Source organism: Streptococcus sp. HMSC10E12, from assembly GCF_001807855.1.
Lineage (GTDB): Bacteria > Bacillota > Bacilli > Lactobacillales > Streptococcaceae > Streptococcus > Streptococcus salivarius.
In genome coordinates this window covers 1-41,122 of sequence record NZ_KV791114.1, presented here as the reverse complement: position 1 = coordinate 41,122, position 41,122 = coordinate 1, and the positions used below count along the sequence as shown (strand labels likewise).

The window sequence follows — 41,122 nt, the reverse complement described above, 5'->3', positions numbered from 1 at the left end:
CTCCCGAAACAGCTTATTTATAATATCATCTCTAGCTTGTCTTGTCAATAACTTTTTTTAAGTTTTTTCAAACTTTTTGTTACTGGACAATTTCCTTAAGACTTTATTAGTCTATCAAGTTTGTGAACTAATGTCAATACTTATTTTCTATGCCAGAGTAAACGTAAAAAGAAGATCGCAAGTATCTCCTTTTTTACTTTTTTATAGAGCTGCGCGCATGCGTGCTTGTGAATTTTCGACATTTCGTATTGAACGTGGTAAGAAAGCACGGATATCATCTTCCTTATAGCCCACTTGCAATCTCTTATCATCAATTAAGATTGGACTCTTCAAGATTCTTGGGTTTTCTTGAATCAAATCAATCACCTCACTGACACTGAGCTCGTCGATATCACAATTTAGAGCTTTAGCATAGCGATTTTTTGATGAAACAATACTCTCAACACCATTCTCTGTTTTTGATAGGATGTTTAAGATTTCTTCTTTTGTAAGTGGTTCTTTACCAAGGTTTTGTTCTTTATAAGGAAGTTGATGGTTGTTCAACCATGTCTTTGCTTTTTTACAACTTGTACAACTTGAGATTGTATAAATCTTAATCATGTTAATTCTCTCTTTCTGTCACATGATACTATTATCTTATCACTGTCCTTGATTTTAGAAATCGGTCTAGCGACCTATTTTGAATCTTGGGGAACTTTTTCAATTATTACAGACCCTTTTTATTTAGATAAAAACAAAGAAAAAAAGAGCTCTTCAGCTCTGTTACACTTATTCTTCAATTTCAATGGTTGAATCTAGGTCTAAAACAAGTTCATCAGATGTTTCTTCAACTTGTGCTTCTTCAACAATATCCTCTTCATCTGGTTCAATCAAACCATAGTGTACACGTACTTTATGATCAATTTCTTCAAAAATATCTGGATGATCTGCCAAATATTTTTTAGCATTTTCAGACCCTTGACCAATCTTCTCTCCATTATATGAGAACCATGCTCCAGCTTTTTGAATAATGCCTAAGTCACTAGCGATTTTTACAAGCTCACCTGTTTGTGAAATCCCTTCACCATACATAATTTCAACAAAGGCTTCTTTAAATGGTGGAGCAACCTTGTTTTTGACTACCTTAATTTTAGTTTCCTTACCAACATTTTGGTCTTTTTTATCACCAGTCCCTTTGATTTGCGTATTTCCACGTACATCAAGACGTACTGATGCATAGAATTTTAGAGCACGTCCACCAGGAGTTGTTTCTGGATTACCAAACATAATACCAACTTTTTCACGCAATTGGTTAATGAAGATAGCAATTGTTTTTGTTTTATTGATAGAAGCAGAAAGTTTTCGCATGGCTTGACTCATCATACGCGCTTGAAGTCCGACATGGCTATCACCAATATCTCCATCAATTTCTGCACGAGGTACCAAGGCTGCAACTGAGTCAACAACAACCAAATCAACTGCACCAGAGTCAATCAGCTTACCAGCAATTTCAAGACCTTGTTCACCTGAATCAGGTTGTGACAAAAGAAGTTCATCGATATTAACACCTAGGGCTGCCGCATAAGCAGGGTCAAGGGCATGCTCTGCATCGATAAAGGCAGCAATTCCGCCTTCTTTTTGTGTCTGAGCAACAGCATGGAGGGCTACAGTTGTTTTACCTGATGATTCTGGTCCGTAAATTTCGATAATACGACCTTTAGGATAACCACCTGCACCAAGAGCAATATCCAAAGCCAGCGAGCCTGAACTCATAACTTGAACTTTCTGTTCTGCACGCTCACCAAGACGCATCACTGCACCTTTACCAAAATCTTTTTCAATATTCTTCAAAGCATCGTCAAGTGCTTTACGACGCTCATCTCCAAATTTCTTTGTAATTTCTTCTGTTTTCTTTGTTTTCTTAGCCACTTATTTTCCTCTTCTTTCTATAGTTAAAGACAAACTTAAATCAAGTTGTCTCTTGTAATAAAGCTTGGCGAACTAGGTTAAAGGCATAGAGGGTACTAATATATCTAATATCAGAACGACTTCTTCCACCTATAACAACCTTGATTGACCTTACTTGATTCCTATCAGCAATACCAATAAATACCGTACCTGCTAGGTGTCCTTCTAATGAATCTGGTCCAGCTACACCGGTAAGTGCAATTCCATAATCGCTATCTGTTTTAGCTCGAGCACCTTCAGCCATTTTTTCTGCAGTAAAATGACTGACAACACCATGTTCTTCTAGTTGCGACAAGGGAATATCCAACATTTTAGCTTTTTCTTCAATGCTATAAGTAACAAAGCCACCTTTAAATACTTGTGAGGCTCCTGAAAAATCAGCAATAGTAGCCTGAAATAAACCTGCTGTTAGGCTTTCGGCTGCAGTGATGGTCTTGCCATGGTGCTTAAGCAAACGAAAAGCTTCAAAGGCTAAACTATTAGACTCTCCATATCCATAAATGAAATCAGATAAGGATTTGCCATCTAGAGTTTTAGTCGAACGAATTTGTTTCTCTAAAACATCTAGTTTTTGATCTGCTTCTTCTTGCGAAGAAGCCTTTGTTGACAAGCGAAGTGTTACTTCCCCCACTTTAGCATATGGAGCTATGGTTGGATCTGTTTGGTTAACAATAAAATCCTTCAGAACAGTCACTAATTGACTTTCTCCAACGCCGAAGAATCTTAGGACTCTCGAATAAAGACTTGAGTGATTCTCAGTAAGAGCTGGAATAAGTTCTTGATTCACCATAGGTTTGAGTTCACTTGGTGGACCAGGTAAGACTACATAGGTCACCCCTTGAGCAGTAATAATCCCTCCAACTGCAAGACCTGTCGGGTTTTGCAAGGGAATAGCTCCCTCAACAATTTGTGCTTGACGTTCATTATTAGGCGTTCGTGTGTGTTTAGGACGAGTAGCAAAGAAACTATCCAGTTTTTTACTAGCCTCCTCATCAAAAACGAGTTCTTTTCCTAAAAATTTAGCCAGTGTTTGCTTGGTTAGGTCGTCCTCAGTAGGGCCAAGTCCACCACAAAGTATGACTAAATCACTACGCTGACTGGCTTGATCAAGAACTGAAAGTAGGCGGCTTTCATTGTCTCCTACTGCTGTGTGAAAATACACGTCAATTCCTAGTTCAGCTAGTTTCTCAGATAAAAATTGGGCATTGGTATTGGTGATTTGCCCGGTTAGGATTTCAGTTCCTACTGCAATCAATTCAGCTTTCATTGGTTCACCTATATTACTATTCGTAAAATAATCTCAAAAACATGTTCGTTTATAAACTAACATGTTTTTCTCGTCTTGTCAATCAAATCTACTCATTTATTTGAAGTCACAGTTGTTTTCATGATCATTCACAAATCCTGCGGCTTGTAAAAATGAATATATAGTAGTCGGTCCTAAAAATTTGAACCCTCTCTTTTTTAGGTTTTTGGCAATCTGTTGGGATAAGTCAGTTGATGATGGGACATCCTTATATGTGGGTACATTATTTATCAAGGGCTTTCCGTCAAAGAAATGCCAAAAATAATGGGACAGTGAGCCAAATTCATCTTGGATTTTTAGTACTTGTTTGGCATTATTTACGGTTGCTTCTAGCTTAAGTTTGTGCCTAATGATGTCTGGATTTTGAAGCGCATCTTCAAGTTCACTTAGGCTAAACTGGGCAACACGCTCAATATCATAGTCATGAAAAACACGATTAAAGGCCTGTCTTTTATTTAAAACGGTTAACCAAGAAAGCCCTGACTGATAACTTTCTAAGCATAGAAGCTCAAAAAGTTTTTGGTCATCACCAATAGGTTTTCCCCACTCCTTGTCATGATAATCACAATATAATTTATTGTTTGTTGGAACCCAACGACAACGATTGACCATTGCTTACCTCATTTCATCAACATCTTAAGAGCCGATTTAATGTATTGCTCTGCCGTTTCATTAGTTCCTTCGAAGAAGGCCTTGATTTTCTTAAGTTCTGCAGCTTTATAACCAAGAGCAAGCAAAGCTTCCATAGCCTCATCCAACTGATGATTTCCTTCAGGTTGACTTGGTGTCGTCTTGGTCGTTTCTGTTGGTAACTCTGCAAATTTCCCTGCTAAGTCCAGAACCATTTGTTGAGCTGTCTTTTTACCAATCTTTGGAAACTTCATCAAGTACTTGATGTCACTATTATCAACAGCAGCAACCAAGCCTTGATTATCATCTACAGCAACAATGGCTAGGGCAGTCGTCGGACCTATTCCAGAAACTGAAATAAGCTTAAGGAAGACCTCTTTTTCATCTTCAGTATGGAAACCAAAAAGAAGGTGGGCATCGTCTCTAATAACCTGATGAAGATAGACTTGGATAGTCTGATTCATTTGGTCAGAAAAACTATATGGATTCGCTACAGTGACAATATAACCTAAGCCGTTTGCTTCTATAACAATATACTTGGCGGTAATTTTCACTAGAGTTCCCTTGATGTAATCATACATGGCGTGTGATTTCCTTTCTCGTTCGTTTCTTCAATGGTTTGCTTTATCATTTTATACTTGTAAGATAATTGTCTTGAGTGTTTATTTTGTCATCTCAAGCACTGCTGTACTATTGTAACAAAAAATCCACTCGAAAGTGGATTCTGTTTGCTCTATTTTAAGGATGACTACTCGTCTTTAAAGTATCTGTAATCATCTTCAGGCCTAATAGAATATATGTTACAACGCCTAAAGTAAAGGCAATGCTAGAAACATTTACGAGAGTATTCTCCAAACTTGGTTGACCTAACCAGGCCAAAATATAGAAAATCAAGCTAGTCGCTAAAAATGTTAAGCCAACAAGTAAAAAGTGTTTGTTAGTTTTTGTTAGGTGTCTCATCACTATACCTCCTAACTTAAAAATCAGGCAATCATCCTACAATGATCCGCTAAAACATTAGAAGATTCCTCATCTTCACCACTATTATAAATCTAACATTCCTATTCGTAAAGCAAGACCGAAAAAAGTTTTAATACTTCCCTAGGTCACGTAGACTTGTATGATTTTCTTGGATACGACGGAACATTTTTTCCATATCAGACTTGGTAAAGTTGACAAGTACTGGACGTCCGTGAGGGCAATTGTAGGGATTTTTACACTGTGCAAGCTGTACTAGGAGGTCACGCGCAGAGTAATCATCAAGAGCATGATTGGCCTTGATTGAACGTTTACAACTCATCATGATGGCCAACTCAGCACGGTAGGTCTTAACAGACACTTCATTCGTCAAAAGAAGCATGTCACACATTTCATAGACCGCTGATTCAATCTCTTCTTCCTTCATCCAGATAGGATGTTCACGAAGAATGAAAGTGTTGTTCCCATAAGGCTCTAAATAGATACCAACCTGGTTAAGAAGGGACATTTTTTCTTGTAAACTAATGTAGTCTGAACCTGAAAATTCAAAGAGATAGGGAACCAAAAGCTGCTGTAAACTGCTGTCAACCTCACCAATCTTTTCGCGATAGTACTCATACTTGACACGTTCTTGGGCAGCATGCTGGTCAATGATGTAAAGTCCGCCTTGTCCTTGCGCAAAGAGATAGGTTCCATGCATTTGACCAAAAAACTCTAATTCAGGGAAGGTTGATGTTTCCTCATTGTCCAGAGTTTCAAGCATGCGCTTCATTTTCGACTTGTTTTTATAATCAAGTTTTTCGTGTTCGCTATCACCTTCATCTACTGAACGTTGTGCCTGTTTAACAGAAGGTTGCGGTTTATTTTCTACCGATGAAACTGGAGACTCTGACTCTAATACAAGAGGTTTGATATCTTCTTGGACTGTCTCTGGTTTGACAAAGAAATCATTACGACTGCTATCATAGTAAAGATTGGTTTGTTTGAGTGGAAGACTGGTTTGAACTGGCTTAGCTGCACCTCTGGTACTAGACTTGGCTAGATTTTCAAGGGCATCAGGAATCAAATCCTGCTCTCTAAGGCTTTGAGCAATGGCTGAGCTGATAAGGGCCATGAGCTCTTTTTCTTTAGAGATACGTACTTCCTGCTTTGTTGGGTGAACATTGACATCGGCCAAGTAAGGATCAATCTGAATATCAATAACTGCAATAGGGAAGCGTCCTACCATGAGTTTAGAACCATAACCATCAAAAATAGCACGGTTAAGCAGGAAGTTTTTAATATAACGTCCGTTAATGAGAATCGTGATGTAGTTACGATTCGCACGGGTCAACTCAGGGAGACTAACATATCCAGAAACTTCAAAATCAAGGTCAGAATTTGAAATCTCCACCATTTTTTTAGCCGTTGTCAAACCATAAATACCAGCAATAGCTTGACGGAGGTCTCCAGTACCTGATGTCTGTGTCAACTGACGACCATCATTAAGCAAGGTAAAGGCAACCTCGGGATGAGCTAGACTCAGACGATTGACAACATCGACAATATGAGCCAACTCAGCCTGTAAACTCTTCATATACTTGAGACGAGCTGGGGTATTATAAAATAGGTTTTCAACGGTAATCTTTGTTCCAACTGGTGTTGAAATAGGGTCCTGACTCTCAATTTCTCCACCTTTAGCAACCAGTTTAGTCCCGTAGGCTTCCCCATCCGCTGCTGTCACAATAGTTAGGTGACTGATAGAAGCTATAGAGGGAAGGGCCTCACCTCGAAAACCAAGGGTTCGAATACGAAAGAGATCTCCTTGATTTTTGATTTTACTTGTTGCATGACGGCGCAAACTCATGGCCACATCAGCTTGAGCCATTCCTTCACCATTGTCTGTTATTTGAATTTTTGAGAGGCCTGATTCTTCAACTTCAATGGTAATCTGGGTGCTACCTGCATCAATAGCATTTTCCACCAACTCTTTGACAACACTGGCTGGGCGCTCTACGACCTCACCAGCAGCAATCTGGTTGGCTAACACCTCAGGTAATTCGATGATTTTTGGCATAATTATTATTTTCCCTTCTAAAAGGTTGAGAGATCATTGTTTCTAACTGTTACTAATGCTTCCTATAAAGCCATAACTCACACACAACTGTTAGCCAAGATAAGGCTGTGGCTATAACAATCATATCCCCATGACGAAGGTTGAACCAAATGAGCACAGAAAAAATCAAGAGGTAGATGACTTGGAAAATCCATTGGTAGGTTTTGGGTGAACTTGTCGAATCCATAAACTGCTTAACAAAGAAATAAAGCAAAAGCAAGTTCAGTGTTAGTGCCTTTTCAAAAGGTGTAAAAAAGCTCAAAATCAGACTGCAGGCAAGAAAAATTCCTGCTAGCCATTTCATTATAGATTTCATGTGATTACCTCGTCAGTACGTTTTCATTAAGTATAGGGGTTTTCGAAAATATTTTCAACCACTTAGACACCATATAGAACCACATAGACAAACGCTATTGCTGTGGACTAGTAAATAGTGTTTAATAAAGGTGTGAAAGGGAGGAGGCCTCCTCAATTACCAATAAGAAAGGATAGTTATGAAAATAAAAGTTCAGATTGACTCGGTATTCCAAGAAGAAATGTTGCAGATTCAAGCACCTAGTCGAACGCCCAAGATTCAGCAAGTTGTCGAGTTTGTCGAATCTTTGGATGATAACCAACGACTCAAAGGAAAAAAGGATGGCGAAACCTATCTCATCGAGTCTAATGCTATTTCCAGAATTTACATCGAAAATCGTCAAGTTCTAGCTGAAACTATTCAAGGAGAGTACCACTTAGGCTTACGTCTCTATCAAGTTTTAGAAAAACTGCCATCTTACTTTATCAAAATCTCACAATCAGAGATTGTCAACCTCAAAGAAATTGAACGCTTCAACATTACCCCTAACGGCCTCGTTGAAATTCACCTTAAAAACAAGGAAATCACCTACTCATCACGCCGTTACCTCAAAGCAATAAAGGAGAAATTACAATGAAAAAGCAACTTTTTAAATCAGGCACAAAGGGCATCCTTATCGGACTTGCCGTATCCATGATTATGTCTCTTATCTGGGCACCAAGCTACATGCCTCTAAATCCTCACTCAGCCATTGGACAATGGATGACGTCACATCAGGTTCACGGATCTATGGTATTGGCCTACTGCCTCATCACTTGGTTTGCTATCGGTATCCTCTTTGAAGTCGCTAGTTATATTTTCCGTAAGGCTGAGTGGAGTTTACTTCGTGCAACCCTCACTCACTACGCCTTGACCTGTCTAGGTTTCATTCCACTAGCTACCCTCAGCGGATGGTTCCCTCTACGTTTAACTTTCTACTTGGAGCTAGTCATTGAATTCAGCCTTATCTATCTCCTCGTTTGGGTCTTCTCTTATTGGAAAATGAAAAAGGATATTGAACAACTCAACCAAGAATTGAAACACCTATAAAAGACAAGAAGCCTGTCAATTGACAAGCTTCTTTTATAGTTTCTGTTTTAAATCTGCTACAGCCATCATGACCTGCATCGGTGTCATATTGTAAATGTCCAAATCACGTAACTCTTGAAGAACTGGATTTTCAGTAAAATCATCAAAGAGAGAGATTTGCTCGTTGACATGCGTTTCAGTGGCAGGCTTCTCTTGAGGCGATACCTTTTCCTGAGGTTGGATGGTAACTGTCTCGCCCTCCAATTGTGTCAAGATGGTGTCAGCACGTTCCAGTAAATCTGCTGGTAAACCTGCAATCTTAGCTACATGAATACCATAAGATTTATCGGCTGGGCCATCGACAATCTTGTGAAGGAAAGTCACCTCTCCGTCCTTTTCAAGTGTCGCCACATGAACGTTGACAAGGTGTGTCAAAGTATTTGACAGGGCTGTCAACTCATGATAATGGGTAGCAAACATGGTTTTAGCCCCAACCTTGTCATGAATAAACTCAATGATAGACTGGGCCAGAGCCATACCGTCATAGGTGGCTGTCCCACGTCCTAACTCATCAAAAATAATCAAGGAATTAGGTGTCGCCCGCTTAATGGCCTGATTAGCCTCCATCATCTCAACCATGAAGGTCGACTGACCTGAAATCAGATCATCTGCAGCACCAATACGTGTATAGATAGCGTCAAAAACTGGCAAATCAATACTATCTGCTGGCACGTAAGCCCCCATCTGAGCCATAACGACTGACAAAGCCAACTGACGCATATAGGTAGATTTACCACTCATATTTGGCCCTGTGATGAGCTGAACATTGGTATGACTGTCAAAGGTAATCGTGTTTGGAATGTATTCCTGAACGCCCATAACCTTCTCAACCACCGCATGACGACCTTGATCAATAACAATACGATGCTCATCATTGAACACAGGACGAACATAATGATTAGTCTCTGCTGTAACTGCCAAGCTCTGAAGAACATCGACTGTCGCAATGGCCTTAGCCAAAGATTGCAAACGGTCAATATAGCGTTCAACCTGCTCACGGACACGCATGAAAATATCATATTCGAGCGTTGATGACTTTTCACGTGCCTCAAGCATTTCACCTTCAATCTTAGCCAACTCAGCGGTTCCATAGCGCTCTGAATTTTTCAGGGTTGCCTTGCGGAAGAAATGGTCAGGAACCAAGCTAAGATTAGAGTTGGTCACATGGAAGTAATAACCATCTTTACGGTTATAATCAATTTTTAGTGTTGTAATACCAGACGCTTCACGTTCCTTGGCTTCGATATCCGCAATCCATGACGTCCCCTCGCTCATCACCTTGCGATACTTGTCCAAGGTCTCATCAAAACCAGCACGGATAATGCCACCTTCTGTAATGGTTGCAGGAGCATCGGGATCAATAGCTGACCGAATCAGACTTTCTAATTCTGGCAGAGCATCCAATTCTTGTAAAAGACGTGACAAGGCCTCGTCATCAAAAGACTCCAAAATCGCCTTAATAACTGGAACCTGAGCTAGGGTATGACCTAGCTGAATCAAATCTTTAGGATTAGCCTTTCCAAAGGAAACACGGCTGGCCAGGCGCTCAATATCGTAAACCCCTTTAAGACTCTCAGTCAGATCACTACGCTCGAAGAAATTGTCCAAGAAAACTTGGATAATATTCTGACGCTCCACGATTGCAGCCTGATTCACTAAAGGTCTATCAATCCAAGTACGTAAGAGACGCATTCCCATAGCTGTCTTGGTTTCATCCAAGAGCCAGAAAAGAGAACCATGTTTCTTACCTGTTCTAGCATTTTCCAGTAAATCCAAACTCGACTTGGTCGCATAGGACATCTGCAAGTAATCCTTAATCTCATAGTGCTGAGCTTTTTGTAAATGGCTGAGCTCACGCATCTGAGTACGGTGCACATACTGGAGAAGTTTACCCGCTACACTGCTTTCCAAATCTGTCAAGCTAGTGTCAATCAAGTGGACATCATCGTAAACCTCTGTTTCCTTGGAAAGTAGAAGGTTGAGTTGCTTCACCAAAATTTGTTCATCAGCTTCGGGTAAATCATAACCAACCACTACTTCACGTGCCTTAAGGTTCTGAATTTCACTACAAACTGAACTGAAATCGTCCAACTCTGTCGCAAAAAATTCACCCGTTGACACATCCATATAGGCCAGACCGAATCGACTTCCAGCCTTGTCAATAGCTACCAAGAAATTGTTGGCATTATCAGGTTTAGAACTGTCAACCACTGTCCCTGGCGTGATAACCTGAACCACCTCACGCTTAACCACACCAACAGCCTGTTTAGGATCCTCCATCTGCTCAGCAATGGCTACCTTGTAGCCCATCTCAACCAAGACATCAATATAGGCTTGAGCTGAGTGATAAGGTACACCCGCCATAGGAATGGGATTATCGGCGTTTTTATTACGACTGGTTAGGCTAATTTCCAAAATCTGGGCAGCCTTAACGGCATCCTCGTAAAAAAGTTCATAAAAATCCCCCATACGGAAGAGCAAAAAAGCATCTGGATAATTTTCCTTGATATCCAAATACTGCTGCATTCCTGGAGATATTTTTTCCTTAGCCATGTCTTAACTCCTCGTTAATCCTTTCTTCGATAGACTTGGTCACATATTGGATCAAGTCACTGGCATCTTGCATTTTTTGACGGTAGTCCTGAACAATAGGCAAATTTTCCAACTCATGCTGAATCAAATCTGCTTGTTCACCTGCCTCCTCATAGGCACGTTGTTTCTCAATTTTTTGAAAAAGCACTGCTTCTTGTTGATAAGCCTTCATATGTCCAGCTAGATGACTGATTTGAGGGACCTGTCCAATAGCTTTCTCAGCCTCTTGAAAAGCAAGAACCGCCTCATGGTGTTTGAGGAGGTCAATTAACTCTTCTTTGGCTTTTTGGAGATCCTGATGAGGAGTATTCATCAGTGAAACTCGCTTTCCAGTTTTTCAGCAACCACAGCATCCTTACAGATTACCAAGAGGGTATCTGCGCCAGCAACGGTTCCTAAAATTTCAGGGTTGCCATCACTGTCAATTAGATTGGCCAAAACATCAGCTTCACCCAACTCCGTGTGAAGGACCAGCATAAACTGGGCACGGGAAACTGATTTGACATAGTCCTTAACCGTAGGATCCAAACTTGGAAGCACATGTTCAGACAAACTGTAGTAAAGTCTGCCTTCTTCATCACGAAGCTTCAAAAGTCCAATCTCACGCAAATCACGTGACAAGGTCGCTTGTGTAACTGTGATACCTTCCGCCTCTAGGCGTTGCTTAATTTCCTCTTGTGTCCCAATCTTATCTCTTGAAATCATCTGTTTAATAACAGCTTGACGATCTCTCTTCATTATCTTTCCTCTTTTTATGTATATTCCTTGCATATTATAACAGAATTTTTGTATTTTTTCATGAAATACTTCCTAATAGATGCTTTCTTGTCCCTACCCTATTAACTAAAATAATGGTAAAATAGGTATGAATGACAAGATTTGAAATGGAGTACCTATGAATACTAAAGAACTCATTGCAGCAGAAATTGCCAAAGTTGTTCCCGAATTGGAACAAGAAAACATTCAAAATCTGCTTGAAACCCCTAAAAATGCTGACATGGGGGACCTCGCCTTTCCTGCCTTCTCATTGGCTAAAGTCTTGCGCAAGGCTCCTCAGATGATTGCAGCAGACATCGCTGAAAAAATCGATGCCTCAAACTTTGAAAAAGTTGAAGCTGTTGGTCCTTATATCAACTTCTTCCTTGATAAATCAAAAATCTCAGCGGACGTTCTTGGACAAGTTATCGCTCAAGGCAGCCACTACGCTGACCAAAACATCGGTCACGGACGTAACATCGCCTTTGATATGTCTAGTCCTAACATCGCTAAACCTTTCTCTATCGGTCACTTGCGTTCAACAGTTATCGCTGATGCTCTTGCCAACATCGTAGCTAAACAAGGCTACAAACCAGTCCGCATCAACCACTTGGGTGACTGGGGTAAACAGTTTGGTATGCTGATTGTTGCCTATAAGAAATGGGGTAGCGAGGAAGCTGTCAAAGCTAACCCTATCAACGAACTCCTTCAACTTTATGTGCGTATCAATGCCGAAGCTGAAGAAGACCCATCTGTAGACAAAGAAGCTCGTGAATGGTTCCGCAAATTGGAAGCTGGTGACGAGGAAGCAACTGCCCTTTGGCAATGGTTCCGTGACGAAAGCTTGGTGGAATTCAACCGTCTTTACGATGAACTCGGTGTTTCTTTTGATAGCTACAACGGTGAAGCCTTCTACAATGATAAGATGGATGAAGTCGTTGACATCTTGACAGAAAAAGGACTTCTCCAAGAATCTCAAGGTGCCCAAGTGGTTAACCTTGAAAAATACGGTATCGAACACCCAGCCCTCATCAAAAAATCAGATGGTGCGACACTTTACATCACACGTGACTTGGCTGCTGCCCTCTACCGTAAACGTACTTACGACTTTGCCAAAGCCATCTATGTGGTTGGTAATGAACAATCTGCTCACTTCAAACAGTTGAAAGCTGTTCTTAAAGAAATGGGCTACGACTGGTCTGACGACATGACTCACGTTGCCTTTGGTCTTGTAACTAAGAACGGTAAGAAATTGTCAACTCGTAAGGGGAACGTTATCTTGCTTGAGCCAACTATTGCCGAAGCTGTTAACCGTGCCCAGGCTCAAATCGAAGCTAAGAATCCAAACTTGCCTAACAAGGAAGCTGTTGCTCATGCTGTAGGTGTCGGAGCTATCAAATTCTACGATCTTAAAACAGACCGTATGAATGGTTACGACTTCGACCTTGATGCCATGGTATCCTTCGAGGGAGAAACTGGACCTTACGTTCAATATGCACACGCTCGTATCCAATCTATCTTGCGCAAGGCTAACTTCACGCCATCTGCAGATGCTACATACAGCCTAAACGACGTTGAAAGCTGGGAAATCATCAAACTCATCCAAGACTTCCCACGTATCATCAACCGTGCATCAGACAACTTTGAGCCATCTATCGTTGCTAAATTTGCTATCAGCTTAGCTCAAGCCTTTAACAAATACTATGCACACACACGTATCTTGGACGAAAGCCCAGAACGTGACAGCCGTTTGGCTCTTTGCTACGCAACAGCAACAGTCCTCAAAGAAGCTCTTCGCCTTCTCGGTGTTGAAGCTCCAGACGAGATGTAATCTATACTTAAAACGCCTAAGGGCGTTTTTTTAATTGCCAAAAAAAGAACCCAACACATGGTGTTGAGCTCTTTTGGAGATTATGAAAAAGAAAAGTTCGTTGTTCTACAAAAAGTGTAAGCCAACGAGATTCACTGAACTACGTTCAGTAAAAGTTATTTAGGAGACTTAGAGTATAACTTGCCTTCCTTAAAGAAACCTTAAATCGCAGAAAAAAATCCCCTAAGGGATTTTCACAGCAGTTCAAAGACCACTGAAAAGATACGATTGTACAGGCTTCCCAACCTCTTCTTCCTAATCCTCCAAGGTGACCGCTTGTCCAATAGAATCTTTATATAACTATATTACCTTGTTTTGGAAGGGTTTTCAAGTATTTTCTTAAAATTCCCTAATAAAAGCTCAAAAAACAAGAAAAAAGCCTAGATTTCTAGACTTTCTTCGGGGAGATTAGTTATGAAAAAGTTTTTTTTACTACTAGCTCACCAAAGCTAGTTGTTTTATTAGGATGGTTATAATATAAACTAATAAACTTAAAACTTGCTTAAAGTTTTATTCTCTTGCTTCACTTTTTAAAATAATAAGCAAAATAAGTAATAGTAAGGACCCACTAGGGATATCCATATCTAAAAACCAAGAGGGGGCTTTGATACTTCCAAGATCATTCATGATGCGGATGATATTATAGGCAATGCTTACTATTAAGAGGCTAAGTTCCGGTAAATAGTTAAGTCGTCCTTTTAAGATTGCTAACTTCTCCTTTCTGATAGTTTTCTTACGATGACCCTATTATAAGGCTGAAAAAGAAACAAAACTAGTGACATAAATGTCACCATCAAAAAAAGCAGGGCAAACCTGCTTTCTGTTATTTTGTTTAGATTAGTCACCCAAACCAATGCGTTCGAAGATTTCATCAACACGTTTAGTGTAGTAAACTGGGTTGAAGATTTCGTCGATCTCTTCTTGAGTGAGACGAGATGTTACCTCTGGATCTGATTCAAGAAGTGGTTTAAAGTCTACTTGGTTATCCCATGATTGGGCAGTCTTAGGTTGAACAAGGTCGTAAGCTTGCTCACGTGTCATACCTTTTTCAATCAAAGTAAGCATGGCACGTTGGCTGAAGATAAGACCAAATGTAGAGTTCATGTTGCGGATCATGTTTTCTGGGAAGACTGTCAAATTCTTAACGATGTTTCCGAAACGGTTGAGCATGTAGTCAATCAAGATAGTTGTATCTGGTGCGATGATACGCTCAGCTGATGAGTGAGAGATATCACGTTCGTGCCAAAGGGCTACGTTTTCATAAGCTGTTACCATGTGACCACGGATAACACGCGCAAGACCTGTCATATTTTCAGAACCGATTGGGTTACGTTTGTGAGGCATTGCTGAAGATCCTTTTTGACCTTTGGCAAAGAACTCTTCCACTTCACGTTGTTCAGATTTTTGAAGACCACGGATTTCAGTTGCCATACGCTCGATAGAAGTTGCGATGCTAGCAAGAACTGCAAAGTACTCAGCGTGAAGGTCACGAGGAAGGACCTGTGTAGAGATTTCTTGAGCACGGATACCAAGTTTGTCGCAGACGTATTTTTCAACGAATGGTGGGATGTTGGCAAAGTTACCAACCGCACCAGAAATCTTACCAGCCTCCACACCAGCAGCCGCATGCTCGAAACGCTCAATGTTACGTTTCATTTCGCTGTACCAAGTTGCCAATTTAAGACCAAAAGTTGTAGGCTCAGCGTGCACACCGTGCGTACGACCCATCATGATAGTGAACTTGTGTTCTTTCGCTTTGTCAGCGATGATGTTGAGGAAGTTTTCAAGGTCTTTGCGGATGATGTCGTTAGCTTGTTTGTAGAGGTAACCATAGGCAGTATCTACCACGTCAGTAGAAGTCAAACCATAGTGAACCCACTTACGCTCTTCACCAAGCGTTTCAGAAACCGCACGTGTGAAGGCAACGACATCGTGACGTGTTTGCTGCTCAATTTCCAAAATACGGTCGATGTCAAAGTCCGCTTTTTCACGAATCAAAGCCACATCTTCCTTAGGAATTTCTCCCAATTCAGCCCATGCTTCATCGGCCAAGATTTCCACCTCAAGCCAAGCACGGTATTTATTTTCTTCAGTCCAAATGTTCGCCATTTCTGGGCGAGAGTAACGTTCGATCATGTTGTTGTTTCTCCTTTAAATTATCTAAAAAATGCAAATATCAAAAATAAAACTAGAAATACTGCCGTAGCAACTGCCCACTTTAGCCTTTCTTCCTTAGAGGTCTGAGGTTTTTCTGCAGAAGTTACATTTGAATAAAATGTTTCGTTTTCATCTAATTCATCTTCATTATCATCAGAAGATAAACCTAATGCATTTACCCCACACCCAATAAATAATACTAAAAATAACCACTTCATCTATAGCTACCCCTTCAGTAGAGTCTGTCTATATTCGAATGCTTCCGCGTTCTCATTTAATTCTATAGTTAACTCTTCGTGTTTATCCAAAAGTGCCTTAATTTTTTCAAATGGAACCTTGAAGTATTCTTTACGGTTATTTACTTTATTAACCTTATACTCACTTAGTTGATTATGTAATTCAGTCTCTAATGCAAAGGCTTCCTCACTAAAAATCAAAGCATGAACATCAAATTGAAAAGGTACAGACGCACTACTTAATTCCCTGATGCGTTCGAGAGGTTCTAAACGACGAGTAACTCCAATTTTATAAACATCTTCACCAAAAGAACCAATGTTAGAGATTACATATACGTAGCCGGCAGTTGCATGACCTTCACGATAATCAATATCTTCTTCGATTTCATCTAATTCAGATAATTTATCTTGGTACTCAGATAACTGTCTCTGAAGTTCTTCAAACTCTTCACCAGTAGCATTTTTCAAAAGTTCCTCAACCTTAGAAACCATATTTTTAAAGTGAGTTCTATCTTTTTCCAATTGCTTTCGGCGTGCTTTAATTTCAGCCTGAAGTTTTTTGTCCTCACGCTCTTTTGCTCTTTGCTCTCGAAGTAATTCTTTTTCTTCTTGCTTCTGTAGCTCAAACTCAGCAGCTAGACGTAATTCTTCAATTTTCAAATTTAGATAGGGTATCGTAATTTCAATTTGATTACGTGAATACATTCTATTCAGTTGTTGGAATGCTTTCTTCAATGCCTGAATTTTCTTTTCAACATTCGAAACAGAAACTTTTACTAACAAGGCATCCGCTTCACCATTAAAGCCACGAATAGCTGCTTTAATAAGCTGATTCTGCATTGCCCTTCCCTTGCTTTGATTATTATCTAAAAGCATAGGTACTATAATTCTACCAGCCTGACCAGATTTAACTAAGTCTTTCTGCTGTTTTCTCAAATTATCTAAAGCTTCCTTATATTTTGTGCTATCAGAAAACTTATACTGTCTTTCAAAAAATCCAAACTCTTGTAATCCAAGTGTGTCATTAGCTAAGGAAATCTCGTTCTGAATAGCAAATAATTCTGACCGTTTCTGAGATAACTCAGTATTTAACGAGACTATATCGTCTGCTATCTTTATTTGAGCTTTTAAATCTGTCAATTTTGCTTTTTGAATTGCAATCTCTTGATTTAATCTCTGAATTTTATTTTCTAAAGCTTCATCTTTGGGTTTTCCAAAATTAAATATCGCCATTAAGGTCTCCTATTCAAACTCCTCTTTCCCAATCCACACTGATGGATAGTGATCGAGTGTATTCAAATCAGTATCCATCGGCAAATCATAGATAGCTAAATAGTTTTCAGGATATTGAGCAACCAACTCTTCATACTTAGCTCTCACTTTTTCGTGATTGCTACTAGCATACAAGACTTCGACGACTGCTCCAGTCTTATCTTTTTCAACAAATGCGTTGACGATGAGTTGAATCATAAAACCTCCTAAATCGAAATTCCCTTCATATTTGCTTCAAGAATGGGCATTTCAACACCTAATTCCTGACCGGTCTGATAGACACTTTGACAACAATAGAAGATGTCCTGTTTATCATTGTGTAAGGTCATGATTTTTCGTGTCAGCTCATTTTTCGCAAACATGATTTTCATGGCTTTTCCTGCAATCCAAGCGGGAATTTTGTAGGGCAAGAGTTCGGCTTTGTAAAGTTTCAAATTCACACCACGCGCTTCTACAACTTTCAAAGCCTCTCGAATGGCCTTGATAGCCAATGACAATTCCGAAGAACTATTCATCAAGTTCAGAGCCAATTCTTCTGGATTTTCCAGATTTCCTGAACGAGCAGCTGTCGAAGTAACACCCGCATTAATCGCCATGTGAATCCAAATCCACTCGACCATATCATGAGGAACTTCCCACTTCAAATCTGCAGAACTCAGCAAAGTCGTCAAATCAGAATAGTTAGAAATGTGTGCTTTTTGCTCACTTTCGAGCATTAAATGGTCAAACAAGACACCATCCAAATGGTCCTCTTGCATGTGACCTCCAGCTGTTGGAAAGGCCAGAATATAGTCATAATCTCCTGCCCACTCTTGGACATCTTTTCGTGTATTCCAGAAATTGCAGAAGAAAACGAGGGTGCCTTTGATATTATTTTTTCGCAAGGTTTCCACGGCTTCTTTGACAAAACCATGACGAACACTGAGAAAAATAAAATCATATTCCGAATCAGCTTTCGCCACATGAACCTCATAGGTATCATGCTTGTTCTCACCTTTGGAATGATAGCGACCATCTAGCAAATCAACCGAGAGGGATTTGGGAGCATTGTTCCACTTACTGTCTCTAAGGACATGTTCTACTTGATGACCTGCTTTTTGAAAAGCATAGGCATAAGTCGTTCCAATGACTCCGAGTCCTAGGATTGCTATTTTCACCTAAAAATCAATTCCTTTCCCGAACTCAACCACATTGTCTGGATCATTACTAAACAAAGTCACATGACCCATTTTGCGATTGTGCTTCGCTTCTAGTTTACCATACATGTGGAGGTGGGCGCTTGGATTTTCTGTGACATAACGCTCAGCTGCTTCGACGTGTTGGCCGAGGACATTGAGCATGACAGCAGGTGCATGGAGGTGGATTGCTGGTAATGGTGCTCCGAGAACACCTAGAATATGGGTATCAAACTGGGAGAAGTCGCAGGCCTCGATTGAGTAGTGCCCTGAATTGTGTGGGCGTGGGGCGATTTCGTTGACAATGATGTCATCAGATGTCGCAAACATTTCTACACAGAGAGTACCAGAGAGGTTAAGTTGCTCAGCAATCTTCACGGCCATAGCTTTAGCTTTCTCCGCTAGACTATCAGAAATGCGGGCAGGCACGATAGTTTTAGAGAGGATGTTGTTGCGGTGGATATTTTCCTGAACTGGGAAAACCGTCACTTCCTTGCCGTTACCAGACACGATAACCGAAATTTCAAGGTCGAAGTTAACGAACTCTTCCAAGACACACTCAGCTGAGTTAGCAAGGGCATTTGCCTCTTCCAAATCGTCGGCTGATGTGATGACTTTTTGACCATGTCCATCGTAACCGCCTGTCGCAGTCTTGAGAACATATTTTTTAGAAAGGTCAATATCTTCCAAATCAAGGCTAGATGTCACAACCTTGTAAGGAGCAACTGTTACTTTAGCCTTGTTTGAGAGGAAGTCCTTCTCAAAAATACGGTTTTGTGAAATACGAAGCAGGTCTGTCCCTTGCGGGAGCTGACCATCTTTGATAACAGCGTCAAGGCCGTCAGCGTCAACATTTTCAAACTCATAAGTGAGAACATCACAGCGGTCTGCCAACTGACGAAGGGCATCTACATCATCATAGGGTGCCACGATAACCTCAGACACACGAGAAGATGGACAATCTGCTGCTGGATCAAGGGTGATAACCTTGTGGCCCATGTAGATAGCTGAGATAGCCATCATCTGACCGAGCTGGCCACCACCGATGATACCAATGGTTTTAGTTGAGCTCATTTGTAGACTCCTCTGCGATTTTTCCTTGTTCTTCAGCAAAGTTAGCAAGTGCGTCCGCAATGGCCTTGTCTTCTACTGAGAGGAGACGGAGGGCAAAGAGGGCAGCGTTAGTCGCACCAGCTTCACCGATAGCCATAGTTGCAACAGGTACACCACCTGGCATCTGAACGATAGAATAGAGTGAATCCACACCGCTAAGGGCACGCGATTTGACTGGTACACCGATGACTGGAAGGGTTGTTTTGGCAGCAACCATCCCTGGCAAGTGAGCTGCGCCACCCGCACCAGCGATGATGACCTTAATGCCACGGCTACGTGCTTCTTCGGCATGTTTGAACATGAGGTCCGGTGTACGGTGTGCGGAAACAACTTTCTTTTCGTAAGCGACACCGAAGTTGTCGAGGACTTCAGCGGCTTTTTGCATGGTTGCCCAGTCGGATTTTGAGCCCATGATAATGGAAATTACTGGTTTAGTCATAATTTTTCCTTTTTCTTCTTTTGATAATGGTCTTAGGTGGTGGGGACGGAAGCAAACCTTCGGTTTCATTTCTAAACTTTGAGCCTAAGGTCTCAAAGTTTCCCCCGACCAGAACAGTAACTGTTCTGGTCTTTTCACCACGGCGACCATTATCGGATTGGCGACTTCGTCGCCTAAAATAGCATTGATATTCGAAAACTCAAAGAAAATCATAGAGTGACAAGGCAAAGCGACGAAGATAGAACTAAAGTTCATCAAGGAGCTTTAACACAGTCAATCGAAGGTTTTCGAAGAGTTTTATTTATTAGCCTTACTACCGATATCATTTCGATAGAAGAGGCCTTCTGTGTTTTGTTTGTTGAGTTCGTTGTAGATGATGTTTTGGCCGTCTTTGACGGTGTCTGCTGTTGTGACAAGCATGTAGACACGTCCTCCATTTGAGAGGAGGTCTTGGCCATTTTCAGCGAATTTAGCACCGGCATAGTAAGTGATGATGTCGCCCACTGTCTTGGCTGGAAGTTTGACACCCTTCTCATAAGCGAGTGGGTACCCATTTGAGGCTACAACCACGCCTAGTGTCACCCCCTTGTCCGTCCAAGTGATAGCTGGTTCTTTACTATCCAAAATGTCCGTGATATTTTGCGCAAAGTCAGATGTCAAACGAGGCAAGATGATTTGCGTTTCAGGATCACCGAAACGTGAATTGAACTCGATGACTTTAGGTCCGTCAGCTGTCAAGATAAGTCCCGCGTAAAGGACACCAGTGTAAGGACGACCTTCTTTGATCATGCCTTCAAGAACTGGCTTGACAATAGTGTCAACTGCTGTGTCAACCACGCTCTGTGGCAAGTGAGGAACTGGCGCATAGGCACCCATCCCACCAGTGTTAGGACCCTTGTCGCCATCATATGCGCGTTTGTGGTCCTGAGCCGTTGGCATGATGTAGAACTTGTCCCCATTGACAAAGGCAAAGAGAGAGAACTCTTCCCCGTCAAGGAATTCCTCGATGACCACACGCGCACCTGAATCACCGAATTTATTGTCTAAAAGCATCTCGTGAGCAGCTTCGACGGCTTGCTCAACCGTTTCAGCAACGACGACACCTTTACCTAGGGCTAAGCCGTCTGCTTTGACGACGATTGGAGCGCCTTTTTCCTCGATGTAGGCCTTGGCTTTCTCGAAATCTGAAAATGTGCCATAGGCTGCTGTCGGAACGTCGTACTTGACCATGATTTCCTTAGCAAAATCCTTAGACCACTCAAGCTCAGCCGCAGCCTTGGTAGGACCAAATGCCTTCAGACCGGCTGCATTGAAATCATCCACGATACCAGCTGCAAGGGCATCATCTGGACCGATAAAGGTCCAAGCAATATCGTTCGCTTTTGCGAAGTCAATCAGCTTAGAATGTTCGGAAATTCCGATATTGATCAAATCAAGACCGTCCAGTGTCATCCCGTCATTACCAGGAGCCACGAAAACTTGCTCAACGTCCTTAGACTCCAATAATTTCTTGGCAATCGCATGTTCACGACCACCAGAACCAACAACCAAAAGTTTCATTTGAAAGATACCTCAATATCAAATAAGACTAGGGGCAAATGCCCGTTAACGACAATCATTCGGAAAAATTAGCAATTTTCACGAATTATACATAACCATTATAACATATTTGTTCGGAGATATGGGTGTGTATCCAAATTTGGACATAAAAAAGGCGGCCACTTGGACCGCCTCTTGGGAGATTATGAAAATGAAAAAAGTTATTTAGGATTGATGATAGTATATCCTGAGCAGCTTAAGGGAGGCTTAAACTCACTATTTTATAATAACTTGATATACCTTCTTTAGAACTAAAACCTTATTACCTCCAAAAATTCCATTGCTAGTCAATGATTTGAAACCATCCTCTTTGCGACAATTACGTTAGATAGTGTGCCTTTATAACTTGTAAGTCATATTCATCCTTAACCTCCTCAAGGAATATCATATTATCAGTCTGGTACTATGCTACACCCTCTAACACCTAAATCTACTTAATAGGATTTATTTGAATATCTCGTCTTCGTCATCACCAGTATTTACCCAGTTGAAACAATCAGAGCCCAAAAATAAACTAAACAATTTACTCTTATCTCGATGATTTGCCTTCTCCAACAAGTCAGAATTTTAATGTATATATTTTTTGAAAAAAAGATAAATTTTTCTATTTTCTCAAAAAAACTGCGAATAGGTAGGTGGAGGTTAAAATGAAGAAAAAATTACTTAATTGTCTTTTACCGCTAGCTTGTCTAGCGACTGTATCGGTTTCGTGTGGTTCCTCTGCACAGGCGGCTGTTCTCGGAGATGACTATCCTTCCTCTTGGAAATATGGTGGCTTCGGCGTAGATCCTTGGACCATGTACTGGCGTCAGTGTACATCCTTTGCAGCCTATCGACTCAGTAATACCAATGGTTTCAACCTACCTGCAGGCTATGGAAACGCTATCACTTGGGGCAGCATCGCACGTTCCAATGGTTACCGTGTTGACATGAATCCTGCCGTCGGTAGCATTGCCTGGTTCTCAGCTGGTGTCAATGGGGCCGGTCACATGGGACATGTGGCTTGGGTTGCTGATGTTCAAGGCGATCAGGTCACTATTGAGGAGTACAACTACGATGTGGGACAAGGACCTGAGAAATACCACAAACGTACCTTCCATAAGAGTCAAGTATCTGGCTATATCCATTTTAAAGACCTCGAACCAGGAGCTCAAAATGGAAATTCTACTAACTCTTCTATCAAAGTTGGTGATACAGTGCGCTTCACAGGAACATTCCGTGTCACGTCTGTGTCAGGAAATACCATCACCAGCCAAGATTTAGCTGGAGGTACACCAACCAAACACAATGTCGTTGATCCTGGACCCGTTCTTGAAGTTGATGGTCAAGGCAATCCAACTTCAGACCAGTACCTCAATCCTGGTGAGACCTTTACTATTCCAGGTAACTTCAAGGTGCTAGCGATTGACCCACCTAGCGATGGCGTCCTCGTCCAAATCGGAAATCGCAAGACTTGGGTAACCCAGTCTGTCCTTGAAAAGGTTTAAATCTATTGAACAATCGTGAGAACGGTTGTTTTTTTGATACTCTGAAATAAAAAAGCCCAGCGGGTGCTGAGCTCTTAGGAGATTTATGAAAAAGAAAAGTTTTTTAGGATGGTATTAGTATAACTTGGGTAGCTTAAAGGAAACTTAAGGGATTTACAAAACATCCAATTTCTTGGATGCTTTGTAAATTCTTAATGACGGAAATGACGAACTTCTGTAAAGATCATTGTCAAACCATGTTTATCAGCCGCCTCGATTGACTCTTGGTCACGTACTGATCCACCCGGTTGGATGATTGCTTTAATACCTGCTTTAGCGATTTCTTCCACGTTATCTGCAAATGGGAAGAAGGCATCTGAAGCAAGAACAGCACCATCAAGACGGTCTTTAGCTTGGTCAATGGCGATACGAACTGAAGCCACACGGTTGGTTTGACCTGGGCCAACACCAAGTGTCATGTGGTCGTTAGTCACAATGATACCGTTTGATTTGACGTACTTGATAGCTTTCCAAGCAAACTCAAGAGCTGTCGTTTCTGTCTCAGTTGGTTGGCGTTTAGTAACCACTTGCCAGTCAGCTGGACTTTCTTTAACAACGTCTTGGTTTTGAACGAGGAGACCACCAACAACACCAGTGTATTCTGCTTCCACTTCGCTAGCATCTTGAGCGTCAAATGGCAACTCAAGGATACGCAAGTTTTTCTTCTTAGTTGTCAAGATTTCAAGCGCTTCGTCTGTGTAGCTTGGTGCAATGATGATTTCAAGGAAGACACCATGCATTTTCTTAGCTGTCGCAGCGTCAACTTCACGGTTGAGGACTACGATTCCACCAAAGATTGATACTGGGTCAGCTTCATAAGCATAGTCCCAAGCTGTTTCGATGTCGTCAGCTTGACCGATACCACATGGGTTCATGTGTTTGAGAGCCACAACTGTTGGACGGTCTTTGAAATCACGGATGATACGGATAGCGGCATCAGCATCACGGATATTGTTGAATGACAATTCTTTACCGTTAAGTTGTTTAGCTGAAGCAATTGAGTAAGCTGTTGGCAAACCTTTTTGGTAGAAGTCTGCGTCTTGTTGAGGGTTTTCACCGTAACGCATTGGTTGCTTAAGGTCATAAGTCAAAGTGAGTTTTTCAGGTTTTGTTTCACCCACTTGAGCTGTGAAGTATTCTGCAATCAAAGCGTCGTATGAAGCTGTATGACGGTATACTTTTGCTGCCAAACGTTGGCGAGTTTCGTAGCTTGTTTCGCCGTTCGCTGACAATTCGTCAAGAACAACAGCATAGTCAGCAGGGTCTACCACAACTGTTACGCTAGAGTGGTTTTTAGCTGCTGAACGAAGCATAGACGGACCACCAATATCGATATTTTCAACCGCATCAGCGTAAGTCACGTCTGGTTTAAGAATCGTTTCCTTGAATGGGTAAAGGTTTACCACAACAAGGTCGATAAGTTCGATATTATTGTCCTTGGCCGCTTGAAGGTGGCTATCGAGGTCACGACGAGCGAGGAGACCACCGTGGATATTTGGGTGGAGAGTCTTCACACGACCGTCCATCATTTCTGGGAAACCAGTCACATCGTCGATGGCGATAGTGTCTACCCCAGCATTGTCAAGGGCGACTTTAGTACCACCTGTTGAGATGATGTCCCAACCTAGTTTTTTGAGTTCTTGGGCAAATTCAACAATGCCCGCTTTGTCTGAGACTGAAATAAGTGCTTGTTTAGTCATTTTCTTTCTTTTCCTTTTTTTAAAAAAGTTCTTTATCTGCTACAGTCGAAAATTATCTTTCAGCTCTAGGGCTTTCTTATTTTCGTGCAACTCCCAAACTATCCAACACTTCTGGATAGAGCTTGTACTCTGTTTCGTGGATGCGAGTTTCGAAAGTATCAAGGGTATCACCTTCAAGGCGTGGCACACGGACTTGTTTGATGACCTTACCGGTATCAACGCCAGAATCCACCCAATGAATGGTCACACCAGACCGGTCAACACCTGCATTCCAAGCATCCTCAATACCATGAGCACCTGGAAATTCAGGGAGATATGCCGGGTGAATATTGATGATACGGCCCTCATAAGCTGCCAGCAAGGTTGGACCGACGATTTTCATATAACCGGCCAAGCAAACCAAATCTATCTGGTGTTCATCCAAGAGTTTGACGATAGCTTCTTCATAATCCACTTTATTGTCAAATTCCTTGAGTTCAAAGGCATGGCTCACCACGCCAAGGTTTTTGGCCCGTTCTAAGACATAGGCATCACGGTGATCGGAAAAAACAAATTCTACCGGAAATTGTTCAGCAATCACCTGAAAGTTTGAGCCATTGCCAGAGGCAAAAACAGCAATTTTCATATTCGATATAAAGGGACGTTTCGGCTAGCCGAACAGTTTCGTAGAAAAATAGGAAATCATTTTGTGTGCAAGCACCCAGCAATGATTTCTCTTTTTTCCTAGAAAATGAGTCCCGTGTTCAGTTAGGCTTGCTAACTAAACACTCCTTTCTACAATTTCTCCGTATAAAATGGTGATTTCACCATTATTTTATCACCACACTTGCGCCATCTTTCTTCACAATACGACCAATTTCATAAACAGGTTCGTCAAGAAGTTCTTTGACACGTTCAACATTTTCTGGTTTAACCGCAAGCATGAGACCAATACCCATGTTGAAGATTTCAAACATTTCTTCATGTTTGATTTCACCATATTTTTCAAGGGCTTTGAAAATTGGAAGAACTGGCACTTTGCTTTCATCAATTTCAGCAGCCAAGTCATCTGAGAACATACGTGGTACATTTTCGATGAAACCACCACCTGTGATGTGAGCAATACCGTTAACCAATTCTTCTTTGATGAGTGGCAAAGCTGCTTTGACGTAGATACGAGTTGGTTCAAGAAGAACGTCTTTAAGTTTTTTGCCTTCAAGTTCTGGAAGAACTTCTTCACCTGTGTAATCAGCAAAGACACGACGCACGAGTGAGTAACCATTTGAATGGATACCACTTGAAGCAAGTCCAAGAAGCACGTCACCTTCAGCTACTTTTGAGCCGTCGATGATTTGAGATTTTTCTGCGATACCTACCGCGAAACCTGCCAAATCATAGTCGTCTTCACCATACATACCAGGCATTTCAGCAGTTTCACCACCAATAAGGGCTGCACCAGCTTGCACACAACCTTCAGCAACACCAGCAACGACCTGCTCCAATTTAGCTGGTTCATTTTTACCAGTTGCTACGTAGTCAAGGAAGTAAAGGGGCTCAGCACCTGCGGCGATGATATCGTTAACACACATAGCAACACAGTCTTGACCGATAGTATCGTGTTTGTCGTACTTAATAGCAAGCATGAGTTTAGTACCGACACCATCTGTACCTGAGATCAAAACAGGCTCTTTGACACCTGTTTTTGAAAGGTCGAACATACCACCGAAGCCACCGAGAGCTCCCATGACACCTGCACGCTCTGTACGAGCAACGTGTTTTTTGATACGTTCAACAACTTCATAACCTGCTTCAACATCCACACCCGATTGAGCGTAAGCATTTTTATTTGTCATTTTATTTATTCCTTTTCTTTTTTCGAGAAAGAGTGCGACGTATTTTTAGATGAACCATCTTTTTATCTAAAAATACTAGTCAGGTCTCTAGCTTTGACCCCATAGGGCAAAGTGTCTACTGACAAATGCTTTAGCTTTTAGTCAGTAGTGAGACGTGGAGCGTAAGCATTTTTAGACATAATTTTTTCCTCTTTTTTCTTCTGCACTGCTCTTAATAGAAAGAAGTGTGTTCTTTCAAACTTTCCAAATAGCGTTCTTCGTAGTCATACAATGGTGTTGGATATTTACCATCAAAGTAAGCCACACAAAGGCCACCGTTTGGTGCATCTGTGTCAATTCCAATAGAATCAATCAATCCATCAATAGACAAGTAAGTCAAGCTATCCGCTCCAATGATTTCGCGTGTTTCCTCAACTGTATGATTGGCCGCAATCAATTCCTTACGTGTTTGAATATCGATACCGTAGAAACATGGGTAGGCAAGGGCTGGGCTACCGATTGCTACGTGGACCTCTGTTGCTCCTGCTTCTTTTAGCAAATTAACGATACGACGTGATGTTGTCCCACGTACAATAGAGTCGTCAATCATAACCACACGTTTTCCTTTAACAACACCTGATACGGCAGAGAGCTTCATACGAACCCCTTGCTCACGCAATTCTTGTGTTGGTTGGATAAAGGTACGTTGGGTGTATTGGTTTTTAATCAAGCCCATTTCATTTGGCAAGCCTGATTCTTCCGCAAATCCCATGGCTGCGCTAAGTGATGAATTAGGCACACCAACGACAATATCTGCTTCATGTTTGAACTCACGTGCCAATTGAGCACCCATACGTTTACGAGCTGTATGGACATTGACCCCTTGGATATTTGAATCAGGACGGGCAAAGTAGATATACTCCATCGAACAAACAGCCAATTGCGTATCCGTTGTATAGGTATCGTAAGTGATGCCATTATCATCGATGATAACAACCTCACCTGGATTTACATCCCGAATCCATTCTGCACCAACACCCTCAAAGGCACATGTTTCAGATGAAACCACGATAGCACCATTGCTCATCTTACCAAGAGAAAGGGGACGGAAGCCATTTGGATCCAAAGCTGCAATAAGCTTGTCCTCAATCATAAGAAGATAAGCAAATCCACCTTTAACAGTGCTCAGAGCTTCTTTTACTTTACCCATGAATGATGGGTTGTGGCTACGGCGAATCAAGTGAGCTAAGATTTCTGAGTCAGAAGTTGAGTTTAAGATAGCTCCATTTTTCTCCAACTCATGTCTTAGTGACTCTGCATTAGTCAAATTCCCATTATGAGCAAGACCAAGCTGTCCATCGTGAAACTTAAACATGAATGGTTGAATATTGTCTACAGAAGCTTCACCAGCAGTCGCATAACGAACATGACCGATAGCAGCCGTTCCAGTTAGCTTATCCAAGTTGGCTGGATCACGGAAAACTTCTGAGAGAAGCCCCATATCACGATGACGCTTCAATTGACCCGCATCATTTGAGAGAATTCCTGCTCCCTCTTGACCACGGTGTTGGAGACTGTGAAGTCCGAAATAAGTTAATTTGGCAGCATCCGGGTGACCCCAGATACCAAAAACACCACATTCTTCATTAAGAGATTTAACTTCGTATGTCATTTTTTATACCTTTTATTTTTGATATTTTCCTAATGTTATGCAAACGAAAAACTGTTCCTAGCCGCTCATTTCACTAATGTGAACTCAAGTTTTCAAGCTCTTTAAAACTACTGCTACATTGAAAAATATCATTACTGAGTGCACTTGGCACTCTATTATTTTCCAGTAAAGTATTTAACCGCTGACGCAAAGAGGTGTTGGTCTTTATTTCCTGGAATATTTTGGAAGAGACCGTCTTCGAAACGTTCTGAGTGACCCATCTTACCAATAATTTGACCGTTCTTACTTGTGATACCTTCGATAGCATTCACAGATCCGTTAGGATTGTATTTAGAATCCATGCTTGGTTTACCTTCGAAGTCAACATATTGGGTAAAGATTTGACCATTGTCACGAAGCTCTGCAAAGTCCTCATCTGTCACGACAAATTTACCTTCACCGTGTGATACTGGGATGGCATGGATGTCACCAACTTCTACTCCGGCAAGCCATGGTGAGTTAGTGTTGGCAATACGTGTTTCAACCATCTTAGCCACGTGTTGGTTGGCATCATTGTAGAAGAGGGTTGGACTCGTGCTGCTTGCATCTTCAAAGTTACCGTATGGAAGAAGACCTGATTTAACAAGGGCTTGGAATCCGTTACAGATGCCAATAATCAAACCACCACGTTCGATGAAGCTATCAATGGCTGCACGTACTTTTTCATTGAGCAAGATGTTAACGATAAATTTAGCTGATCCATCTGGTTCATCCGCTGCTGAGAAGCCACCTGCAAAGAAGATAATGTTAGCTTTTTCGATATTGTCAACCATAGTGTCAACAGACTTGACAATAGCTTCTTCATTAAGTGTTACAAATGGTACCAAGTTAACTTTTGCACCTTCTTTTTCAAAGGCCTTAGCTGAATCGTACTCAGAGTTAGTACCTGGGAATACTGGAATGTAAACTACTGGTGTCTCAACTGTTTCTTTAGCTTTGATCACAGCATCTGATGCCACAGCTGGCACTTCTTCCAACTCAGTTGCTTGTGCAAATTCCGTTGGGTAAACTTCTTCCAATTTACCTTGGAAGGCACTGTCAAGTTTGTGTCCATCAAGCGTTACATCATTGACAGTTAGTGTAAAGTCAGCTACTGTTTGTCCAATCTTGGCAACACCTGAAATCTCTTCCGGAGATGTGAAGACGAATCCACCCAATTGAGCTGTCAAGGCAGTCTCAAGATTTTCAAGGGTTACAGTGGCACCAATATGGTTACCAAATGTTGCAAGGGCAAGAGCTTCAACGACACCACCATATTTGACAGCTGATGCAGATGTGACTTTATGGTCACCTTGGATGGCTTCAAATTGAGCAAAGTTAGACTTGATAAGATTGAAGTCAATTTCTTGTGCCAAAGCTTGACCAGGAATGTAGTAAATATTTTCACCAGCAGCTTTGAATTCTGGAGAAAGAACCTTACGGCTATCTGCAGTTGTTACCCCAAAAGCAACCAAGGTTGGTGGTACTGTCAATTCTTCAAAGGTACCAGACATAGAGTCTTTACCACCGATAGATGGCAAACCAAGTTGAATCTGAGCTTCGATTGATCCAAGGAGAGCTGATACTGGTTGACCAAAGCGCTCCGCTTGTTTATCCATACGCTCGAAGTATTCCTGATAAGAGAAGCGAGCCTTAGACCAGTTTGCACCAGCAGCAACCAAACGAGCTGTTGCTTCGATTACTGCATAGGCAGCGCCATGATATGGAGACCATTCTGCTACATAAGGGTTGAATCCTTGCGCCATAACAGAAGCAGTTGTTGTCACGCCATGTTGGACTGGCAATTTCTGTACAGAAGCTTCCGTTGGTGTGATTTGGTAGCGACCACCGAGTGGATGATTGACTGTTGAACGACCAACTGAACTATCAAAGATGGTTTGTAAACCTTTTTGACTGGCATGGTTAAGGTCAGCCAAGACTTCAAGAGTATCAGCTTCAAGGGTTTCAGCAGATGTTTGACGTTCTTCTGGAAGCTTGACATCCTTGTCAACCACCTTAGCATCTACAACCACACGTACACCGTTTGTATCAAGGAAACGACGTTCCAAATCAACGATGGTTTCACCATTCCAGTGCATGACAAGATTTGGTTTTTCAGTCACTGTCGCAACAACAACAGCATCAATATTTTCTTTGTTACATTCAGCAACGAAGGCATCTACATCTTCTGGACGAACCACTACGGCCATACGTTCTTGAGATTCAGAGATGGCAATTTCTGTACCGTTCAAACCTTGGTATTTCAATGGCACTTTGTCTAGATCAATTTCAAGACCATCTGCCAATTCACCAATAGCCACACAGACACCACCAGCACCAAAGTCATTTGATTTCTTGATAAGACGTGTCACATCCCCATTACGGAAAAGACGTTGAATCTTACGTTCTTCGATGGCATTCCCTTTTTGAACTTCAGCACCAGCTGTTTCAACAGATTCAACCGTTTGAACTTTAGAAGAACCTGTCGCACCACCGACACCGTCACGTCCAGTCTTACCACCAAGCAAGATAATCACATCACCTGCTTCAGGTTTTTCACGGACAACATTTTCTTTAGGAGCCGCACCGACAACTGCACCTAGCTCCATACGCTTAGCAACGAAACCTGGGTGGAAGTATTCACGAACATAAGTTGTTGCCAAACCAATTTGGTTACCGTATGAAGAATAACCGTGTGCCGCTGTTTTAGAAATCACTTGTTGTGGCAATTTACCAGCGCGAGTTTCGGCAATTGGTGTTGTAATATCACCAGCACCTGAGATACGCATAGCTTGGTATACGTATGAACGCCCTGACAATGGATCACGAATGGCACCACCGATACAAGTAGCCGCTCCACCAAATGGTTCGATTTCAGTTGGGTGGTTGTGGGTTTCATTCTTGAACATGAGAAGCCATGGTTCTTTCACACCATTGACATCCACTTCAATTTCAACTGAGCAGGCATTAATTTCATCAGACACTTCCATGTCATCCAAACGACCATTAGCACGCTCATAACGGCCAAAAATAGTCGCCATATCCATCAAGGTTTGAGGCTTTTCTGTACGTCCCAACTCATCACGCATGGCAATATACTTGTCATAAGTCGCTTGCAATTGTTTTTCAAATTTAGAAGCTGAGAAGTCAATGTTTTTCAACTCAGTCTCGAAAGTTGTATGACGGCAGTGGTCAGACCAGTAAGTATCCAAAACCTTCAACTCAGTCTCAGTTGGTACACGTCCAATGGATTTGAAGTAATCTTGAATGAAGAGAAGGTCATCCACTTCCATTGCCAATCCTTGCTCAGCCTTATACTTAGCAAAATCTTCTGCCGTATAAGTTTCAAAGAAATCCAAGCTTGGAATGGTCTTGTCAGACTCAGAGAAATCCTGTTTAGCAATACCAACAGTGATATCTTTGAAACGAGAATCCACTGGGTTCAAAAGGTAGTTTTTGACAGCCTCCAACTCATTCGCATCAATATCCTTGTTAACCAAGTACAATTGTGCTGTGTTCACTGTTACATCATTTGAACTACCAAGCAAAAGCAAAGCTTCTTGTGAAGATGCCGCACGTTGGTCAAATTGACCAGGCAAACTTTCGATAGCAAAGAAAGCATACTTCTCAAGATCAGCCTTAACCGCAGCCTCGTCCAAAACAGTATCAGTCACTTGCTCAGAGAAGATGTGTTTTTCCGCACGCGCAAACAAGTCCTCTGCCAAATTAAAGACATCGTAAACCTGAACAATACGAAGATCATTCAAAGTTTTCAACTGAAGATTATGCTTTAATTCTTTTACTAAAGACTGAGATTTTACACGAAAATCAGCTTTTTTCTCAACGAAAATACGTTTATCCATTTTATTTCCTTTATCTATTTCTACTTAAAGATTGTAGTGAAGACCAAGCATTCTATTTGTGAAAGGCTACTTCAATCCTTGCAATTTTTCCAATACAACTTCATAAACATCTGTCAAGCTACCAAGATCACGACGGAAGACATCCTTGTCCATATGGTGCCCTTCAGCATCCCAAAGGCGGCAGTTATCTGGTGAGAATTCATCTGCCAAGATAATCTTGCCATCCTTATCAAAACCAAATTCCAATTTGAAGTCAATCAAGCGAAGACCAATTTGTGCAAACCAATCTTTTAGTAATTCATTGATACGACGCGTTTCTTCCTTGATATAAGCAATTTGTTCATCATTGGCAATATCCAAGAACTTCACATGCTCATCATTGATGAATGGGTCATCCAAATCATCATTCTTGTAGTAAAATTCAACGATTGGAGTTTTCAAGTCCAAACCTTCTTCAACGCCAAAACGTTTAGAGAAAGAACCCGCAGTCACATTACGAAGAACAACCTCCAAAGGAATGATAGTAACTTTCTTGTTAAGTTGTTCGGTATCAGAAATACGTTCGATAAAGTGAGTAGCTACACCCGCAGCATTCAATTTTTCAAAAATAAGAGACGAAATCTGATTATTTAGCACACCTTTTCCCTTAATAGTCTCCTTACGAGCACCATTAAGCATGGTTGCCTGGTCCTTATAGACCGACTTAATCACATTTTCGTCTTCTGTACTATAAATATCTTTAGCTTTCCCAGTATAAATCAGTTGGTTTGACATGGAATTGTTCGCCTTTCAAGTTTATTCGTCTTAATTATACCACACCAGAATCCAAAAACCAACATATAGCAAACTTTATTACTTAGGTAAAAAAAAACGTTCGTGTTTTAGTTCTTTTTTAGAGTTTCTTAATAAATAATGTATAGAAAAAAGGAGTGTGACAGAACTAAATCCATATAACATTTAGTTTCTTGCCTCACTCCAACAAAAATAACAATCGTATAGTAAATAACTATTATATTATTACGTCTAGCTTTCTTATTCTTTATTCAATTCCTCAGACAAATAGTCCAACAAATCAGCTACCTTAACCATATGGTCAATAGTATCATCGGAAATCTCAAGGTCGAACTCATCCTCCAAATTAATAATGAATTCCATAAGCTCTATTGAATCCACACCCAAGTCATCTAATTTGGTAGCTTCGGTTAAAACAATGTCCTCTTTACCCATCTGCTCTTGAATTACGAGCTGCATTTTCTGAAGAATTTCTACTCTACTCATCAGTTAGCCTCCTCTTTCGGACTAAAGGCTTCAACTAGCTGCTCAACAACCTTAGTATCAAGCATCGTACGAACCTGCTTAATAGTGTAGTAAACCGCCTTAGCATCACTAGATCCATGACATTTTACTACGGGAGCTTTAAGACCAAAGAGAACCGCACCTCCAGCGCTAGAGTAATCCATAGTCTCTTTCATCCCTTTTAGGCTGTCTTTCAATAGGAAGGCACCTAACTTAGCTTTAAGACCACCATTCATGATAGCTGACTTAAGGGTCTTCATAGCACCAAGTCCCGTTCCTTCGATTGCCTTAAGAACTGCATTTCCGGTGAAACCATCAGCTACGACCACATCAGCAGCTCCAGACATAATTTCACGCGCCTCAACATTACCAACAAAGTTAATACTTGGCTCCTTAGATAAGAGCTCAAAAGCCTCCTTACGAAGACTATCCCCCTTTGTTTCCTCAGTCCCATTATTAAGGAGACCTACACGAGGGTTGGCAATTCCACGCACATTTTTAGCATAGAAAGATCCTAAAATAGCATATTGATGCAAATGACTAGCTGTATTTTCCGCATTAGCACCCAAATCAAGCATATCAAAGGGTTGACCAGTAAAACTTGGCATTGTTGACATAAGACCTGGACGCTCAACTCCCTTAATACGTCCGACCACAAAGAGACCTGCAGCCAGAAGGGCACCTGTATTTCCCGCAGAAATCACTGCACCTGCTTTTTTCTCCTTAACAGCCTGTGCACCTAAGACCATTGAAGCTTTTTTCTTCTTACGAATGGCTTTAGCTGGCTCATCATCCGAATTTATCTTTTCATCAGTATGCACAATGCTCACACGTTCATTCGCTGTCAAATAGGTCTTAATTTTAGCTTCATCACCATAAAGCTGGATTTCAATATCTTTGAAATCTGCTATAGCTTGGTTGACACCCTCTACAATTGCTTGTGGCGCATTATCGCCACCCATAGCATCTACTGCAATTACATGCATAGCATTCTCCCTCTTGTCCTCTGCCATAAAACATAAACTCAGATTTCTATCAATAAAATATTATGTAACTAAAATAGACTAGTTCACTGTTTCTAGCAGAGTCTTTCAGCTTATTATCTTCTTATTATAGCACGAACTGACTTGCATTTTAACCCCTGAGACTGAAAACCATTACTTTCCTGTTTCACGTGAAACAAAAAGAAGATAATGTCTAGTCAGCACTATCTTCTTTATTCATAATATGACCCCAAGAATTTAGATTATCAATAAACTTCTTACTTTTAAGATGTATTCCAACATAATTATCATAGAGGTCATCAATAAAATGTCGTAGCTTTCGTTTCATGTCATCCTTAACAGATATGCTTCTCAATTCCTCAAAAGAAAGCCCCTGAAAACGATCTAAAAGATAAGGTACATTAGGATCCAAGTGACTACGCCTTTCATCCTCTACATAGTGATTTGGACAAAGTAGCCCCGAGAACTTATACGAAAAATCAAAAGGAAGCCCCACACGATGGCAAAAGACACACTCGTGAAAATTCAATCGTACACCGAAACGGTCTAAAACCTGAATCTCAAAGATATTAGTCAAGATTTCATAATCCAAGCCTTCTTCCATTAATTCAAGCGTCTTCTCCAAGAATGCAAATAATTGCGCATCTGCCACACCGTCAGCAATAGCAGCATCCGTCAGAGCAGCTAAATAAGTCGCATAAGACAGCTTGAAAATATCGCTTGTAATTTCCTTAAAGGATTCTGCTTGGCTATAATCCTCTATGAAAGATAAGCCCTCATCATTTACAGTCATCATGAATTCAGCGATGGTTAAAGGTTGAATCACAGCACTTAATTTACCTGACCCACCACCTCTAACAAAAAACATCCGTTTCCCAGCTTGCTCGGTAAAAATCTTAACTAGCTTATCGTTCTCACGATAATTACGATTGAAGAGGACAAGTCCTCTACTCTCAAGCTTCTGCATGTTCTTCCATAAACTCTTTCAAACGAGTCATAGCTGTTTCAATAGTATCCATGCTAGCTGCATACGACAAACGAACATAGCCTTCGCCATACTTCCCAAAAGCAACCCCTGGGATAATCGCAATAGCTTTTTCACGAGCAAAGTCTTGACAGAACTTAAAGGAATCTTGAGTATAGCCTTCTGGAATCTTAGCAAAGATGTAGAAAGCACCATCAGGTTTAATAATTTTGAAACCAAGTTCAGTCATTTTTTCAAGAATATAATCACGACGCTTCAAATACTCAACTTTCATTGGTTGGGCATCATCTTTACCAGCAGATAAGGCTTCAATAGCTGCAAATTGTGCCATAGTAGCTGCAGCTGTTACCAAATACTGGTGACTCTTAATCAACTGAGCCGTCAAGACTGCAGGTGCAAAAATCAAACCAATACGCCAGCCCGTCATCGCATGAGATTTAGACAAACCATTAATCAAAATCGTTTGTTCTGGCAAATACTCAGCAATAGATACATGTTGGTCCACATAAGTTAGCTCAGAGTAAACTTCATCGCTAACAACAAAAATATCGTATTTTTTCAGAACTTCAGCCAAATCTTTAATCTGTTGACGTGAGTAAGTCACACCTGTTGGGTTAGTTGGGTAGTTAAGTAAAACAGCTTTAAGCTTATCCCCTTGCTCTAGAATCGCCTTTTCCAACATTTCTGGAGTCAAAACAAAATCATTAGCAGTTGTATCAATTTCAACAATTTCAGCACCAACTAGATTTGCAATCGGCTCATATCCAGGATAGGCTGGTGCAGGTAAAAGAATCGTATCTCCTGGCTCCAAAATAGCAGTCAAAGTTGCAGAAAGGGCTTCTGTAGCTCCAATAGTCACCAAGATTTCATTATCTGGGTCATAAGTAAGATTATATTTTTCCTTAACAAAATCTGCCGCAGCTTGACGCAAAGCAGGAAGTCCTGCCATACCTGTATAGTGAGACTGGTTAGCATCGATAGCAGCTTTAGCTGCTTCTTTCACATGATCTGGAGTCGTAAAATCAGGTTCACCAAGTGTCAACTTTTTGATACCTGGTACATCTGAAATTGATTGGTCAAACTGACGAATCATCGAAACTTCAATCTTATCTAAATTTTTATTAAAACGTTGTGTTAAATCCATCACTGTCACCTCTTTGCAATTATGCCTTACATTATATCAAAAACTCAAACGCATTTAAACACCAAAAAAAGCTAGCCTAGGCTAGCTTTAGTCTATTTATGGCCCATTTCAAACAAAGGTGACAATGGACGTTTTTCATGAATACGAATAATTGCCTCTGAAATCAAATCAGCAATTGAAATTTGTTCAATCTTATCAATCAAACGTTCTTCTGGAAGATAAATCGTGTCCAATACGACAAGCTTCTCAATAGCAGATTTTTGAATATTATCAAGTGCTGGACCTGACAATACAGGGTGAGTACATGAGGCATAGACATGAGTCGCACCAGCTTCAGCAAGCGCATCCGCCGCATGACAGATGGTACCCGCAGTATCAATCATATCATCAATCAAAATACATGTTTTACCTTCAACGTTACCAATGATATTCATAACCTCAGAAGTGTTCATTTTATCAACACTACGACGTTTATCAATGATTGCGATTGGTGTTTTCAAACATTGAGCAAGTTTTCGTGCACGAGTCACACCACCATGGTCTGGAGAAACAACAACAACATCATCTCCAGTAAGACCAGCACGATCAAAGTAATCTGCGATAAGTGGAGCACCCATCAAATGGTCTACAGGAATATCAAAGAATCCTTGAATTTGAGAAGCATGGAGGTCAACTGTCAAAAGTCGATCAACACCTGCAACCTCAAGCATATTAGCAACCAATTTAGATGTGATTGGCTCACGTGAACGTGCCTTACGGTCTTGACGTGCATAACCATAATAAGGCATAACAACACTGATTGTTTCTGCACTTGCACGTTTTAGCGCATCAACCATAATCAAAATTTCCATCAAGTTATCATTTACAGGAGAGCTTGTAGATTGAAGAATAAAAACGTGATGACCACGGATAGATTCTTCAATATTAACTTGAATCTCACCATCTGAAAATTCACGAACACTTGATTTTCCGAGTTCAATACCCATTTTATCAGCAACTTTTGCTGCTAATTCCTGGTTAGACGATAAAGCAAACAACTTCAAATTCGTATAAGACATGATTTCCTCCAAAATATCTACTAAACCATTCTACCTTTTTTTAGATTGATTTTCAATGCAAAATAAATGGTGTCACAGTAACTTAACAAGACTAAAAAGATTTAACCTTAACCTCGACATTTTCCCGTCTAAAAGTAATTCCAGAAAGTAAAGACATTTTGCTATAAAATAAAAACGATTCGAGAAAATTCGAATCGCCTTCTTGTAGTCATTATGGGTAAATATAGTATACAGAACCACCATGAGCTGAAGATGTTGGATCAAATGTACCACGGTAGTTACCGATTGACATGTTACCAGCATAGTTTGATTCCATAACTTGAATTGAATTTGCACCTGATGCTGATGTTACGTAAGCTACGTGACCATAACCACCACCATCATTTGGCCAAACCGCAATTGCTCCGGCTACAGGAGTTGTACCAACTGAGTGGCCAGCTGCTTGTGCGCTAGCAATCCAGTTTTTAGCATTACCCCAGTAATTACCAACCCATGAAGCTAATGATTTAGCACCCCAAGTACATTGACCAACAGGATATGTATTAGGAGTTGAGGCAGCTGATACTTTAGGTGTTTCAGCTGCTGGAGCTGGTGCTTCTGAAGCTGCAGGTGCTTGACTTGCTGGTGCTTCTGAAGTTGCTGCAGGTGCTTCGCTAGCAGGAGCTGGTGCTTCTGAAGCTGCTGGAGCAGCTGATTCTGGTTGTGCTTCAGACTCTTGTGTTGCTTCAGATGTTGCTGGAGCAGCAGGCTCTTGTTGTGCCTCTGAGGCAGCTGATTCTGGTTGTGCTTCAGGCTCTTGTGTTGCTTCTGAAGTTGCAACAGTTGGCTCTTGAGTAGTTTCTGAAGTTTCTGATGAAACAGGTTCTTGTACTGCTTCTGAGGCTGTTGCTGTTTCTGAAACAGTAGCTTCTGAAGGTTGAGCTACAGCTTCTGAAGTTGCTGCCGCCTCTGATTGAGCTACAAATGCTGCCGCTTCTGAAGATGCTACTGCTTGTGCTGCTGCCTCTGATTCTGCAATTGCTTGTGACTGAGCAACTGATGCTGCAGTTGAAGCTGCCACTGCTTCTGCAGTTGACTTAGCAGAAACAAGTGATGTTTTTTCATCTTGAGCTGTAGCCAATTCTGCAGCCAAAGCAACTTGTGCTGCTTCTAGTTCTGCTTGTTGAGTTGTCAAACCAGCTTCTGTTGTTTCAAGTTCTGCTTTATTAGTTGCAATCTCATTAATAGCAGCTTGGTTTTGTTCTTGTTTTGCAGCAAGCTCTTTTTGATCAGACTCTTGTTTTGTCAACATGTCATTATTAGCTGTAACAACTTTTGAAATAGCTGTGATACGAGTAATAGCTTCAGAGATTGACTTAGAGTTCAAGATAGAGTTGATGTAGCTAGTCGCAGTATTATTTTGTTGAGCACTACGAGCTTGTTTCGCCAAAGAATCTTGACGAGCTACAATTTTACTTGATAATTCTTGAATTTCAGATTCCAAATCTGCTGATACTTTTTCAAGTTCAGCATTTTTAGTTTCCAATTCTGATTTTTGTGTTCTAAGTGTAGATACTTGAGATTGGATTGTAGCAACTTGCGCTTGTGCAGTCTCTTGTTGAGAAGCAAGGTTACTAATTGCGTTATCTGCAGCAGCGATTTGCGAATCATAATCCTCTGCATGTACTGATGCAGCTGCTGATAAGGTTACACCACTTACCAACACTGCTGAAAGAATACGTTTTTTCATAATATAAAATACTACTCCTTTTCGATAAGACCTATTAATTGTATCAAAAAATGGCGCAAACTTTGTTACGCCAATATTACAGTTCTATTTAAATCTATCAACTGACAGATACAAAAATAATTTTTCAAGAATAGGTTTAATAAAGATAAAGGTCAAAAGATTAAACACTATACTAGGACTTAGTTGATAAATAATAAAATCCGTCACAGACTCATTGGAGAAACCATAAAATAAGGCAAAGCCAAAATTTATAGTATCAAAGAGAAAGAGGAATAAAAACATTAACAAAAAATCAACATAGGTATTTCTCTTAACAATTCGACCTAGCTGAGTTAACAGATAGCATAACAGCGGCAGAGTTAGAATTACTATACCAACTGTTTTGAAATAATAGGTATCATAAAGAAATCCAAAACAAACAAGGTAAAGAAAGGAATACTTATTTGGAAAATCAAGAGTTAAGATAAAAATATAAATAATGAAAAGATGAGATGATAGAAAAAATTCAGGAGATAAATAATGATTAAGTATCATCGAAATATGACCATCCCATAGAAAAGGAACAATACTCAGTAAGAAAGGAATAATAGAATACTTGGATAATTTCATATTATTTACCATCTCCAACTAAAGTAACATAAGAAATTTTATCAAAATCAGCATAAGGTTTTACCAAAATCGTACGATTTCCTTCATAATCACTCACAGAGTCTACAGTACCAATTGGAACATCCTTTACTGATACATCATCAAGACCACTTGTAACTACTTCAGTCCCAACCTTAACGTTAGAAGATGAATTGAGTTGTGTCATCTCTAACAGCTTCTTTTTATTATCATAACGAGATATAATCCCGAAAATCTGGTTATCATCCTCTGATTTGACGCTAGAAGCAAGGTAACTATCACTAGAACTACTAGAAAGTAAAGAAATAGTAGTAGTATCATCATATACCTTAGTTACAAAACCAATTACTCCACCATTAGAAGTTGCTAGCATAGATTTACTAACATTCTTAGACTTACCGACATTAATCGTTAACTCTTTTAACCAAGTCACAGAAGGTCGCATGGAAACGTCAGCAGTGAGAACATTATCACGACTTAGCTTGTCCGAAAGATTAAGCGAAGCTCTTAAAGAATCATTCTCTTCTTGCAAGTTAGAAATAATAGATGATTGATTTTCTAAATTCGATAAAGATTTTTTTAAATCTTGATTCTCATTATAGGTTGATAAGAGATCAGAAATAACATTATGAGATTTTGATAAAGCAATAAATGGAACTGAAACCACTGAGTCTACTTTGGTAACGAAACCCGAAACATTAGACGAGATATACTTGGTTAATTTTTTATTAGTAAAGACAAAAGAAAAAAGCATTACAAAAAATAGAAAAATAATAAACCCATAAAGAAGAAATCGATAAAAACTATTTTTCATTTTGTCACCTCAAAAAAAAGAAAACGAATTATCTTAAAGATAATTCGTCATAATACTACGGAGAATGGGGGATTCGAACCCCCGCGCCGGTTACCCGACCTAACGATTTAGCAAACCGTCCTCTTCAGCCTCTTGAGTAATTCTCCAATATGGGCACGAGTGGAATCGAACCACCGACCTCACGCTTATCAGGCGTGCGCTCTAACCATCTGAGCTACGCGCCCAAGCAAATGCTTGGCTTAAAATTTCCAAAAAAGCGGGTGACGAGAATCGAACTCGCGACAACA

At 40.7% G+C, this 41,122-nt stretch carries 37 protein-coding genes and 2 tRNA genes; 4 read left to right on the top strand and 35 right to left on the bottom strand.

The features are described from left to right. Positions 1 to 201: 201 nt before the first annotated feature. The 8 genes from spx to HMPREF3112_RS09525 form a co-directional block, all read right to left on the bottom strand. Positions 202 to 600: a transcriptional regulator Spx gene (spx, locus tag HMPREF3112_RS09560; protein ID WP_002886328.1), complete on the bottom strand. Its 399-nt coding sequence runs from the start codon at positions 598 to 600 to the stop codon at positions 202 to 204. A 168-nt stretch (positions 601 to 768) separates the two neighbouring features. Beyond that, positions 769 to 1,908, bottom strand: a complete 1,140-nt coding sequence (gene recA / locus HMPREF3112_RS09555; protein WP_002886327.1) for a recombinase RecA — start codon at positions 1,906 to 1,908, stop codon at positions 769 to 771. A gap of 40 nt (positions 1,909 to 1,948) precedes the next feature. Further along, positions 1,949 to 3,214 (bottom strand): competence/damage-inducible protein A, encoded by a 1,266-nt coding sequence (locus HMPREF3112_RS09550; protein WP_070439576.1) that lies wholly within the window; start codon positions 3,212 to 3,214, stop codon positions 1,949 to 1,951. Positions 3,215 to 3,310: 96 nt separating this feature from the next. After that, positions 3,311 to 3,865 (bottom strand): DNA-3-methyladenine glycosylase I, encoded by a 555-nt coding sequence (locus HMPREF3112_RS09545; protein ID WP_070439573.1) that lies wholly within the window; start codon positions 3,863 to 3,865, stop codon positions 3,311 to 3,313. A gap of 8 nt (positions 3,866 to 3,873) precedes the next feature. Continuing rightward, complete coding sequence (gene ruvA, locus HMPREF3112_RS09540; protein WP_004181981.1) at positions 3,874 to 4,464, bottom strand: Holliday junction branch migration protein RuvA; 591 nt, start codon at positions 4,462 to 4,464, stop codon at positions 3,874 to 3,876. Positions 4,465 to 4,621: 157 nt separating this feature from the next. Continuing rightward, positions 4,622 to 4,843, bottom strand: a complete 222-nt coding sequence (locus HMPREF3112_RS09535; protein WP_002886321.1) for a hypothetical protein — start codon at positions 4,841 to 4,843, stop codon at positions 4,622 to 4,624. 130 nt (positions 4,844 to 4,973) lie between these two features. Further along, on the bottom strand, positions 4,974 to 6,917 hold the full coding sequence (mutL, locus tag HMPREF3112_RS09530; RefSeq protein WP_048674005.1) for a DNA mismatch repair endonuclease MutL: 1,944 nt from the start codon (positions 6,915 to 6,917) through the stop codon (positions 4,974 to 4,976). Positions 6,918 to 6,969: 52 nt separating this feature from the next. Beyond that, positions 6,970 to 7,272 (bottom strand): hypothetical protein, encoded by a 303-nt coding sequence (locus HMPREF3112_RS09525; RefSeq protein ID WP_038675017.1) that lies wholly within the window; start codon positions 7,270 to 7,272, stop codon positions 6,970 to 6,972. A gap of 178 nt (positions 7,273 to 7,450) precedes the next feature. Between HMPREF3112_RS09525 and HMPREF3112_RS09520 the strand changes: the two genes are divergently transcribed. Together HMPREF3112_RS09520 and HMPREF3112_RS09515 are read left to right on the top strand one after the other, a co-directional pair. Then, positions 7,451 to 7,888, top strand: a complete 438-nt coding sequence (locus tag HMPREF3112_RS09520; RefSeq protein ID WP_038675015.1) for a LytTR family DNA-binding domain-containing protein — start codon at positions 7,451 to 7,453, stop codon at positions 7,886 to 7,888. Continuing rightward, positions 7,885 to 8,340, top strand: coding sequence for a DUF3021 domain-containing protein (locus tag HMPREF3112_RS09515; RefSeq protein WP_002886315.1), 456 nt, complete (start codon positions 7,885 to 7,887; stop codon positions 8,338 to 8,340). Before HMPREF3112_RS09520 ends, HMPREF3112_RS09515 begins: the two co-directional genes overlap by 4 nt. A gap of 33 nt (positions 8,341 to 8,373) precedes the next feature. Here the strand turns inward: HMPREF3112_RS09515 and mutS are convergent, their stop codons facing one another. From mutS to argR, 3 genes are read right to left on the bottom strand one after another with little or no spacing between them, the layout of a single operon-like run. Next, complete coding sequence (mutS, locus tag HMPREF3112_RS09510; RefSeq protein WP_371106357.1) at positions 8,374 to 10,905, bottom strand: DNA mismatch repair protein MutS; 2,532 nt, start codon at positions 10,903 to 10,905, stop codon at positions 8,374 to 8,376. A gap of 19 nt (positions 10,906 to 10,924) precedes the next feature. Then, entirely contained in the window at positions 10,925 to 11,284 is a 360-nt protein-coding gene (locus HMPREF3112_RS09505; RefSeq protein ID WP_048790893.1) for a YlbF family regulator, read from the bottom strand. After that, a complete protein-coding gene (gene argR, locus HMPREF3112_RS09500) occupies positions 11,284 to 11,712 on the bottom strand; it encodes an arginine repressor (RefSeq protein WP_170314548.1) in 429 nt (142 codons plus the stop codon). The genes HMPREF3112_RS09505 and argR overlap by 1 nt, the downstream gene beginning before the upstream one ends. Before the next feature lie 154 nt (positions 11,713 to 11,866). Between argR and argS the strand changes: the two genes are divergently transcribed. Beyond that, a complete protein-coding gene (gene argS / locus HMPREF3112_RS09495) occupies positions 11,867 to 13,558 on the top strand; it encodes an arginine--tRNA ligase (protein WP_048790892.1) in 1,692 nt (563 codons plus the stop codon). A gap of 876 nt (positions 13,559 to 14,434) precedes the next feature. On the opposite strand, the gene purB is transcribed toward argS, so the two are convergent. The 8 genes from purB to purD all read right to left on the bottom strand — a co-directional run bounded on the left by purB (position 14,435) and on the right by purD (position 21,549). Further along, on the bottom strand, positions 14,435 to 15,733 hold the full coding sequence (gene purB / locus HMPREF3112_RS09490) for an adenylosuccinate lyase (protein WP_002886310.1): 1,299 nt from the start codon (positions 15,731 to 15,733) through the stop codon (positions 14,435 to 14,437). Between the two features lie 20 nt (positions 15,734 to 15,753). Continuing rightward, positions 15,754 to 15,972 (bottom strand): hypothetical protein, encoded by a 219-nt coding sequence (locus tag HMPREF3112_RS09485; protein WP_070439566.1) that lies wholly within the window; start codon positions 15,970 to 15,972, stop codon positions 15,754 to 15,756. Between the two features lie 6 nt (positions 15,973 to 15,978). Then, a complete protein-coding gene (locus HMPREF3112_RS09480) occupies positions 15,979 to 17,223 on the bottom strand; it encodes an SNIPE associated domain-containing protein (protein WP_070439563.1) in 1,245 nt (414 codons plus the stop codon). A 9-nt stretch (positions 17,224 to 17,232) separates the two neighbouring features. After that, the gene (locus HMPREF3112_RS09475; RefSeq protein WP_002886306.1) at positions 17,233 to 17,460 is read right to left on the bottom strand and encodes a hypothetical protein; all 228 of its coding nucleotides are present in this window, start codon (positions 17,458 to 17,460) and stop codon (positions 17,233 to 17,235) included. An 8-nt stretch (positions 17,461 to 17,468) separates the two neighbouring features. Beyond that, entirely contained in the window at positions 17,469 to 18,419 is a 951-nt protein-coding gene (locus tag HMPREF3112_RS09470) for a ketopantoate reductase family protein (protein WP_070439560.1), read from the bottom strand. Further along, positions 18,420 to 19,511, bottom strand: coding sequence for a 5-(carboxyamino)imidazole ribonucleotide synthase (gene purK, locus HMPREF3112_RS09465; RefSeq protein ID WP_070439558.1), 1,092 nt, complete (start codon positions 19,509 to 19,511; stop codon positions 18,420 to 18,422). Continuing rightward, complete coding sequence (gene purE / locus HMPREF3112_RS09460) at positions 19,498 to 19,989, bottom strand: 5-(carboxyamino)imidazole ribonucleotide mutase (RefSeq protein ID WP_006150912.1); 492 nt, start codon at positions 19,987 to 19,989, stop codon at positions 19,498 to 19,500. Before purE ends, purK begins: the two co-directional genes overlap by 14 nt. A 297-nt stretch (positions 19,990 to 20,286) precedes the next feature. After that, positions 20,287 to 21,549, bottom strand: coding sequence for a phosphoribosylamine--glycine ligase (gene purD, locus HMPREF3112_RS09455; protein ID WP_048674021.1), 1,263 nt, complete (start codon positions 21,547 to 21,549; stop codon positions 20,287 to 20,289). Between the two features lie 686 nt (positions 21,550 to 22,235). Between purD and HMPREF3112_RS09450 the strand changes: the two genes are divergently transcribed. Next, the gene (locus HMPREF3112_RS09450; RefSeq protein ID WP_048674023.1) at positions 22,236 to 23,075 is read left to right on the top strand and encodes a CHAP domain-containing protein; all 840 of its coding nucleotides are present in this window, start codon (positions 22,236 to 22,238) and stop codon (positions 23,073 to 23,075) included. 191 nt (positions 23,076 to 23,266) lie between these two features. On the opposite strand, the gene purH is transcribed toward HMPREF3112_RS09450, so the two are convergent. The 16 genes from purH to HMPREF3112_RS09370 all read right to left on the bottom strand — a co-directional run bounded on the left by purH (position 23,267) and on the right by HMPREF3112_RS09370 (position 41,059). Continuing rightward, entirely contained in the window at positions 23,267 to 24,814 is a 1,548-nt protein-coding gene (gene purH / locus HMPREF3112_RS09445) for a bifunctional phosphoribosylaminoimidazolecarboxamide formyltransferase/IMP cyclohydrolase (protein WP_070439555.1), read from the bottom strand. Between the two features lie 76 nt (positions 24,815 to 24,890). Then, the gene (purN, locus tag HMPREF3112_RS09440; protein ID WP_048674027.1) at positions 24,891 to 25,439 is read right to left on the bottom strand and encodes a phosphoribosylglycinamide formyltransferase; all 549 of its coding nucleotides are present in this window, start codon (positions 25,437 to 25,439) and stop codon (positions 24,891 to 24,893) included. A 184-nt stretch (positions 25,440 to 25,623) separates the two neighbouring features. Further along, positions 25,624 to 26,646 carry a phosphoribosylformylglycinamidine cyclo-ligase gene (purM, locus tag HMPREF3112_RS09435; RefSeq protein ID WP_013989890.1) on the bottom strand — a complete coding sequence of 341 codons (1,023 nt, stop codon included), beginning with the start codon at positions 26,644 to 26,646 and terminating at the stop codon, positions 25,624 to 25,626. A gap of 211 nt (positions 26,647 to 26,857) precedes the next feature. Further along, a complete protein-coding gene (purF, locus tag HMPREF3112_RS09430) occupies positions 26,858 to 28,297 on the bottom strand; it encodes an amidophosphoribosyltransferase (protein WP_004181972.1) in 1,440 nt (479 codons plus the stop codon). A 155-nt stretch (positions 28,298 to 28,452) separates the two neighbouring features. After that, entirely contained in the window at positions 28,453 to 32,178 is a 3,726-nt protein-coding gene (locus HMPREF3112_RS09425; RefSeq protein WP_048674028.1) for a phosphoribosylformylglycinamidine synthase, read from the bottom strand. Between the two features lie 66 nt (positions 32,179 to 32,244). Further along, a complete protein-coding gene (purC, locus tag HMPREF3112_RS09420) occupies positions 32,245 to 32,952 on the bottom strand; it encodes a phosphoribosylaminoimidazolesuccinocarboxamide synthase (protein ID WP_002886293.1) in 708 nt (235 codons plus the stop codon). A gap of 258 nt (positions 32,953 to 33,210) precedes the next feature. Next, the gene (locus tag HMPREF3112_RS09415; protein ID WP_004181960.1) at positions 33,211 to 33,456 is read right to left on the bottom strand and encodes a phosphopantetheine-binding protein; all 246 of its coding nucleotides are present in this window, start codon (positions 33,454 to 33,456) and stop codon (positions 33,211 to 33,213) included. Then, a complete protein-coding gene (plsX, locus tag HMPREF3112_RS09410) occupies positions 33,456 to 34,460 on the bottom strand; it encodes a phosphate acyltransferase PlsX (RefSeq protein WP_013989885.1) in 1,005 nt (334 codons plus the stop codon). Before plsX ends, HMPREF3112_RS09415 begins: the two co-directional genes overlap by 1 nt. Positions 34,461 to 34,671: 211 nt before the next feature. Continuing rightward, the gene (recO, locus tag HMPREF3112_RS09405; RefSeq protein WP_070439552.1) at positions 34,672 to 35,445 is read right to left on the bottom strand and encodes a DNA repair protein RecO; all 774 of its coding nucleotides are present in this window, start codon (positions 35,443 to 35,445) and stop codon (positions 34,672 to 34,674) included. After that, on the bottom strand, positions 35,432 to 36,607 hold the full coding sequence (locus tag HMPREF3112_RS09400; protein ID WP_070439549.1) for a pyridoxal phosphate-dependent aminotransferase: 1,176 nt from the start codon (positions 36,605 to 36,607) through the stop codon (positions 35,432 to 35,434). Before HMPREF3112_RS09400 ends, recO begins: the two co-directional genes overlap by 14 nt. A gap of 92 nt (positions 36,608 to 36,699) precedes the next feature. Then, the gene (locus HMPREF3112_RS09395) at positions 36,700 to 37,665 is read right to left on the bottom strand and encodes a ribose-phosphate diphosphokinase (RefSeq protein WP_002886286.1); all 966 of its coding nucleotides are present in this window, start codon (positions 37,663 to 37,665) and stop codon (positions 36,700 to 36,702) included. A 211-nt stretch (positions 37,666 to 37,876) separates the two neighbouring features. Beyond that, positions 37,877 to 39,394: a PcsB-like coiled-coil domain-containing protein gene (locus HMPREF3112_RS09390; RefSeq protein ID WP_070439546.1), complete on the bottom strand. Its 1,518-nt coding sequence runs from the start codon at positions 39,392 to 39,394 to the stop codon at positions 37,877 to 37,879. 84 nt (positions 39,395 to 39,478) lie between these two features. Then, a complete protein-coding gene (gene mreD, locus HMPREF3112_RS09385; protein ID WP_022495821.1) occupies positions 39,479 to 40,003 on the bottom strand; it encodes a rod shape-determining protein MreD in 525 nt (174 codons plus the stop codon). A gap of 1 nt (position 40,004) precedes the next feature. Further along, positions 40,005 to 40,835 carry a rod shape-determining protein MreC gene (mreC, locus tag HMPREF3112_RS09380; RefSeq protein WP_070439543.1) on the bottom strand — a complete coding sequence of 277 codons (831 nt, stop codon included), beginning with the start codon at positions 40,833 to 40,835 and terminating at the stop codon, positions 40,005 to 40,007. A 58-nt stretch (positions 40,836 to 40,893) separates the two neighbouring features. Next, positions 40,894 to 40,981 (bottom strand) — tRNA-Ser (locus tag HMPREF3112_RS09375). Between the two features lie 4 nt (positions 40,982 to 40,985). Next, positions 40,986 to 41,059: transfer RNA gene (locus tag HMPREF3112_RS09370), tRNA-Ile, on the bottom strand. Between the last annotated feature and the right edge of the window lie 63 nt (positions 41,060 to 41,122).

What these genes read in the sequence shown, in the direction of transcription:
- spx (WP_002886328.1), bottom strand. Translation starts at nt 600, where the DNA reads ATGATTAAGATTTATACAATCTCAAGTTGTACAAGTTGTAAAAAAGCA.
- HMPREF3112_RS09550 (WP_070439576.1), bottom strand. Translation starts at nt 3,214, where the DNA reads ATGAAAGCTGAATTGATTGCAGTAGGAACTGAAATCCTAACCGGGCAA.
- HMPREF3112_RS09545 (WP_070439573.1), bottom strand. Translation starts at nt 3,865, where the DNA reads ATGGTCAATCGTTGTCGTTGGGTTCCAACAAACAATAAATTATATTGT.
- ruvA (WP_004181981.1), bottom strand. Translation starts at nt 4,464, where the DNA reads ATGTATGATTACATCAAGGGAACTCTAGTGAAAATTACCGCCAAGTAT.
- HMPREF3112_RS09535 (WP_002886321.1), bottom strand. Translation starts at nt 4,843, where the DNA reads ATGAGACACCTAACAAAAACTAACAAACACTTTTTACTTGTTGGCTTA.
- mutL (WP_048674005.1), bottom strand. Translation starts at nt 6,917, where the DNA reads ATGCCAAAAATCATCGAATTACCTGAGGTGTTAGCCAACCAGATTGCT.
- HMPREF3112_RS09525 (WP_038675017.1), bottom strand. Translation starts at nt 7,272, where the DNA reads ATGAAATCTATAATGAAATGGCTAGCAGGAATTTTTCTTGCCTGCAGT.
- HMPREF3112_RS09520 (WP_038675015.1), top strand. Translation starts at nt 7,451, where the DNA reads ATGAAAATAAAAGTTCAGATTGACTCGGTATTCCAAGAAGAAATGTTG.
- HMPREF3112_RS09515 (WP_002886315.1), top strand. Translation starts at nt 7,885, where the DNA reads ATGAAAAAGCAACTTTTTAAATCAGGCACAAAGGGCATCCTTATCGGA.
- mutS (WP_371106357.1), bottom strand. Translation starts at nt 10,905, where the DNA reads ATGCAGCAGTATTTGGATATCAAGGAAAATTATCCAGATGCTTTTTTG.
- HMPREF3112_RS09505 (WP_048790893.1), bottom strand. Translation starts at nt 11,284, where the DNA reads ATGAATACTCCTCATCAGGATCTCCAAAAAGCCAAAGAAGAGTTAATT.
- argS (WP_048790892.1), top strand. Translation starts at nt 11,867, where the DNA reads ATGAATACTAAAGAACTCATTGCAGCAGAAATTGCCAAAGTTGTTCCC.
- purB (WP_002886310.1), bottom strand. Translation starts at nt 15,733, where the DNA reads ATGATCGAACGTTACTCTCGCCCAGAAATGGCGAACATTTGGACTGAA.
- HMPREF3112_RS09485 (WP_070439566.1), bottom strand. Translation starts at nt 15,972, where the DNA reads ATGAAGTGGTTATTTTTAGTATTATTTATTGGGTGTGGGGTAAATGCA.
- HMPREF3112_RS09480 (WP_070439563.1), bottom strand. Translation starts at nt 17,223, where the DNA reads ATGGCGATATTTAATTTTGGAAAACCCAAAGATGAAGCTTTAGAAAAT.
- HMPREF3112_RS09475 (WP_002886306.1), bottom strand. Translation starts at nt 17,460, where the DNA reads ATGATTCAACTCATCGTCAACGCATTTGTTGAAAAAGATAAGACTGGA.
- purK (WP_070439558.1), bottom strand. Translation starts at nt 19,511, where the DNA reads ATGAGCTCAACTAAAACCATTGGTATCATCGGTGGTGGCCAGCTCGGT.
- purE (WP_006150912.1), bottom strand. Translation starts at nt 19,989, where the DNA reads ATGACTAAACCAGTAATTTCCATTATCATGGGCTCAAAATCCGACTGG.
- purD (WP_048674021.1), bottom strand. Translation starts at nt 21,549, where the DNA reads ATGAAACTTTTGGTTGTTGGTTCTGGTGGTCGTGAACATGCGATTGCC.
- HMPREF3112_RS09450 (WP_048674023.1), top strand. Translation starts at nt 22,236, where the DNA reads ATGAAGAAAAAATTACTTAATTGTCTTTTACCGCTAGCTTGTCTAGCG.
- purH (WP_070439555.1), bottom strand. Translation starts at nt 24,814, where the DNA reads ATGACTAAACAAGCACTTATTTCAGTCTCAGACAAAGCGGGCATTGTT.
- purN (WP_048674027.1), bottom strand. Translation starts at nt 25,439, where the DNA reads ATGAAAATTGCTGTTTTTGCCTCTGGCAATGGCTCAAACTTTCAGGTG.
- purM (WP_013989890.1), bottom strand. Translation starts at nt 26,646, where the DNA reads ATGACAAATAAAAATGCTTACGCTCAATCGGGTGTGGATGTTGAAGCA.
- purF (WP_004181972.1), bottom strand. Translation starts at nt 28,297, where the DNA reads ATGACATACGAAGTTAAATCTCTTAATGAAGAATGTGGTGTTTTTGGT.
- HMPREF3112_RS09425 (WP_048674028.1), bottom strand. Translation starts at nt 32,178, where the DNA reads ATGGATAAACGTATTTTCGTTGAGAAAAAAGCTGATTTTCGTGTAAAA.
- purC (WP_002886293.1), bottom strand. Translation starts at nt 32,952, where the DNA reads ATGTCAAACCAACTGATTTATACTGGGAAAGCTAAAGATATTTATAGT.
- HMPREF3112_RS09415 (WP_004181960.1), bottom strand. Translation starts at nt 33,456, where the DNA reads ATGAGTAGAGTAGAAATTCTTCAGAAAATGCAGCTCGTAATTCAAGAG.
- plsX (WP_013989885.1), bottom strand. Translation starts at nt 34,460, where the DNA reads ATGCATGTAATTGCAGTAGATGCTATGGGTGGCGATAATGCGCCACAA.
- recO (WP_070439552.1), bottom strand. Translation starts at nt 35,445, where the DNA reads ATGCAGAAGCTTGAGAGTAGAGGACTTGTCCTCTTCAATCGTAATTAT.
- HMPREF3112_RS09400 (WP_070439549.1), bottom strand. Translation starts at nt 36,607, where the DNA reads ATGGATTTAACACAACGTTTTAATAAAAATTTAGATAAGATTGAAGTT.
- HMPREF3112_RS09395 (WP_002886286.1), bottom strand. Translation starts at nt 37,665, where the DNA reads ATGTCTTATACGAATTTGAAGTTGTTTGCTTTATCGTCTAACCAGGAA.
- HMPREF3112_RS09390 (WP_070439546.1), bottom strand. Translation starts at nt 39,394, where the DNA reads ATGAAAAAACGTATTCTTTCAGCAGTGTTGGTAAGTGGTGTAACCTTA.
- mreD (WP_022495821.1), bottom strand. Translation starts at nt 40,003, where the DNA reads ATGAAATTATCCAAGTATTCTATTATTCCTTTCTTACTGAGTATTGTT.
- mreC (WP_070439543.1), bottom strand. Translation starts at nt 40,835, where the DNA reads ATGAAAAATAGTTTTTATCGATTTCTTCTTTATGGGTTTATTATTTTT.